Genomic DNA, 57,671 nt, shown 5'->3' with positions numbered 1-57,671 from the left:
GCAAATCTGGACGCGCAAAGAAGCGATTCTGAAACAGGCCGCCGGGCAGGTGTGGCAGATGGCAGAGGTGGATAGCGCGGCACCGCGCCACGCGGTTCGCCAGCTGTTAGTTGACGACAGGCTGTGGCTTGCGGTGTGCGCAGAAGCGGCTACCGACTGGCAGCTTCAGCGTGTTTACCTACCAGCTGCCAGCGCAAGTGATCGTAAGTCAAGTTAAACACCAGCGTATAAGGTAAGAAGAACAGCACCAGCCCCGTCTCCACCACCAGCGCTTCCATCACCGTCAGATCCAGCAGATACATCGCCACCGGCAGCAGTGCCACAATCAGCCCGGCTTCAAAAATACAGGCATGAATAGCCCGCACTTTAAACGTCCGCTCGAACTTATAACGGCGCTGAATACCATCGAAGATGTAGTTAAAAATGTAGTTCCACAGCGTAGCGGTGGCGGCAGAAACAACCGAAAGTGTGCCGGAAATAGCCAGTGATACGCCTAATAATTTCGCCACCGACACGGCAATAATGATGTTTGCTAACACTTCAAATAACACGGCATGCAGTATGCGTTCTTTAAAACTTTTATTTAGCTCAACCTTCACCCATTGCGCTCCTTATTTCCATTACCAATAAAAAACCCTGCACATCATAGGGCCGAGTGATACTTAATCAAGGATAGAGCCCGTAAACCTGAGGTTTTGTACCGATTTGTTAAGAAAAGCGTGAACACGGTGGCGCTATCGTCTGTGCAGATTACTGCCACCTGACGTCGGCGAATCTGCTAGCATACGCGCTGACCGATATTTTATGAGATGACCAACGTGACCGCTTTTTCCGCTCTGAACGCCTTACCTGAAGCACAACTCGCCAACCTGAACGAACTGGGATACCACAGTATGACCCCCGTTCAGGCCGCGGCGCTCCCCGCCATTCTTGCCGGGAAGGATGTCCGTGCTCAGGCGAAAACCGGCAGCGGTAAAACGGCAGCCTTCGGCCTTGGTCTGCTGCAGCACATTGACGCCAGCCAGTTTTTAACCCAGTCACTGGTGCTGTGCCCGACGCGCGAACTCGCCGACCAGGTAGCAAAAGAGCTGCGCCGTCTGGCACGCTATATGCCGAACATTAAAATCCTGACCCTCTGCGGCGGGCAGCCGTTCGGTATTCAGCGCGACTCCCTGCAACACGCGCCGCACATTATTGTGGCAACGCCGGGCCGTCTGCTGGATCACCTCAAAAAAGAGACCGTAAACCTCGATGCGCTGCAGACGCTGGTGCTGGATGAAGCCGACCGGATGCTCGATATGGGCTTTGCCGATGCGATTGACGAGGTGATAACTCACGCTCCGGCTAATCGCCAGACGCTGCTGTTCTCCGCCACCTGGCCGACGGCGATTGCCGCCATCAGCAGCCGCGTGCAGCGCGACCCGCAGACCATCGAAATTGATTCGGTGGATGAACTCCCGGCGGTGGAGCAGGTATTTTATGAAGTTTCGAACAACGGCAAAATCAACCTGCTGCTGGCGCTGCTCAGTAAGCACCAGCCCGCTTCCTGCGTGGTGTTCTGTAACACCAAAAAAGACTGCCAGGCGGTGTGCGATGCGCTGAACGAGCGTAACCAGAGCGCGCTGGCGCTGCATGGCGATATGGAGCAACGCGATCGCGACCAGACGCTGGTTCGCTTCGCCAACGGCAGCAGCCGCGTCCTGGTGGCGACCGACGTTGCCGCCCGTGGCCTCGACATTAAGGCCCTGGAGATGGTGGTAAACTTTGAGCTTTCCTGGGATCCGGAAGTTCACGTGCACCGCATTGGACGTACCGCCCGCGCCGGGCAGAGCGGCCTGGCGCTGAGCTTCTGCGCACCGGAAGAGGCCCAGCGCGCCAACGTGCTTTCAGAAATGCTGAACCTGTCGCTCAACTGGCAACCGCTGCCGACCGGCATTGCCATCAAACCGCTGGAAGCCGAGATGGCAACGCTGTGCATCGACGGCGGCAAGAAAGCCAAAATGCGTCCTGGCGATATTCTCGGCGCGCTGACCGGGGAAATGGGGCTTGAAGGTGCCGATATCGGGAAAATTGACGTTCACCCGATTCACGTCTTCGTCGCCATTCGTAAATCCGTTGCTCGCCATGCCTGGAAAAAGCTGCAACAGGGCAAAATTAAAGGTAAATCCGTGAAGGTGCGGCTGCTCGGCTGAGCCTAATACCATGAAATCATAAAGGGGCCTACGGCCCCTTTTGGCCATTAACCGTCTGGAAGGAGGCAATGATGATGAAAAACGATTGTTACTTCCCGCCTCTTCGCTAGTGATGCAGCATATCGTCAATCACCTGATCGTTCTTTAGCTGATAAGGATAGTAAGTCGGCCAGTTGTCCATTTCTGCTAACAGCGCCTGCTGCGAGGTGTTACCCATGAAGATATGGAAGTGGGCTGATTTGCGCGGGGCGATGATGTGGTCACTGAACTGAACAAATTTCGGGGCTTTACTGCTCGCGTCGTGGCACTCAAAAAGGTAGCGGACGCCCTTTTTTCCTGATGTGTAGGTCAGGATTTTATACCCGGCATAGTCATATTTGCAGGACGCAACCTTGTTCCCGGTGTGAAATTCCATAACACCGTTTTCAATGCCGATAGTATCCACATCTGTCGCATATCCTTTGCGGTAATACTCCTTCACCTCGTTGAAGGTTTTACTCTTATCTTTCTCCGCTTTCTTTTTGAAAACAGGATCCAGCTCGCCACTCACCAGATACGGATAAACGGATTGCCAGACCCCATCCCAATCGCTCAGCTCGCGGTCTTTAACGTTCTTATCGTCGAAAACACCTTCTGAAGCTTTTTTCTCAATGTCGCTCATGGGAACACCGTGGGAGTGGTCACCATGCGCCAACGCCTGACCACTGATAAACAACATCCCCAGAGCTATCGATAATTTTTCAAAATGAATAGCCAAAATTTCACCCTCATTAATTATTTGAGAGTGATTGTTATATTATAACATAACTTCAAATTCAACACTGATGTTACTTGGCATTTCTTGATTGAGCATTGGCCCTGAAGATAAAGGGCACAGAATCACGCAGCGATGGGTTCACGGTGCCGCTGTGATCCAGCCCCTCATACACATGAACATCGGCCGCAGTACCTGCAGCTTTTACCGCCTCGGCGAATCGCATTTGCATCGAGGTAGGTACGTTGACATCCTTGTCGCCCATTCCGATAAATACCGGGTGCGAGAGCTTCAGCGTAGGGTAGCGCAGCGTACTGACCTGAGTACTAAGCAGAGATTCAATACCTGGTTTCAAGGTATTCGCCGCATTTAAACCCGCCTGCATGGTGGCATCGCTCAGAGGGGTGATGCACTGCTGACTGGCCATTTGCAGGTACGGTAATGCTTTTTCCTGGAAATAATCAGAAGGTTTAAGTGAAGGATCGGCATCAGCGGCAGAAAGATAAATATAAAAAATGTACGGTATTTTGGGGTCACCCGTCGTCGGTAAGACCCCCTTCGCCGGCGGTAAAATATCTGCAGCCGTGGTGCCTTTGTCGAAATAAGGTGTACCGGTCAATACCGTGGCACGGATGTTAAGCTCCGGCGCATACTGCGGTTGAAAACCGGCGCTGGAGAATGCGGCGTGGGCCCCCTGAGACTGCCCAACCAGAATGAGATCGTTTTTCAGCGGGAAGGTTTTCAGCGCTGCCCGCACAGCATCCAGCACGCTCCAGGCTTCGCCGCGGGCGTCGAGGTAGTGGTGCAGACCAGCGGAACCAAGCCCCGCGTAGTCTGGCGCCACGACGGCATATCCCAGCGACAGCCAGGTATTCAGGTACTGTTTATCGCGATCGGAACGCACATTTAATGATGGAGCACAGTGGTTTGCCACCCCCACGGTGCCGTGCGCCCACACCACCACCGGCCAGCCACCCGCAGGTGTTGCGCCAAAGGGAATAAACACGGCAGCGGTATCTTCACGCTTCGTTTTGCCATCAACGCCACTTACGGAGGGGTAGCGCAGCAAGTATTGCCGGGCGGCTTCCGTCAGCCCTCGCTCCTCCGGGATTGGCGTGTAGTTTGTAGCGACCTCAGTTGCCGCAGCGCATACCCCAGCGGTAGATAGCAGTAGCGATGAAACGGCAGTGGCGAATCCTGGTACCGAAAAAAATTTAGTCATCTCAATGGGCTCTGAAGTTAGTCATGCTAGCAATGTAGACTATAAGCGCTCAATAAAGGGTCAACCAGGACGGCGTTAGCCTTGCATGAAAGGCACTCTTCAGGTTCACATTTTTCAACCCTGGCTATTCACTTATAAAAAACAGGTGTTATTATTCACCCGTTAAATACCTTTCAACTCAACCCGAGGCTTTGATGCTGGAGAATGTAATCATCCGATAATCAGCTTACTGACCTATTCAGGCCAGACTGATTATCAATGCGCTGAAATCAACTGCGGACACCGCTGTGTGTTTGCACATTTTGCACATGATGATTAAACAGGTTTTCCAGTATGAATTTATCCCGTCAGGAACAACGTACCTTACACGTTCTCGCTAAAGGTGGACGTATTGCGCACGTCCGCGATTCGTCAGGCCGCGTCACCTCTGTGGAATGCTACAGCCGCGAAGGGCTGCTGCTCAGCGACTGCACGCTCGCCGTCTTTAAAAAACTCAAAACCAAGAAGCTTATCAAATCCGTCAACGGTCAGCCCTACCGCATCAATACCATGGGCCTGAACAACGTTCGCGCTCAACCGGACAACCGTTAAGGAGAGGATAATGGATATTCCCCGTATTTTTACTATTAGCGAAAGCGAACACCGTATCCACAACCCGTTTACGCCGGAAAAATACGCCACACTAGGGTGCGTATTACGCATGAAGCCAGGCACACGCATACTCGATCTGGGCAGCGGCTCGGGAGAGATGCTTTGTACCTGGGCACGCGATTACGCTATCACCGGTACCGGCATTGATATGAGCCCACTCTTCACCGTGCAGGCAAAACGGCGAGCAGAGGAACTCGACGTCAGCAAGCGTGTGCATTTTATTCATAACGACGCCGCCGGGTACGTTGCGGATGAAAAATGTGACATCGCGGCCTGCGTAGGTGCCACCTGGATTGCCGGTGGCGTCGTCGGGACGATTGATCTGCTGGCGAGAAGCCTCAGACCAGGCGGCATGATTCTCATAGGCGAACCTTACTGGCGTCAGGTCCCGGCGACGGAAGACATGGCCCGGGCCTGCGGCGTCTCTTCCATCGCAGACTTTCTCACACTCTCCGAGCTTGTCGCCTCTTTTGGCGAGCAGGGTTTTGACGTGGTGGAGATGGTACTGGCAGATCAGGAAGGCTGGGACCGTTACGAAGCAGCAAAATGGATGACCATGCGCCGCTGGCTGGAGGAAAACCCTGACGACGAATTTGCGAAGGAGGTTCGGGCGGAGCTGACCATAGCGCCAGCACGCCACGTCACCTACGCACGGGAATACTTTGGCTGGGGTGTGTTTGCGTTGATTGCCCGATAGTAAGGAGTGAAGCGCGTAGCCCGATCGGCCTTTTTTAAAGGCCGATCGTTTTGTTATACATCCCCATACCAGCTTTCAATATTAGCTATCCGCTGAGGTTGTCAGCCATTCGACGTAAGCACAGCTCATGAGCATTAACAGGCTTGCCCATGTGATCACTTTCGCTTCAATTATCCTGACCTGGTTTTATGGGTGATGCGCGGAAACAACATATAACTTACTCTGCTATTTTCCACTGGTGCTTGAGTACGGTGTGATCCCGTTTCATCAGCCACTGATTAGTTTTCTCCAGCAACTGCGGATTATCCTTACTCATCATATAAACCTTATAGCTCTCCGTACCTGGTAGCGGCTGTTTCGTTGCCACGCAGAATACACCCGGCTCCTGCTCCTGATACCAGATACCTTCAATAAGGTCGGTAACCATCATGTCGGCAGTTTTATCCCTCAGCGCCTGCAGATTATCCACGTTGTTCTTCACCCGAATAATCTGCGCATGCTTAATATACTTATCCACATAACTCTGATTGGTTCCCCCTGGATTGACCACCACCTTCACCTCCGGGCGGTCAATTTGCTTCAGGCTTCCGAGCAAGGGTGCGACCTGGCAGTTAGACAGGGCAATTTTCCCATTGGCAACGACAGGCTGGCTCAGGGCAAACGCCTTTTCCCGCTCTTGTGTGCGGGTGACGCCGCCCATAGCAATATCAAACCTGTCAGCTTTCAGATCGGTAGAGAGTGTTGGCCAACTAGTCTGGACGAAGTCCACCCTGAGCCCCAGAGTTTTACCGAGATCTCTTGCCATATCGATATCGTAGCCAAGCAGTTCACCGGCCTTGTTATGGAAGGCCAGTGGTGCGTAGTCACCCGGGACCCCAACCTTCAGCACACCGCTGTGGGTAATGGTCTGCATATCACGCGCCTGGCTGCCGAACGCCAGTAACAACAGTACAACTCCTGCCCTTAGTGTCATCCTTTTATCCTTACATACGGATATGCGTATTCCGCTCTGAACAAACATGTATTCGCAAGGGGAATCGTTTGGTGAATTGCCGTTATTCGATGCCCCTGGAGAATTAGATTTCTCTTCTCTTTTAAGCTGTATTTAGATTATTTTCCAGCATCTATTTATTTTTTCATGGGTTTCCCAAGGATAGCAAAAATGGAGATGGGTTCAGCGGATGCTTGTCTGCCAGCTATAGCGCCATCAAAACGCAGTCGGACTTTGCAGAAAGTTCCCTGATTCGGATCGGTGTCCAGGAAGGATTTCATTAGCACAGCTAACCCGAACTTTGCGGTTTCTCGCATGGCATCCTCGACAGCGCTTCGTAAACTGTCGGCAGAAACACCTCGCTATAAACAAACTGGTGCCGGGAACTGACAAGTGAAGTGCGAAGCGTCAACAAGCGTGTGCATTTTCCTCATAACGACAACGTCGGCTACGTTGCGGATGAAAAATTTGCGAAATATAACGCACCAACAAGAATTCAGCTGAACATAAAGCATAGAGCACGCACATTCGCTTGGCTCACTTAAGATGGAAGTATGCCTCGGCATGGTATATTGGTCGTGCCACCAGCCACGTTTCTGCTACACAAAGACCTGGGGCTATGAACACGGTCATAAGCCAGATTGTTATGCTTAGCCCGCGCTTACCGATAAAAACCAAAAGTATTGCAAAAAATAAAAGAGAGGGCGACGGTATCTAACAGCATATCCTTTAATACATTTTCAAACAATTGGACTAAGTTTTCATTCATTGAATACATTTAGTTATTTTTTACAATTAAAGCCCCTTGTTAAGGGGCCTAATCCAGGATGATTAAAGAGAGCTTTTTTTTGTTTTCTCAAACTCAGCTTCACAAACATCATAATTTGTGAATGAATACTGCAGGTGAACATTACCTTGTTCGGAATCTTTCGACCTAGCCTCAATGAATATAGTGGCAATATTATTTTTAAGTGGCGTTTCTTTTGTTCCCTTCCAGGTGGCAGATAAGAAGCGTTCTTTTTTGCTTAGCCCCATCATCCAGTCCTGAGGTTCTTTCCATACTGAACCGGCCAGTAAAAGGTCTTTGGTTTCTGCCTTTCCATAAAGCGAACTGAGTGAGGCTCTTAAATATTCAAACCTGGATTTCAGAGCAAGCCCATAACTATCGGTATCAATGAGTTTACCAACAGCTGTAATTTGACATAAGCCAACATTAGGTGAGATCAACAAGCCATACATATCAAATTCAGAATTTGGTTTTGGTAATTTATCGGAAACATACAGATTCACCCCCTCAGGAAGTCGTTCTAGTTTTTCCCCGATCATGTCTTCGATATTTTTTTGGGTCAGCCCAGCCTCCAGACCGAACGGACCTTCAGAAGGTGGCAGCAGAGGGGGATGTTCCTGGATAGTTTTAGCTGTAGCCTCCTTCTTAGCGCTGGTGGCTGCGACATTATCCTGAACCGGCGCCAGCTTAACTTCAGCAAGCCCATACTTAGCGGTAAGATATCTTTGCTGCAGCATAGCCATGCTTTGCTCTTCAGTAGCAACGGCTGATAGTTTTAGGACCTGTATCAAACCGCCAGAATACTGGCTGGCATCTGCTTTAGCTTCGTTGATTTTTGCAGTCAGATTATCTATCTCTGTTTTAATAGAGGCCGCAAGTTCAGGGTCTGGCTTGGTACCAGAGATAACTACATCAATTTTGGCTCCGGACTCAATAGCATTTATACGCTGTTCTAAAAGAGCCTTATTTGTTCCTAAAACTTCCAATCTTGCGGTAGTTAAATTCTTTATTAGCCCACCAGAAAATTGTTGGTCAACGTCTTTCGCTGCTGAGATTTCTCCCTCCGTTTGGGACAATTCAGCCTTAAGTGCAGAAACTTCCTGTTTTTGTTCGGGGGTTAACTCTTGTGGTCCACACCCGGTTAACATCGTTATGCCCACTAATGTTGCAATCAAAGTTATCTTCATATCCCTATCCCAATTGAAAGTATTCGGATTAATCCTATCAAGAAGATAACCATAACTGAACATTTGAATGGCTTTTTTTCTACCAGCAAAACTGACAATTTCTGACTCCAGAAAAAAAACATCTCCTCTATGCAAAGCCTTTCAACCATCTTTTGAGAGCGCTAAGCTCACAAAAATCACCGTCAGATATAGTAAAAAAATCTCAAGGCAGAAATTTTTGTTGCCAGTATAATGACCTGTTCTGACAAAAGAACAATATATTGGCGGCGCCTTTTTATTCTTTCCGCAGGTACTTCCCATATTTCCCCTTCAAACTCATCTAATGAGGTAACTCTTATCTTTCCGGTTCTAACACCTGTCAGTTAAAATGGGGGTGATGATTGGACTGATGACTTTGCATTGAAATGGTTAGATCAGAGGTGGGGCTATACTTAGCACGCCCAGTAACGATGGCAAAGCGAAAAACTTCCCCGAAACGTTGGCGTACTCTTTTGGCTTTCTCTGTTGCCCCCGGGCTTCATTTCCGAGATCACTATATTGCCGATAAAAGGAAAAATGTCTTTGTTGCGCGCTTCGAGGATGTCAGAAGCATTTCCAGCAGACCACTTCTTAAGTTTGCTTTCATACCATTCCAGAACGATTTCGTTAAATGTATTCTTTACAACCAGAACCCGAGTAATCTTCTCTTCTCGCTTAGATATTCCCAGAGATCCCCCTCTTCGCCTCACCTCGTTTTGAACGAGCATCAGCAGGGGCAACTGCAGGGTAAACACCTAAAGCCAGGAGTCTCTCTTTGCCATCCACACGGGGTTTTAAGCGCCAGTAGCGAGCTCCGTTGGCGGTATCTCATTTAGACCGAACAGCATATACCCCAAAATAATGTAGATTAAGGTGTACTTCACTCGACCTCAAAATATTGAGAAAGGGTTGAGGCTTTGAGGACTTGAGTAAACTTCGATAGATCTTGAAATGGTGCCGATAATAGGAGTCGAACAGGGTTATAACTGACTGTAAATTCAGGCTTAATTACTTAAAGGTTCTATTTTTGACCACCAATATGACCACCACAAATTTGGTCTTATCATTTTGTGATTACTGTCATAACGCTATCGAATACGAAGTATCACATCTGTTGATTTTATGTTTTACCTGAATTTATCAATATTACCTATACTATCTGTACCATAAGTCAGTAATGCATTAATAAATAAGAATTAATAAGTGGCAAAGGTCAATAATTCATCTGTGCCACGCTACTACCACCTGCATCACCTCATTGTTATCGGCTGCACACTTTTCGCCTTCCGGAATAAACCCCTGTGAACTGTATGGTAACGTCATTGTTGTACATTTTTACACCAATTCCATTCACCTGTATTACCAGGATAAAAAGATGATCAGCCCTGTACGCCAGAACATATTCGAACGGGCAGCCAGTACCCCTGCGCTCAGTATGCGCGAACTGGCCCTGTTGCTGTGCGGCCTCGATCTACGCCTGCAATCCGCCGCGATACCGGAGAATAAGCGGGAATACTATGACATCTGGCTTTACCAGATATCCCGGCAGATAAAAGCCGCCGGATTACAACCTCAGGGCAAAAACAAACAGCTCTACCCGGCAGACGAAATGTTTGCGCTGGCGCACCTGATGACTGATGAAACTATCACCCCGGAGCCGATCCGGACGCGTTGCCTTCAGGCTGTCACCACCATTGCCAACCAGAACCTGGCCAGGAGCTGGTTAATGCGCCTGGGCGGTCCACCGCTGCTGGAACTGGGCCTGACGCTGCGCCGCAATCAGCGTGGGCAATACCGTAAAACAACGGAAAGAGAAAATACTGACAGGCTGCTTTTTCTGTTGATCATGCTGTTGGTCAAAAACTCGCATGGGGTATATGGCACACCGGAATCCCCCCATCTGGCTGACATCTGGCGAGATATCCAGACGCTGGCGGAGCGCGAAGGACTTCCGGCTGAGGGACTATCACGATCAACTATCTATAGTAAGTTAAAGTCAGCTCTGACTATCCCCCGGCGCTTCCGCGATTAATTCCTCTCCGTCTGGCCCTCCATAGTAGTCCGGGAACGTCTCAGGACGTGTACGGCCTCGTTCTTTACTCAACCATTCAATTCAGTGAACCTGCTAGTTTCTTATTCTAAAACAGTCAGATAAAGCAATTTTGGATGCTCTCAATTCTCGCGAGCAAGAAGAGCACTACTCACCGGACAGGGGATTCTTTCACTGGACGGCCACACCTTTCACTGTATTTTTTCTGACCTGTAGACGCCCTGTAACCTGCTGAATAGTATCAACCTTGCCACCTCACCCCAGTACAGGAGCGATCATGATCACATCACAACCACCCACTTCCCTGGATTTTCCGCTCTCCGGCAACGTGCGTATCCGTCAGGTAGCGCTGTTCCTGGCAATGAGCGAATCCACGGTTCACCGCCGGGTGAAAGATCCCGGTTTCCCGCAACCAGTCCGCCTTTCATCACGCCTGGTGGTATTTGATGCCGCCGAAGTTCGTCGCTGGCAGGAACGGTCAAAAACAGGTTAACCGCCGCTCAGGGATGAGCGCTATCGTGAGTAGAAAAGCATCATGAAACGCGCACCAAATGTAAAAAAGCTCCCGGAAGATAAATATACGGAGGCCATCATCTTCGCCGGAGATGAAGCCTGGAATGCGGCGAAGCGCTACATGCAGGACCCGGAAGCGGACGATCCTGTCCCGCCAATAGTGCTCGACCTGGACCAGTTAGAACATCTCAGCGAACTGGACATCATCGACGAAAACCGTTATCGGGTACGGATTCACCAGGCTGGGCGCATCGCACAACTGCCCCTGACGCAGATTGCCCATAAGCTGGCGCTGGCAAATGTGCAATACGCCGTGCTGTATGATTTGAAGGGCAATTTGCTGGAAGACTGGACATCTCAGCTTGCCCGCCTGAAAAGCGACGCCGCCGAACTGTTGGCCTCTCAGCAAGCGTTAAGCGATGGTACGCCGTTAGCGGAAGCCGATCTCCAGCGCCTTGAAGCGCTTAATAACGAATATACCCATGTACTGCTTTCCGGCGAGCATTACGTGGTCAGCGTGAAGCCTCATGCCGTCACCGGGCGAACGCACACTTTCCAGACGCTACGCGCATTTCGCAATAACTTTCTGGCCGACAAACCAATTGCCGGAAAACCAACAGGCAATGCGTGGCTGCAATGGCCGGGACATAACAGTAAAACAGGTGGCATTGGCTTTTACCCGCAGCCAGCGCTCTGTCCACCGGATATCTGTAATCTGTTTACGGGGTTCATTACAGAGCCGTTGCCGGGTGATATATCGCCCTTCCTTTATCATGTAGAACAGGTGATCTGCGCCGGAGATAAGGTGGTGTCTGATTATCTTCTGCAATGGATGGCACACCTTATCCAGCGCCCAGAGGAAAAACCCTCCGTAGCTATCGTGATGAAATCGGTGGAAGGCACCGGAAAAAACACTCTGGTGCGCCCGTTGCTGCAAATCCTTGGCCCGTATGCCGCGCAGATCAACGGTATCAGGCATCTGATCGGGCGTTTTAACAGTACGCTGGCAAACAAGCTGCTGGTATTTGTCGACGAAGCCGAAATGACGGAAGCCGGATGTGCGGACAGGCTGAAAGCCATCATCAGTGAGCCGGTCTTTCACCTGGAACGTAAAGGGATGGAGCCGGAGCCTGTCCCCAACTGCGCGCGGATGATCTTCGCCAGTAATCACGATCAGGTCATCCGGGCAGGGCTGTATGAACGCCGTTTTCTGGTGCTGGAGCCAGACGCTCGCCGCATTCGGGACAAAGATTATTTTGATCGGCTGTATCGCTGGCTGGACGAAAACGGCGCTGCCTACTTGCTTCACTGGCTACAACATCTGGACCTGACAGGCTTCGATCCCCGCCGCGCTCCCGTGACTCAAGCTCTTAGAGAAGAGAAGATCGCCAGTCTGCCACTAGTACATCAGTTTATGCTGGCTGAGCTTGAAACCTCGCGGCCATTCAGTGGCATGGCACGCCTGACGGCTACCGAACTGGTGGAAAGGTTCTTGCTATGGAGCACAACTCATCATCTTCCATTATCTCCCGCCGCTGCCAGAGCGATGAGCGGTAAGCTGATGCAACGATTAGGCATCCCTGTTCAGGGGCGATCAGGCAGAGGGATAGGGAAATATTATGAACTACCGGAAGAGGACGTGCTGCGTCAGAGGTTTGCTGCGATGTTGGGGGAAGTGATAGATACGATATTTGGTTGATATTTAAGATTAGAATTGAATATGAAGCTTTTGTGACTCGGGGTCATACCTGATTTTAGATGCCATTTTTGCCTAACCGTGATGTCCAGTACATAACGAAATCCGAGAGCTCTACTCATTTGTTTTTGTATAATGCGCCGTCATAACCAATTGAATTAATAGTAAAAAAAGCGTAATGTCGTATAGATGTATACAGAAACGATGATTTAAGAACTAAGCTCACAGCAATTGTAAATTAAAAATAGACTTGTTGAATATTTAATTGAGAGAATATTATGAAATTAGAGCAAGTAATAATTAAAAATTTCAGATGTTATAGAAATCCAATATCAATATCTATTGATGCATTAACTGCAATAATTGCAAGGAATGATGTAGGAAAGTCTTCGATTCTCGAAGCGCTAGATGCTTTTTTTAATTCTGACAAATTAGAGCCGGGCGACAGATCTTGTGGATTGAGAAGTACAGATTCAATTGAGATAACATGCATCTTTGGAGAAATACCAAATCAGTTAATAGTCGATACTGACAATCTAATATCTCCTATGAATGAATACTTACTAAATAATAATAATAAGCTACAAATAAAAAAAGTTTATTCAGGGGCATCACCAAAATGTGAGCATGTTTATATTCATGCTTTCCATCCAACGGCGGAAAACTTTAATGATCTATTTTCTCTAACAGTAGCAGAACTTAAAAGAAGAGCTAGGGAACTGAACGTAGATCTTAATAACGTTAATCAGACAATTAAATCTGCATTACGGCACTCTATTTGGTTAAGTGTTCCTAGCGAGAACTTACAGAAGCAAATGGTTGACTTGGAAATTAAGTCCACTATATGGAAACCTCTTCAAAATATTCTACCTTTGTACCAGTTATTCAAATCTGATCGACCAAGTTCTGATCAAGATGCAGAAGCACAGGATCCAATTAAGTTTGCTATTAAAGAAGCATTGAAACAAAAGGCAGCTGAACTTGATATTATAGGTATTCATGTCAAAAACCAAGTTGAGGAAGTTACAAGGCTAACAATCGAAAAAATCAGAGAAATGGATCCTGATCTCGCTAGCCAATTAAACCCAGAATTCTCCAGTTTTAATTGGAGCAAAGTATTTTCGGTATCATTAACAAATGAAAACCAAATCCCTCTAAATAAAAGAGGGAGCGGTGTTAGGCGTTTGTTTTTAATTAACTTTTTTAGAGCAAAAGCAGAGCAACTGGCAGACGAAAGGGATGTGCAAGATGTTATATTTGCTATAGAGGAACCTGAAACATCTCAACATCCAAATAACCAATTGTTATTATTAGATGCAATTAAAGAACTATCACTTGAAAGTTCAAATCAAGTCATCTTTACAACCCATAATCCAGTACTTGCGGGAAGGATTGATAAAGAATCTATAAGATATATAGAAAAAAATGCTGATGGAGTTAGAGGACTATCTGAAATAAATGAAGAAACATTACAAAAAATAAAATCTAGTTTAGGTATGTTCGCTAATCACAATATTAAAGCATTCATTGGTGTTGAAGGACCAAACGACATTGAGTTTATGAACAGAATTTCAGCACGTCTAGCTCTTGAGGATCCAACAATAATCGACCTGCGAAATGCTGAACAACAAGGGGAATTAGTATATATCCCTATGGGAGGCTCAACTCTTGAACTTTGGACTAACAGGCTCGAGGGCCTTCAGGTACCGGAAGTTCATGTTCTTGATAGAGATACTCCACCACCGGGGCAAGCTAAATATCAGGAAGCAGCCGATAGAGTAAATGCCAGAGGTAATCACTGCTCATCATTTATTACCAATAAAAGAGAAATGGAAAATTATATCCACTATGAGGCTATTAATATAGAGTTCGGGTTGCAATTAACTGAAAATTATAATGATTTTGATGATGTACCTACCTTAGTCGCTATTGCTGTTCATGAAGCTTCTGGATCCGACACGGTATGGGATGATTTAGATGAAAAGAAAAAAGCTAAAAAAGAAAGTAAAGCCAAAAAACGCTTAAATCGTGGTGCAATAGATAATATGAACCTAGCACGTCTAGCAAACATCGATCCAAACAGCGAAGTTCTAGATTGGTTAAGAAGGATAAATATTCACTTGCAGTAAAAATATCGAGGCTCCCTAATAAGGGAGCTTCACCTAGCTATTAAGTCACTGAAAATTATGTCTAAGATATTTACATATCACCACCCAATAATTGAAGACTTTCCGCTTTCTGACTCCCTTGCATCATTAAGAGCAATTCGTTACAGTTTACGCGCAATCCCGAAGGGATTGCCGGGCGTGGAAACCCGAAAACACCTACCTGGTGATAACTCTTGTTATCGCCCTGATCTGCCGTACCTCATGCATGGGTCTTTTGTTGCATGTGATTCAATGGCAGCTCAGGTGAGGCAGCCTTCGGGCTGGCCGGATCTGGTAGGCCGGCATTTCCACCCTTGTCTGGGCTGCCACCAATGAGCGTGGAAACTCTGGTGGTGGTTAATTTTCCCTACCAGGAGAACATGATTATGTTTTCTTCACTCGCTTCATTGAAATCTCGCCTTGCCCATTACTGTTATACTCCCATCCCCTCCGACGACAACGACGAGTTGATTCAGATATTCAATATCAACCGCCAGCACTGCGGTATTCTGCATCAGGAATGTTTCGAACGCTGGTTAAACCATGCAGAAAGCTGGCGAGAACGCTTCCCCGAAAAGTCACTTTCTCCCCACGATAACGCCTCTCTCCGTCTTGCCCTCGAAATCCTTAGCAGCCATGCCCTCAATCAGTCAGAAATCATCAGCACACTAACCGAAGGGGATTTTTATTCTCCCGGCGGGCTACGTCATATCCGTCAACTCTTGGCCTCTGTGGTGTACGGATTTGCTTTCCGGCTAGCCGAAATTCGTATCGCCAGCGCGTACCAGGAAACGGGAGGTAGTCTTTTTATGCTGACTGAATCGTTGCGCCAGCTTGCGGACAGCATCCTTGCTGACCATCGACATCACCGCCCCGTGGAACGTTGTCAGCTGGACAGTGTGGCGATGTCACTCACCGTAATACAGATCCGCCTGGATGAATGGCTGCGGCAGCCGGATAAACTTCTGCGGGATGAGTCGGTGATAAACGAACTCTGTGCCGTCAGTAATGCCATGAAATCGCTGCTGCTGGATATTGCCAGAATGCGCAGTGGTTGCTGGCAGCAATAAGGAGAACATCATGAATCTTACACCGGATAAACCTACAGCCAGAGATCTCCTGGACCGCTGCCGTATCCTGACGCATTCCATGCTTGAGATCGATGAGCATGGCCCCAGCTATGTCCTGCTCCTGATCCTCGCTGATCAGCTTCATTTGCTCTACGAAGCGTTTAAAGAAGCCGAGGAACTGGAAATGCGGCGTGAAAAGCTGCCGGAATAATGACAGAAAGAGTAAGTACTGCCAGTTAAGGTGAGCAAAGCGGTAAGTTCACCTTAGCTGTATTGAAGGCAAAGGGAATGGCATTAAGGGGGAACGGCTCTGCCCGAAAAGGCCAAAAGGCCGCCTGCGCCAGCTGCCTGGTGATAGTTAGCAAGAACTTCTGGCGAAAACAGTATCAGTCCCCAAAGGGCATAATGCATCATGTTATCGCGTGAAAGATAAAACCATTAATTATCAATTAATTAAATAATATCATTGCTTGATCATTGCACCCAGAATGCTATGTTTACAGCAATTGACGCAGTCCTGGGACTGCAAAAAGAGCCCTCAGGCGATACATGCAAAAAGGGCAGTTGCCGAAAGCAACGATCGCACGCACCTGAAGTTTTTCAAGTATGTCTGCGCCAAAACGGTGACAGATCCCAGCAACAATAATCTGCTAGTCCTGCGCCCAAAACGCTGGAATTCGCCCGACAAACGCCAGTGTATCTGGCCGGGGCGTCACTTTGGATGCGCCTGATGCACAAAGTGACGCCGGCTCACTCCGCTGCGCCAGCCCCGAAATTTCAGGCACGCCGCTCTATTTTTACCTGCTGAAGACGGCCAGTACGTGCGTCAATCGTTACAAAAAGGAGGAATGAGCAGTACCGGAGGCGGATCACGACGATCCGGGGGCATCCCTGCTGACGCAGGCGGCCTGCACATCGTGCAGCACCGTACCCCGCCATACCTCAACTTTCGCCTTCCGGCGCACCGGTATTGTTCAGCATGGCGCAGCTTTCTGTGCCGTACATTCACCACGCGCCGGAAAAATGGAGTAAGCCTGTCACTGCGGGGGGAGGTCTGCATGTCACGTCTGGCGCAGGATATGAAAAAACTGGCGCACCGCGCGGGTGGCAGCCATAAAACAGTCCACGACCGCGAACAGATGGCGCAACGTTTTGCGCATCATTTGCTGGCGCAGAATATCCAGATAACCCGAACCGACCATATTAAGGCCAGACATATCACAGGCTATATCAACGAACGACTGGCGCAGGGCATTTCCCCGCGTACCTTACAGAATGAGATGGCGATGGTGCGCTCTATTCTGGCTGAAGCCGGGCGTACACAGCTCAGCCAGTCAGAATTAATCAGCAACCAATCGCTCGGTATCAGCGGTGCCTGCCGCGACGGGACACATCGGGCTATTCCGGATGCGTTTTACCAGCAGGTGCTGGAGCGGATACAGCAAACCGACGCTGGTCTCGCGGCCAGCCTGCAACTGGCAAGGGTGATGGGCCTGCGTGGTCAGGAGGCAGTACAGTGCTGCCAGTCACTGAAAACCTGGGATAAACAGCTGGAAAAAGGCGCTGAACGTCTGCCCGTGATCTTCGGTACCAAGGGCGGACGACCACGCATGACGCAGGTGACGGACCGGGAAGCGGTTCGTCAGGCGGTGAAAGAGGCACTGAATATTGCCGGAGAGCGTAACGGATATCTGATTGACAAGCCGGATCTGAAATCCGCGATGGACTACTGGCACAACCATCTCCGCGATGCCGGGTTGACGGGTGAATACTCTCCCCATTCCCTGCGCTATGCCTGGGCACAGGATGCGATTCGCTATTACGAGGAGCTGAGACTGAGCCACAAAGAGGCACTGGCAGTAACATCGACAGATTTGGGGCATGGAGATGGTCGGGGACGCTTTATTGCTCAGATATATAGTAGAAGATAGTTATCATATTTGTTGATATATTCTTTGACACGTATAAAATGTCACACATAATAAACATTTAAATTTTTGGAATTAGCAATGGCCGCAAATAAAAATCAGCACTATGTGCCGCAATGTTATTTGAAACGTTTTTCAAATACATCATCATTGGCATCAATATGTCTTTATAATATTGATGGCATGAAGTTAATCCCTCAAGCTCCAATAAAAAAACAATGCTCACAAGATTATTTCTATGGGGAAGATTTAAAATTAGAGAAAGCCCTACAACCATTTGAAGGGAAATACTCTAATCTAGTCAAGCAAATAGCTTCCCAAGGATATTTTTTAAATGAAAAGGATAAGTCTTTTTTGTTAGATTTTTGGTTACTTCAGCACTTGAGAACTGAAGCTGCATCAAAACGACTGGTAGAAATGTCTGAAGGTATTGTCGAAGTAGCAGGGATAGAGGACTATAAATTTCAGATCAAAGATGCAGTCCAGCAATCAATGAAATCATTTTTTGATACACGTCATCATATAAATGATTTGAAATTATGCTTATTAAGAAATAAAACACAAAAAGTATTTTACACCTCTGATGATCCAGCGATACTCACAAATCACTGGTATTTTCATGATGCACGAGCGAAATTCCAATCCTTTGGACTTGCATCCGCTGGGGTATTATTGCTTCTGCCATTGACACCATATATCATGATGATAGCCTATGACCCAAATGTTTATAATATGGCTGAATCTCGAGGATGGGTAAATATAAAAAATAAAAGTGACATTGATGCCTTTAATTTATTCCAGCTAATTAATTGCCACAGCAATATTTATTTAAATAATTCTAATGACGAAGAAAATTTATACAAGTTATATCAAAAAATTAAAGCTATAAGACCCACTGTGAAACACAAATTTAATTATGCTGTTTTTGACACCTCGGATGGAAATTATACACGATATAAGGCAATCCCCAAAAGTGAAGTTCTTGAACGACAGGAAGATACATTAATACATTATCAACCAATCCAAGTCTCACCTCCTGAATGGCCTTCTCAGATTTTATGGAGAAAGAAAGGTTTTGTATACACTAATGATACAGGTGTTGGTTATGTGAGATCTCCTTACAGTACTCCATCATCAATAAAGCCATTCTATAAAATTCTTTCAGGAATGTAATAAAGCCATTATTCATAATAAAAATTGTGTGTTCATTGCCAAATAAAAGCAATACCCAATTAGAACAACAACTAGAATTAGGGGAATGGAGCAAAGGCGTTTCCCCTAATCAAACTTAATTTTAACCTGTACTATTATATTTCTACACAAAAGCTCATCAACCCCAACTACCCTTTATCCGGGTGTTATATTGGCCATGACTCGCAAACAACTGTTTTGGCAGACTGGGACATCGCTTCTCAATGTGAAGAGTTGTTTGGTGTACATCTTAGAGAAGGACATCTCAGATTTTGATGGCATCATTTCCGATTGTTACCTTTATGATTCAATCCACAATGATCCGTCTCTTTTATCCCTCCCCTACAAAATCAATCAGTTATGACACTAATCGCATTGCAGCCATACTAGGTAACTATGGCACAGATTCAGGACGACCTCTACCATCAATAATACTTGTAAATACAATAAATTAATTCAGAGCGGTACAGGCGGCACAGTAAAAATGCCATTTATTCATTTTTTAATTCATAAATTATTTTCGTTCAGCATATTCCCATGATGAAATGTATATTTCCTGGTTGGCATCCAGGTAATTTGCCCACCACTGCATCATGAGCTTTCGCTCTTCCATCATACGGGCTTTGTGGATATAGGCTGCGCGAACTGGGTTCCTTTCCTGATGACTCATTTGCCGCTCAACCGCATCACGACTCCATAAGCCCGACTCAACCAGGGCGCTACAGGCCATTGTGCGAAAACCATGTCCGCATACTTCTTTTTTGGTGTCATATCCCATCGTTCGCAACGCTTTATTGACCGTATTTTCGCTCATTGCTTTCATTGGATTATGATCGCCAGGAAAAACGAGTTCCTGCTCACCGGTTAACTCAAACAACTCCTCAAATAATCTCACCACCTGGCGAGCAAGCGGAACGACATGCTCCGTTTTCATTTTTGCTCCCCGGTAAGAAAAACGATCTCCAGCCAATGGTTCACGTACTCCGGGAATAGTCCAGATAGCCTTTTTAAGATTAATTTCACTCCGGCGTGCATAACGTAACTCGCTGGAACGAATGAACAGCCGGAAAGCTATTTGCACGGCAAGTTTCGTTAGTGGTCGGCCACGATACTGATTTATACGCGTCAGAAAATCCGGCAATACCGTGAGTTCTAATGCCGGGTGGTGGTTCGGGGCTGGGAGTTTGACTGCGCCTGTCAATTCCTGGGCAGGGTTGTACTCAATGTATCCCATCTGAACGGCGTAGCGAAGAATGTGATTGAGGCGCTGCTGGATCCTCAGAGTAATATCGGTTAAACCCTTAGCTTCAACCGTCCTCAACAACAAAAGCAGATCGCGAGTTTTGATATCAACAACGCTGCATTGTCCCAGTACAGGAAAAACATGATTCTCCAGACTACGGAGTACATCCTGCGCATGGTGCGGATCCCACCGCTTATTCGATTTATGCCATGCGCGGGCGATATCTTCGAATGAGTTATTCCCGGATTCGGCGCGCCTGGCTTCTTCCCGCGCCACAACAGGGTTTGTTCCTTCCCTTATCAATTTGCGGGTTGAGTCTCGTTTGTTTCTGGCTTCCGCAAGCGTGACCGATGGATAAGGCCCAAAACCTATCCGGCTCTCTTTTCCCTCAAAACGGTATTTGAGATACCAGTGTTTGGTTCCGTTTGGCTGGATCAGAAGATAAAGCCCCTGGTAGTCAGCCAGCTTCCAGGACTTCTCTCGCGGCTTAGCTGCGCGAATAGCGGTGTCTGTCAGCATCATGGTGGTCACGCCCAAAATCGAACCGGATTGACCCCCACTTTGACCACCAAACCGATGCGATGTCAAGAAACAACCTGAGCAATTATTAAGCAACAACGCTTCGTAACTTACTGATTTTATTGATGAGAGAAGAGTTATGAAATGTCATGAAGAGATGAGATGGTGCCGATAATAGGAGTCGAACCTACGACCTTCGCATTACGAATGCGCTGCTCTACCAACTGAGCTATATCGGCCCTGAGAGGGGTTCACGAACGTGAAGCACGGTGTAGAAGGTTAAAACTATCAGGGTGATGCGTCAATGGCCTTGGGAATCAAATGGCTACTTTTGCATCACCCTTTGTTAGTTACGCACGAATCGTATCGTCGCCGATGCCGATCCATTTGTAAGTGGTCAGCGCTTCCAGGCCCATCGGACCGCGGGCGTGCAGTTTTTGCGTGCTCACCGCCACTTCCGCGCCCAGGCCAAACTGGCCGCCGTCGGTAAAGCGGGTGGAAGCATTCACGTACACGGCTGACGAATCCACTTCGTTGATGAAGCGGTCGGCGTTGCGCAGAGTCCGGGTCAGAATCGCATCCGAGTGCTGGGTACCGTGCTGGCGAATATGGGCGATAGCGTCATCAATACCAGCAACCACCTTCACGTTCAGATCCAGCGACAGGAACTCGTCGTCGTACTGCTCTGCTTTCACTGCCTCAACTTTCGCCGGACCATTTTTCAGCAGCGTTATGGCGTTGTCGGCCGCATGCAGCGTTACACCACTCTCTGCCATCTGCTTACTCAGCGCAGGCAGGAAGCTATCGGCAATGTTCTGATGAACAAGCAGCGTCTCGACGGTATTACAGGTGCTCGGGCGCTGCGTTTTGGCGTTGACGATGATTTTCAACGCCGGAGCAATTTCAGCACTCTCGTCGACGAAAATGTGACATACGCCAATCCCACCGGTGATCACCGGGATCGTCGACTGCTCGCGGCACAGCTTATGCAGACCTGCACCACCGCGAGGGATCAGCATGTCGATGTATTTATCCATGCGCAGCATTTCGCTGACCAGCGCGCGATCCGGGCTTTCAATCGCCTGTACCGCACCAGCCGGCAGACCGCACTCTTCCAGCGCCTGCTGGATCACTTTTACGGTGGCAGCGTTGGTGCGCCAGGTCTCTTTCCCGCCGCGCAGGATGGCCGCATTGCCGGTTTTCAGGCACAGCGAGGCGACATCCACCGTCACGTTCGGACGAGCTTCATAAATGACACCAATAACGCCAAGCGGCACGCGGCGGCGCTCAAGACGCAGACCGCTGTCGAGCAGCCCGCCGTCAATCACCTGCCCTACCGGATCCGCCAGGTTGCATACCTGACGCACGTCGTTTGCAATGCTCTGCAAACGCGCTGGGGTGAGCGCCAGACGATCGAGCATCGCATCGCTCAGGCCGTTGGCCCGCGCTTCGGCGAGATCCTGCTGGTTGGCATCGAGGATAGTCTCAGTCTGTGCTTCCAGATAATCAGCAATTTTTTCCAGCACCCGATTTTTCTCGCGGCTGGAGAGTAGCGCCAGTTGGTAAGATGCCGCTTTGGCGGCGATCCCCATTTGTTCCAGCATGGTGGTCTCCTTAACGGGTGATCATATCGTCACGATGTACGGCAACCGGGCCGTACTCGTAGCCAAGAATGGCGTCAATCTGCTGCGAATGATGTCCCGCAATGCGGCGCAGCGCATCGCTGTTATAACGGCTAACGCCGTGGGCGATGTCGCGGCCTTCAAGGTTACAGATACGAATCACTTCACCACGGGAGAAGTTACCTGTCACGCTTTTAATTCCTTTCGGAAGCAATGAGCTCCCACGTTCCAGAATTGCGCTGGTTGCCCCTTCATCGACGGTGATTTCACCCGCCGGCGGTGCACCAAAGATCCAGCGTTTACGGTTTTCCAGCGGAGATGCCTGAGCATGGAAGCGGGTACCTACAGAAACCCCTTCCATCACATCACCAATCACCCCAGGGCGACTCCCGGCGGCGATGATGGTGTCAATGCCCGCACGGCAGGCAACATCGGCGGCCTGCAGCTTGGTGCCCATACCGCCAGTCCCCAGGCCAGAGACGCTGTCTCCCGCAATAGCGCGCAGCGCGTCATCGATACCATAAACGTCTTTAATCAGCTCCGCCTGCGGGTTGTTACGCGGGTCGGCGGTGAAAAGGCCCTGCTGATCGGTCAGCAGCAGCAGTTTATCGGCACCGGCGAGAATGGCTGCCAGTGCGGAAAGATTGTCATTGTCGCCAACTTTGATTTCGGCAGTAGCAACCGCATCGTTTTCGTTAATCACCGGAACGATGTTGTTGTCGAGCAGCGCGCGCAGGGTGTCACGTGCGTTGAGGAAACGCTCGCGGTCTTCCATGTCGGCTCGGGTCAGCAGCATCTGGCCAACGTGAATACCGTAAATAGAGAACAGTTGTTCCCAGAGCTGAATCAAACGGCTTTGCCCTACCGCCGCCAGCAGCTGTTTGGAGGCAATCGTCGCGGGCAGTTCAGGGTAGCCAAGGTGCTCTCGTCCGGCGGCAATCGCACCGGAAGTCACAATTACAATACGATGCCCTGCGGCATGCAACTGTGCGCACTGGCGCACCAACTCCACGATATGGGCGCGGTTCAGGCGGCGCGATCCGCCCGTTAAAACACTGGTGCCCAGTTTTACCACCAGCGTCTGGCTATCACTCATGATTCTCTGCCGTTCACAATAAGAGGAAATTTGATGTTGAAGTGACGTTTTAACAGGTGTCAGGCCGCTTGCCAACTCCCACGGCACAAGGCGTAACACTTTATTGCGCGGGATCAGCAAGCCTGCCTGCAACATTTGACATTTTTATGACAGAAACATGAAAACACAGTTTTTTAAAATTATTCTTACTTTGTCATAAAACTTTCATTTCAGAGGGTTAAAAACCTCTCTGTTTTTCACGGGACAGAGATCCCACGAATATTAGCGCGTTTGAAAACTCGGGAATGAAAATGAAAAAAAGCACACTGGCATTAGTGGTAATGGGCGCAATGACCTCTCTGGCTGCCCAGGCTGCAGAAATTTATAACAAAGACGGGAACAAACTGGATCTGTACGGCAGGGTTAAAGCTGAGCACTACATGAGCGACAACAATGCTGTCGACGGTGACCAGTCTTATATCCGTCTGGGCTTTAAAGGCGCGACCCAGATTAACGACCAGCTTTCAGGTTACGGTCAGTGGGAATACCAGGTTGCCGCAAACCGTGTGGAAGGCGATCCGAATACCGCTAAAACCCGTCTGGCGTTTGCTGGTCTGAAAGCCGGTGACTACGGTTCATTCGATTACGGTCGTAACTACGGCGTGCTGTATAACGTCGCCGCTTACACCGATATGATCCCAGAATTCGGTGATGACTCCTTCGTTAAAACCGACAACTTCATGACCGGCCGTGGTAACGGCATGGCGACCTATCGCAACAACAACTTCTTCGGTCTGGTAGACGGTCTGAAGCTGGCGCTGCAATATCAGGGTAAAAACGAAAATGACGCCCGCGCCGCCAGCAAAGCGAACGGTGACGGCTTCGGTACTTCTCTGAGCTACGACTTCGGCGATTCTGGTTTCACCCTGGGTGCTGCCTATGCTAACTCCGACCGTACTCAGGCGCAGGAAAGCCAGCGTCTGGGCCACGGCGCCAACGCCGAAGCCTGGACCACCGGCGTAAAATATGATGCTAACAACGTCTACCTGGCCGCTATCTATGCGGAAACCCGCAATATGACGCCAATTTCTGGTACCGCTTCAATTAACGGCGTAAATACCAGCGTGAGCGGTTTTGCGAATAAAAACCAGGCATTCGAAGTGGTCGCCCAGTACCAATTCGACTTCGGCCTGCGTCCGTCCATCGGATATATCCAGTCCAAAGGTAAGGATATTGAAGGCGTTGGCGATGCAGACCTGGTGAAATACATCGACGTCGCGGCAACCTACTACTTCAATAAAAACATGTCAGCGTTTGTGGATTACAAAATCAACCAGCTGAGCGATGACAACAAACTCGGTCTGAACAATGACGACGTGGTGGCATTAGGTCTGGTTTACCAGTTCTAATTTCCGCCATAAAAAAAAGCCCTTCTGATGAAGGGCTCTTTTTATTTTATCTTCAGGCCGAAAGCCTGACGGCTTCTTCGTTAAAATCATCCGCAGGTTCGAACTCAAGGCCCAGCCCAGCCAGCAGCTCTTTAACACGTTCATGGAACGTGCGCCGCGTTAGCTCAAGCTTCTCAGTCACTTCGCTGTCCTTGATAACCGTCGGCTGCCACTTGCCGTCTTTGTCATAAAGACCGAACTGGTAGCTGTAGGTAAAACGCTTTTCCTGCGCTTCCATAATCATCCACCAGCCCCAGAATTCACGCTTTTCCGGAGCCGGTTTAACATTTACACATACAGCAAGGCAGTCGAAAAAAAAGCGAGTATCTTCACACTGTTCTTCGCGAATATAAGGGCCAAGCGCAGCAAATTTCTTGATCAGTCTACTTTTCGGATGTCCACTCGGTAACGTCATTGCGATCTCCTTTAGTGATGCAACTGTTTTACCAAATCAATAAAATTTAGCAATATATTAACTTAATTGCCGGTTGATCCATGTGGCAATTTCCTTCAAAGCTTTGTCAAAATTGCGATACACCGGATTAAACGGAATCGATAATAATTTTCCCTCGGCGGATGACGAGGTGATTAAACGCGATTCCTCTTCCGGGCTGAACGGGTCGTTCTGCCAGAAGCCGGAAAGCATCGGGGTTGGACAACGGCGTCCCAGCAATCCCTGGGTTTTCAGGGAGTAACGGTTTAGCTCGACGCGCAGCGCCTCATCCGAAGAATCGTGCATACCCAGCCGCGAGGCCAGTACGTCGAGGTACATCTCCGGTACGCTGCCCTGACGCGCCGGATCGACCAGGAGATGATGTACGACCGGCCCAAGACAGGCGACGGCCCGCAACCGGGAGGATTCCAGATAAGCCAGACGCACCGCAATATTCCCACCAAAGCGGAAACCAAACGCCGCCACGCGGGTATTATCGACCCAGGGAATATTCGGCAGTGACTTCAGTACGTGCTGGTGCAGAAAACTGGAATCCTGGGTGAGTTTCCACTTTGACGAGAATCCAATTGAAGGCATATCGAGCGTCAGCATCGCAATACCCAATGGCGCTAAATAGTTCTCGTAGAGGTTGTAATAATCGCTCTGCAGAGCATCAAGACCACCGCACATCAGCACGGTTGGGAATGGTCCTTCGCCGCCGGGCATATGTAAGAAGCCCACCACGGATGGGCCATCCGGAATGGTAAACTCCAGTTCACGAATGGTGCCAGGCAAACGCTGTGCCGCCTCTTCAAAAGCACGGTTAGCCAACGCCTGAGCCTGCTCGGCCAGGTCATCGCCTTTAAGGTGCGGATAAGCGGCAATACTATAAAGCTTGGAGGCGTGCATCCAGTGGCGCCCACTCAGCTTTTCATCCGTCTCCTGGCAGGCTTTTTGCTGCCAGAGCATCGCCTGTTTCGCCCACTCGTAGATCCAGTTGCCACCACGGTAACCCACAACCGTGTCGTAGAGCTCAGGATCGGTGCGTTCGGCATCACTCATGACGATACGCGACTGCACGTCAAGAATCTCCTGCGGAGAGACGCCGCGCCAGACCCACATCAGGCGGTTGACCATCCGATACCAGTGCGGGGTGCTCTGGCCTTCCAGTGCCAGATGCATAGCGGGTTGATGGTCGCGATGCGCTCGACGGACCAGAGTAGATGTTTCCGGATGCTTGAACCGGGGTTTGAACAGGGTTTCGCTGAGGTTAGCCTCTGACATCGCGCAGCCTCCATGAGAACGATACTGCCCTTATTGTAACCTGCCCGCGCCCAAAATGAATAACGCCCGGCTAAACCGGGCGTTATTTTACAAAATACGTTGGCGATTAACGGCCAGAGATTGGCGGTACGAAGACTACGCCCATATCCCACGGCTGTTCAATCCAGGTATCCTGAGGGATATCAATCACATAATCGTCTACCAGCGGCTGACCAGCCGGTTTAGCAAAAATGGTAACGAAGTGAGCTTTTGGATACATTTCGCGGATAGCGACCGCAGTGCCCCCCGTATCAACCAGATCGTCGATAACGATGAAGCCTTCACCGTCACCTTCAGCGCGCTTCAGAACGGTCAGCTCACGCTGATTGTCGTGGTCATAGCTGGAGATGCAAACGGTATCCACATGACGAATTCCCAGCTCACGGGCCAACAGGGCGCCTGGTACCAGACCACCACGGCTAACGGCAATAATGCCTTTCCACTGTTCAGCGGGCAGCAGGCGGCTTGCCAGCTTGCGGGCGTGAATCTGCAACATGTCCCAGGTGACGACGTATTTTTCGCTCATGTCATATATCCCAGCCTGTCTAATACGGCTTAAAAAGTGTTCGAGGGGGAAAAGGTTGCGCGAGATTATAGAGATCTGGCGCACTAAAAACCAGCGTTAAGCGGCGGAGCCTGCTCTTTTTGCATGCCTGGCACTACCAGAGCAGGCAGAAAGTGGTATTCTCGAACACCATCTCGCAAGCACTGCTTGTGTTGAAAATGAATTAGCTAACCCTTTACCTGCAAGCGACTTTTGCAGAATGCCGTAAGGAGACTTATCGTGTCTGAACTGTCTCAATTATCCCCGCAACCGCTGTGGGATATTTTTGCCAAAATTTGTTCCATCCCGCATCCGTCCTACCACGAAGAACAACTCGCAGCGCACATCATGGGCTGGGCGAAGGAAAAAGGCTTACACGCAGAACGCGATCAGGTTGGTAACATTCTGATTCGTAAAGGCGCGACCGCAGGTATGGAAAACCGTAAACCGGTCGTCCTGCAGGCGCACCTCGACATGGTGCCGCAGAAAAATAACGACACCGTTCACGACTTCACTAAAGACCCGATTCAGCCGTATATCGATGGCGAGTGGGTCAAAGCGCGTGGCACCACCCTTGGCGCAGACAACGGTATCGGCATGGCTTCTGCCCTGGCGGTACTGGCTGACGACGCCGTTCAGCACGGTCCGCTGGAAGTGCTGCTGACCATGACCGAAGAAGCGGGCATGGACGGCGCGTTTGGTCTTCAGCCGAACTGGCTACAGGCCGATATCCTCATCAACACCGATTCCGAAGAAGAAGGCGAAATCTATATGGGTTGCGCCGGTGGAATTGACTTCACCTCTAACCTGACGCTGAACCGTGAAGCGGTACCGGCAGGATTCCAGAGCTTCAAACTGACGTTAAAAGGCCTGAAAGGCGGTCACTCCGGCGGTGAAATCCACGTTGGTCTGGGCAACGCCAACAAGCTGCTGGCGCGCTTCCTGGCCGGTCACGCAGAAGAGCTGGATCTGCGCCTGGTCGATTTCAACGGTGGTACCCTGCGCAACGCTATTCCGCGTGAAGCCTTTACCACCGTTGCCGTTCCGGCAGATAAAGCCGATGCACTGAAAGCACTGGTCAGCACTTATCAGGACATCCTGAAAAACGAACTGGCGGAAAAAGAGAAGAATCTGGTCGTGCTGCTGGAATCCACTAGCCACGACAAAGCGGCGCTGACTGCGGCTTCTCGTGACGGATTTATTCGTCTGCTGAACGCCACACCGAATGGCGTTATCCGTAACTCCGACGTAGCGAAAGGCGTGGTGGAAACCTCCCTCAACGTCGGCGTTGTGACCATGACCGACAGCAACGTTGAGATCCACTGCCTGATCCGCTCGCTCATCGACAGCGGTAAAGACTACGTGGTCAGCATGCTGGATTCTCTGGGCAAACTGGCGGGTGCCAAAACCGAAGCGAAAGGCGCGTATCCTGGCTGGCAGCCGGACGCTAACTCTCCGGTGATGCATCTGGTACGTGAAACCTATCAGCGTCTGTTCAACAAGACGCCGAACATCCAGATTATCCACGCCGGTCTGGAATGTGGTCTGTTCAAGAAACCGTATCCGAACATGGATATGGTTTCCATCGGGCCAACCATTACTGGCCCGCACTCTCCGGATGAGCAGGTTCATATCGAAAGCGTTGGCCAGTACTGGACGCTTCTGACTGAACTGCTGAAGGCGATCCCGGCGAAGTAAGCCATTACGTAGCGTACCCGGCAGCATTGTCGGGTGCGCTGCGCTTACCCGACCTACAGTCCAAGCACCAGCTGGCGCTCCATTTGTGGATCCAGCAGCGTCACGTGCAATCCCACCAGCCTTACCCCCCTGCCGCTTCTTCGTTCCTGCCAGGTGTTATACGCCGTAGCAATTAAATCGGCTTTGTTAAGCTTCGGCCAGACGTGTTCCTGGGTTGTGAGCTGGAAATCGTTGAATTTAAGTTTGATCCCCTGACGAGCAATCAGCAGATCCGGTTTCACCTTCGCCAGCCGACGCTCCAGCTCAGGGTACAGCCGTTCAATGATGGCTTCACACTCTGCCCAGTCGTGAATATCTTCTATCAGGGTACGCTCTACGCCCACCGATTTACGCAGGCGCTCACTGCTTATCTCACGCTCATCGATCCCCTGGCTGCGCTCCCACAGCACCCGACCAAACTTGCCAAAACGCTTGAGCAGCATGGCGAGATCGCTTTTCTGCACATCTTCGCAGGTACGTAGCCCCATACTTTCAAGCTTTGCGGCGGAGACTTTCCCGACCCCGGGGATCTTTGCAAGCGGCAGCGTCTTCAGAAAGGCCGGGACATCGGCGGGGGTTATCACATACTGGCCGTTGGGTTTGTTGAGATCGGAGGCAATTTTAGCGAGGAATTTAACCGGCGCGACGCCCGCCGAAGCCGTCAGCTGCAGCTCGTTGAATATCGTCTGGCGGATCTCCTGGGCCATCAGCGTTGCCGAGCCCAGGCAATGAACGCTGTCGCTGACATCAAGATAAGCTTCGTCCAGCGATAAGGGCTCGATAAGCGAGGTGTAGCGGGAAAAGATTTCGCGAATATGCACCGAGGCTTCTTTATAGGCGTCGAAGCGTCCTGGCAGCAGCGTGAGATGTGGACACAGCTTCAGCGCCATCGCCGTCGGCATGGCGCTGCGTACACCAAATTTCCGCGCCGGGTAGTTGGCGGTACTGATAACCCCCCTTTGTACCCGACTGCCGCCAATGGCTATCGGGATGTCGCGCAGGGCTGGATTATCCCGCATTTCAACCGCGGCGAAAAAACAGTCCATATCGACATGGATAATTTTGCGCATTGTTAGCCCTCACCCACCACTGGATAAGTATACAGCACAATACGAAGTTTTGAGAAGGGGGATGAAGACCCTCTCCCGACGGGAGAGGGTGAAAGGCAAGGCTTAGAGGATACGGTTCGCTTCGCGGGCCATGCGTTTTTTCCGCGCGTCGCAGGGCTCCGGGCAGTCGCAGACTTTTTCCATCCCGAGGGAGGAGATACCACCGCAGCTACCCTGAATGCTTTTACGCTTCACCAGATACCCAAGCGACATGCCGAGAACCACCAGCAAAAAGATGCCAAATGTCGCCAGAAACACGGTTAACATCATCAGCCTCCAAAGTCGTCGAGCATGATGTTTTCATCCTCCACGCCCAGGTTTTTCAGCATGCTGATAACCGCTGCGTTCATTACCGGCGGCCCGCACATATAAAACTCACAGTCCTCAGGCGCCGGGTGGTCGCGCAGGTAGTTTTCATATAGCACGTTATGGATGAAGCCTGTATAACCCGTCCAGTTATCTTCCGGCTGGGCGTCAGAAAGCGCAACGTGGAAGGTAAAGTTCGGGTTATCACGCGCCAGCTGTTCGAACTCGTCGTCATAGAACATTTCGCGCAGCGAGCGCGCCCCGTACCAGAAGCTGATTTTACGCTTGCTGCCCAGACGCTTGAGCTGATCGAAAATGTGCGAACGCATTGGCGCCATCCCGGCACCACCGCCGATGAAGACCATCTCAGCGTCGGTCTCTTTGGCAAAGAACTCGCCGAACGGCCCGGAGATGGTGACCTTGTCTCCCGCCTTCAACGACCAGATCCAGGAGGACATAATACCCGGCGGGACGTCCGGCGCCGACGGCGGCGGCGTGGCGATACGCACGTTGAGCATGATAATCCCCTTCTCATCCGGGTAGTTCGCCATCGAGTAGGCGCGCAGCGTCGGCTCCGTAACCCGAGATACGTAGCGGAACAGATTAAATTTGTCCCAGTCTCCGCGGTACTCTTCGGGCACATCGAAATCGGCATAAGCCACTTCATGCGGCGGGCATTCAATCTGAATATAGCCGCCAGCGCGGAACGGTACGCTTTCCCCCGCCGGGATAGCGAGCTTCAGCTCTTTAATGAAAGTAGCTTTGTTGTCATTCGAGATGACCTCACATTCCCACTTCTTCACGCCGAAAATCTCTTCCGGCAGCTCGATTTTCATGTTCTGGCGTACCGCCACCTGACAGGCCAGGCGACAACCGGCTTTCGCTTCACGTTTGGTGATATGGGCAAGCTCGGTCGGCAGAATGTCACCACCGCCCTCTTTCACCGTCACCCGACACTGCCCGCAGGAGCCACCGCCACCGCAGGCGGAGGAGACAAAAATACCATTGCCGGAGAGCGTATTCAGAAGCTTGTCGCCCGCAGGCGTGCGCAACCTGAGGTCTGCTTCATCGTTAATTTCAATGGTCACGTCACCGGCGTTAACCAGCTTCGATCGCGCCGCCAGAATCAGTCCCGACAGCACCAGAACGATCAGGGTGAACATCACCACCCCAAGAATAATTTCCATACTTTTCCGCCCTTACAGCTGCACACCGGAGAAGGACATAAAGCCCAACGCCATCAGGCCGGTGGTGATAAAGGTGATCCCTAAGCCACGCAGTCCTGCGGGCACGTTCGCATATTTCATTTTTTCGCGGATCCCCGCCATCGCGACAATCGCCAGCATCCAGCCAATACCGGATCCGAATCCATATACAACAGATTCACTGAAGTTATAGTCGCGCTGCACCATAAATGAGACGCCGCCAAAAATGGCGCAGTTTACGGCAATCAGCGGCAGGAAGATGCCGAGCGCGTTGTACAGCGCCGGGAAATACTTATCGAGGATCATCTCGAGAATTTGCACCAGCGCGGCAATAACGCCAATAAAGGTGATGAAGTTGAGGAAGCTGAGATCCACCCCTTCCACCAGCGCACCGTCGCGCAGCACCAGGTTATACACCAGGTTATTGATTGGCACCGACAGGCCGAGCACGACGGTCACCGCCACGCCAAGACCAAACGCCGTAGATACCTTCTTCGACACCGCGAGGAAGGTACACATACCGAGGAAGAAGGCCAGCGCCATGTTCTCAACAAACACCGCCCTGACAAACAGAGTGAGATAATGAGCCATTCGCGGTTACTCCTTTTCCTGCTGTTCGGGCTTCCAGGTACGCAGTGCCCAAATCAACAACCCGATAATAAAGAATGCGCTGGGTGCCAGCAGGAACAATCCGTTCGGCAGATACCAGCCACCGTTTTGCACGGTATCCAGCACCTGAACACCAAACAGCTTGCCGCTGCCGATAAGCTCACGCACAAAACCAACCACAATCAGGATAACGCCGTAGCCAAGGCCATTACCGATACCGTCCATAAAGGAGGCCAGCGGCGGCGATTTCATGGCATAGGCCTCCGCACGCCCCATCACGATACAGTTGGTGATGATTAGCCCCACAAAGACCGAAAGCTGCTTCGAGACTTCATAGGCAAACGCCCGCAGCAGCTGATCGACCACGATCACCAGCGAGGCAATAATCGCCATCTGCACGATGATACGTACACTATTTGGGATGTGATGGCGGATCATAGAGATAAACATGCTGGAAAACGCCGTCACCAGAGTGACCGCGACGGTCATCACCACCGCCGTCTCGAGCTTGGTAGTTACCGCCAGCGCCGAACAGACCCCCAGCACCTGCAGGGCAATCGGGTTATTGGCGAGCAGCGGCCCGACCAGCACCCGCTTAACTTCTTTCATCTCGCTTTGTTCAGCCATTGTTCAGCACTCCTTCACGAACCTGTTTCAGGAAAGGCCCAAAGCCCAGCTCGCCCATCCAGAAATCAAAACTGTGTTGTACGCCATTTGAGGTGAGCGTCGCGCCGGAAAGACCATCCACGGCATATTCATCACCGGGACGGGCTGCGCCCTTCATGACCTTCAGCGCCGGTGAACCGTTGTCGTCGAGGATTTTCTTACCGACAAACTGTGCCCGCCAGTTCGGGTTTTCAACTTCACCGCCAAGCCCCGGGGTTTCACCCTGGTCGTAGTAAGTAATCCCTTTTACCGTCCGGCCATCGGTTTCCAGCGCGACAAAAGCGTGCATCATCGACCACAGGCCGTTGCCGTATATCGGCAGCACCACTTCCTGCACCTTTTGCTGGGCGTCTTTCACCAGATAGATTTCAACCATGTTGCTGCGTCGCTTAATCCCGGCAGGATCCTGGCCTGCCTCAAGCGCAATACTGCGCTCCGGGTCTTTCAACGCCTGCGCCTGGTTGAATTTCGTCGGGTCTTTATCCAGCAGCGTACCGGTTTTCAGCTCCAGCAGACGTGGGGTGATACGGGAGTTAAAGGTCTGTGCGACGTCATCGGCGCTCATCTCTGGCTGCATCAGCCCGGCGACCGCAAGGATGTTGCGCTGCTTATCCAGCTCACGCTGCGCCTGCTGGCGCGATTTAAGTCCTACCGCCGAGCCTGCTACCACAATGGAGCACACCAGGCAGAGCACCAGCACCACCAGCAGCGTTTTGCCAATGCTGTCGTTACTTTTTTTCTCAGCCACGTGATGTCCTCCGCTTAATGTTGGCCTGCACCACCAGGTAATCGAACAGCGGCGCAAAGAGGTTAGCGAACAGAATGGCCAGCATCATCCCTTCCGGATAGGCCGGGTTCACCACGCGGATAAGCACGCACATCACACCAATCAGCGCGCCGTAGCACCATTTACCTTTATCGGTAAACGATGCGGAAACCGGATCGGTTGCCATGAACATCATGCCAAACGCAAAACCACCCAGCACCAGGTGCCAGTACCACGGCATGGCAAACATCGGGTTGGTGGCCGAACCTATAACGTTGAACAGCGTAGCGGTTGCCACCATGCCGACCATCACCCCGGCGACAATGCGCCAGGAGGCAACGCGACCAAAGATAATGATTGCGCCGCCGATGAGGATCATCAGGGTTGAAACTTCGCCGATCGAACCAGGAATATTGCCGAGGAAGGCGTCAAACCAGGTAACCGGCTGACCGCTAACGTTGTTGACCAGCGCCTCTCCACCGTGGCTTGCCCACTGGGAAAGCGGGGTCGCGCCCGAGAAACCATCCGCTGCCGTCCACACCAGATCGCCGGAAATTTGCGCCGGATAAGCAAAGAACAGGAACGCACGCCCCGCGAGCGCCGGGTTAAGGAAGTTACGTCCGGTACCGCCGAAGATCTCTTTGCCGATGACCACCCCGAAGGAGATCCCAAGCGCCGCCTGCCATAGCGGGATGGTGGGTGGGACGATCAGCGCAAACAGAATTGAGGTGACGAAGAAGCCTTCGTTGATCTCATGCTTACGCACAATAGCGAACAGCACTTCCCAGAATCCACCGACGAGGAAAACGGTAAGATAAATCGGCAGGAAGAACACTGCCCCCAGCCCCATCATGCTCAACCAGCCGGCATCCGCTGCAAAGCTGACCCCAAGCGCCTGCGCCACGCGATAGTGCCAGTGGCTGGCAATCACCTGCTGCAGTTGTTCCGCACCATACAGGCTGTGCAGCGCCGGAATGGTCTGCAGGCCCACGTTATACATGCCCCAGAACATCGTCGGGAACACCGCGAACCACACCAGGATCATCATTCGTTTCAGGTCGATGGCATCACGGACGTGTGAGGCGCCTTTTGTCACCTGACCTGGGGTATAAAAGATAGTGGCTGCCGCTTCATACAGCGGGTACCACTTCTGAAGTTTGCCGCCCTGCGTAAAGTGCGGCTCGATTTTTTCCAGATAATGTTTTAAGCCCATCACTTATCCTTCCTGCTCAATACGGGTCAATATCTCGCGCAGCACCGGGCCATATTCATATTTCCCCGGACAGACGTAGGTACAGAGCGCCAGATCTTCTTCGTCCAGCTCCAGACACCCCAACGCCTGAGCGCTGTCGGAATCTCCGGCCAGCAGGTCGCGCAGCAGCGGGGTTGGCAGGATATCGAGCGGCATAACGCGCTCGTAGTTGCCGATAGGGACCATGGCGCGCTCACCGCCGTGGGTATCAGTGGAGAAGTTAAACAGACGGTGTTTCAGGAAGTGACCGAGCGTGGTACGGGTCACGGAGAATTTGTCTTTCCCCGGCATCACCCAGCCGAACAGCTCTTTGTTACGCCCTTCAGCCACCACGCTTACCTGCAAATGGTAGCGACCAAGGAAGCCGTGCGGTCCGCGGGCAATAGTCCCGTTCAGCACCGAGCCAGAAATTACCCGGTTTTCCCCTTCCTCTAGTTCACCTGCCAACAGGTCTTCAAGACTCGCGCCCACAACGGTGCGCAGCAGACGCGGCGCTTTTACCTGCGGGCCACCGAGGGCGATGATGCGTTCGCTCCACAGTTCACCGTCGAGGAACAGCTTGCCAATGGCGATAGCATCCTGGTAGTTCAGGTGCCAGACCTGCTTTTGCAGACTGACAGGGGCGAGAAAATGAATATGCGTTCCCACCAGTCCGGCAGGGTGAGGGCCGGTGAATTCGTTGAACTTCACCTGACCGCAGGGATGGCCGCCAAGTTTGCCACCGCTAGCCTGGCAGACGTGTATCGGGCCATGCGTCAGACGGCTGAGTAGCGTCAACCCCGCGTTGAACGCTTCGCGATGCGCGAGAACGATCGGCTGCGGATCCGCCGCCAGCGGGTTGGTATCCATGGCGTTAACGAAGATAGCCGTTGGTTCGGTGCCCGGAACCGGGGTTTTGCTATAAGGACGGGTACGCAGGGCAGTCCACAGACCAGACTCAAGCAGCTGTTTTTGCACCTGTTCTGCAGTCAGCATGGCCAGTTCGTCAGCGGCGAAACGGTCAAACGCCATGGATTCATCACCTTCAACGTCGATGACCACCGACTGCAGCACCCGGCGCTCGCCACGGTGAATAGCACTCACCACGCCGCTTGCCGGAGAGGTAAAACGCACGCCCGGGTTCTTTTTATCTTCGAAGAGCAACTGCCCTTTCTTTACCCGGTCCCCCTCCTGAACAGCCATGGAGGGACGCATGCCGACGTACTCTTCGCCGAGCAGCGCCACGCGCTTGACGGGCGCACCTGCGGAAATCTGCGATACAGGTATGCCAGCTATGGGCAGATTTAGCCCTTTTGTGATTTTAATCATATGGTTAGCAGGTATCCATAAACACAAAATCAGCCATAAGCTGATATCAGCGTATTGATAAATGAACGTAAGAAAGGTACTGCAGGCGCCCGAACAATGTCCCTGTGGGCATGAGAGGGGAAAAGCATCCTTTCTTATTCCGTCAAATGACCGCGGGAGTGTAGCATTTTAGCCACCCAGGAGGCAGCATTTCGCCGGGTCAGGCTGCGGTTTTGCGAGCTATTGCGCAAAGTTCTGAATGTGGCTTGCGGTTATTTGCGATATAACGAATAACTAAATTGTAAACACTGCGGTCCGGGCTTGCGAAAAACTACGGTGATGCTAATGTGAGCGCAGCTAATCAGGATTAGTCCTATTTTTGGGTCTCTTTTGCCGTCCTGGCATTCATTACGGGTTTATCAAGGAACAAGTAGTATGCGCAAAATCGCATTGTTCATTGCGATGTTTCTGATTCCGTGCGTCTCATTCGCCGGTTTGCTTAGCAGCAACCACGGGTCCACGCCGGTCAGCAAAGAATTTAAGCAGCAGTTGATGGGATCGCCGGTATATATCCAGATCTTTAAAGAAGAGCGCGCGCTCGACCTCTACGTCAAAATGGGTGAAACTTACCAGCTTCTTGATAGTTATAAGATTTGTAACTATTCCGGTGGCCTGGGCCCAAAACAGCGCCAGGGCGATTTTAAAAGCCCGGAAGGTTTTTATAACGTCAGCCGCAACCAGCTCAAACCCGACAGCCGCTTTTATAAAGCGATCAATATCGGTTTTCCAAACGCCTATGACCGTGCGCACGGTTATGAAGGTAAATACCTGATGATTCACGGTGCCTGCGTGTCGATCGGCTGCTACGCCATGACCGACAGCGGTATTGACGAGATCTTCCAGTTTGTCACTGGTGCGCTGGTGTTCGGCCAGTCAAGCGTCCAGGTCAGCATCTACCCGTTCCGTATGACCGATACCAATATGCAGCGCCACAAATACTCTTATTACGCTGACTTCTGGAAACAGCTGAAACCTGGCTACGACTATTTCGAACAGACCCACAAGCCGCCGGTGGTTTCCGTCGTTGACGGCCGCTATATGGTGAGCAAGCCTATCAGCAGCGACGTGGTTCAGCCGCAGCTGGCGTCAAACTACACGGTCCCCGAGACAAAATAACGTCCACTCGCCTGGCATAATCTTGTGCCAGGTTTCATTTCCCGTCAGCGGCTGCGTGGCAATCACAGAGACGACATCGTTCGGTGTGGTCTCTTGCTGAAAATCAATTTCCACGTCCTGGTCCAACAGCTTCGCCACACCAAACGGCGCACGACGCGTTATCCAGAACAGGTTGGTTGAGCAGTACGCCATCACATAACGACCGTCCGACAGCAGCATGTTAAACACGCCCATCTCACGCAATTCTCCCGCCAGTTCCGCAATGTAGCGAAACATCGCAGGCATATTCCCCGGAGTGCGCGGGTAGCGCTGCGTTAGCTTATGCAGCAGCCAGCAAAACGCTTTTTCGCTGTCGGTTTCCCCGACCGGGCGAAAATTACCGGTTTCCAGCGATTTGTAGCCGGTGAGTTGGCCGTTGTGCGCATAGGTCCAGTTACGTCCCCACAGTTCGCGGGTGAAAGGATGTGTATTCTCCAGGGCAACCATTCCCCGGTTCGCCTGGCGAATATGTGCAATCACCGAGCAGGATTTGATTGGGTAATCCTGCACCAGTTTAGCGACAGGAGACCGAAAACTCGGTTGAGGATCTTTGAACGTACGACAGCCTTTTCCCTCATAGAAGGTAATTCCCCAGCCGTCTTTATGCGGGCCTGTCCCGCCGCCGCGCTGTACCAGTCCGGTAAAGCTAAAGCAGATATCAGTTGGGACATTCGCGCTCATCCCGAGCAGTTCGCACATACGTTACTCCTCACCCACCCCCTCCCGTGAGAGAGGGGGACATCGGGGAATTAAGCCTTAACCATCTCTTTTTCGATAAGCATGATCAGGATGTGGATCACTTTGATGTGAATTTCCTGAATGCGGTCGGCATAGCCAAAGTGCGGTACGCGAATTTCTACATCAGCGGAGCCCGCCATTTTACCGCCGTCTTTACCGGTCAGCGTGATCACTTTCAGGCCTTTGGCACGCGCGGCTTCGATAGCTTTAATCACGTTGCCAGAGTTACCGGAAGTTGAAATCCCAAGCAGTACGTCACCTTCGCGGCCTACGGCTTCAACATAACGAGAGAATACATAATCGTAGCCAAAGTCGTTGCTGACGCAGGAAAGGTGGCTTACGTCAGAGATAGCAATACCTGGGTAGCCCGGACGGTTTTCACGATAACGACCCGTCAGCTCTTCGGCAAAGTGCATAGCGTCGCAGTGTGAACCACCGTTACCACAGGAAAGTACCTTACCGCCCGCTTTGAAGCTGTCGGCCAGCAGGACCGCCGCACGCTGAATAGCGTGGATATTTGCTTCATCTTTCAGGAAGTTAGCCAGCGTGTCTGCCGCTTCGTTCAGTTCGTTACGAATAAGATCCTGGTACATGAGTATATTCCTTCAACTTTATAAGAAATGACATCCCGAAGTGTACCGGATAGCGCCAGAAGCGAGAAGCTAAAGGGGAAGGAAAAGGGACAGCTTTTGATTTTCCGTGCTTCTTAAAACGATAACAATGTGAGCGGTGTTGTAATTATTTTGTAAACACATTGCTAAAACAATTTACATCCTCTACAACCTTAATATCACAAGTGGTCAGACCTCCTACAAGCAAGGGAGCTTTTCTTTATGATGATTTTGAGTGTTGTTGCAACCATCGTGTTACTCGGCGTGCTCTTCTATCACCGGGTGAACTTGCTGCTTAGCAGCGTAATATTGCTGGCCTGGACCGCGGCGCTGGGCGTTTCTGGTCTGTGGAATATCTGGCTGCTGGTACCGCTGGCCATCATTCTTCTGCCGTTTAACCTGGCACCGATGCGTAAGTCGATGATTTCTGCACCGGTGTTTCGCGCATTCCGTAAAGTGATGCCGCCGATGTCTCGCACCGAAAAAGAAGCTATCGATGCGGGTACCACCTGGTGGGAAGGCGATCTGTTCCAGGGCAAACCCGACTGGAAAAAACTGCACAACTATCCGCAGCCACATCTGACGGAAGAAGAGCAGGCCTTTATTGACGGCCCGGTTGAAGAAGCCTGCCGTATGGCGAATGATTTCCAGATAACCCACGAAATGGCGGATCTGCCGCCGGAACTATGGGCTTATCTGAAAGAACATCGCTTCTTTGCGATGATCATTAAGAAAGAGTACGGCGGCCTGGAATTCTCCGCCTACGCACAGTCTCGTGTACTGCAGAAACTCTCTGGCGTCTCCGGGATCCTCGCGATCACCGTTGGCGTACCTAACTCACTCGGCCCGGGCGAGCTGCTGCAGCACTACGGTACCGATGAGCAGAAAAATCACTACCTGCCGCGCCTGGCGCGTGGTCTGGAGATCCCATGCTTCGCGCTGACCAGCCCGGAAGCGGGTTCCGATGCCGGCGCGATCCCGGATACCGGTGTGGTATGCATGGGCGACTGGCAGGGCGAGCAGGTGCTCGGTATGCGCCTGACCTGGAACAAACGCTATATCACCCTGGCGCCGATCGCCACCGTGCTTGGCCTGGCGTTTAAACTTTCTGACCCGGATAAACTGCTGGGTGGCGAAGAAGATCTGGGCATTACCTGTGCGCTGATCCCGACAGGCACGCCAGGGGTGGAAATTGGTCGTCGTCATTTCCCGCTGAACGTTCCGTTCCAGAACGGTCCGACGAAGGGCAAAGATATCTTCGTTCCAATCGACTACATCATCGGTGGTCCGAGCATGGCCGGTCAGGGCTGGCGGATGCTGGTGGAATGTCTGTCGGTGGGTCGTGGTATTACCCTGCCGTCTAACTCTACCGGGGGTCTGAAATCGGTTGCCATGGCGACCGGGGCTTATGCGCACATTCGCCGTCAGTTCAAAATCTCCATCGGTAAGATGGAAGGTATCGAAGAGCCGCTGGCGCGCATTGCCGGTAACGCCTATGTGATGGATGCTGCCGCGTCGCTGATTACCTACGGCATTATGCTGGGCGAGAAACCGGCCGTACTGTCCGCTATCGTGAAATATCACTGTACTCACCGTGGTCAGCAGTCGGTCATTGACGCGATGGATATTGCCGGGGGTAAAGGCATTATGCTCGGCGAAAGCAACTTCCTCGCCAGAGCCTACCAGGGTGCGCCGATTGCTATCACCGTTGAAGGTGCAAACATTCTGACCCGCAGCATGATGATCTTCGGCCAGGGCGCTATCCGCTGTCATCCGTATGTGCTGGAAGAGATGGCGGCGGCGCAAAACAACGACGTGAACGCCTTCGATAAGCTGCTGTTCAAACATATTGGTCACGTAGGCAGTAATAAGGTTCGCAGCTTCTGGCTTGGCCTCACCCGTGGTCTCACCAGCTACACGCCGACCAGCGATGCGACCAAGCGCTACTATCAGTACCTGAACCGTCTGAGTGCAAACCTGGCGCTGCTGTCTGATGTATCGATGGCCGTGCTGGGCGGTAGTCTGAAGCGTCGCGAACGCATTTCCGCCCGCCTGGGTGATGTGCTGAGCCAGCTGTATCTGGCCTCTGCGGTACTGAAGCGCTACGACGACGAAGGCCGTCACGAAGCCGACCTGCCGCTGGTCCACTGGGGTGTTCAGGATGCGCTGTATCAGGCAGAACAGGCCATTGACGATCTGCTGCGTAACTTCCCGAACCGCCTGGTCGCCGGTGCGATGCGTGTGGTTATCTTCCCGACCGGGCGTCACTACGATGCCCCGTCAGATAAGCTCGACCACAAAGTGGCGAAGATCCTGCAGACACCGTGCGCAACCCGCAGCCGTATTGGTCGCGGTCAGTATCTGACCCCGAGCGAGCATAACCCGGTTGGTCTGCTGGAGCAGGCACTGCTGGATGTGATGGCGGCGGATCCAATCCACCAGCGCATCTGCAAAGAGATTGGCAAAAATCTGCCATTCACCCGCCTTGATGAACTGGCGAAGAATGCGCTAGCAAAAGGCTTTATCAACCAGGATGAAGCTGAGATCCTGACTAAAGCCGAAGTGAGCCGTCTGCGTAGTATCAACGTTGACGACTTCGAGCCAGAGGAGCTGGCGACACAGCCGGTAAAGATGCCAGAGAAAGTCCGCAAAATTGAAGCCGCATAATATCTGAAATATCTAAAAAGCGGAGCCTGGCTCCGCTTTTTTTTATTCTGTTCCCGGCCCCTGCCCTTACCTGATATGGTGTTAGGCCATCTCTTCAATTCAGGAGCTCACGATCGTGTCTGGTTTGAAAATTACGTTATTGCAGCAGCCCTTAGTATGGATGGACGGTCCGGCCAACCTGCGCCATTTCGATCGCCAACTGGAAGAGATAAACGGACGAGATATCATTGTCCTGCCGGAGATGTTTACCACCGGTTTTGCGATGGAAGCGGCGCAGCAGTCGTTGCCGCAGGAAGACGTTGTGGCGTGGATGCATGCCAAAGCGCAGCAAACCCGGGCGCTCATCGCGGGCAGTGCTGCCCTGCAAACTGACAAGGGTCCGGTGAACCGCTTCCTGCTGGTCGAACCCGAAGGCAACGTCCATTTCTACGACAAGCGTCACCTGTTCCGCATGGCCAATGAACACCAGTTTTATCAGGCCGGTGACGAGCGGGTGGTGTTTGAATGGCGCGGTTGGCGCATTCTGCCGTTGGTGTGCTACGACCTGCGTTTTCCGGTCTGGTCACGCAACCGCGATGATTACGATCTGGCACTGTATGTCGCTAACTGGCCTGCACCGCGCTCTCTGCACTGGCAGTCGTTACTGCTTGCACGAGCGATAGAGAACCAGGCCTATGTGGCGGGATGTAACCGCGTCGGTACCGACGGCAACGGCCATCACTACCGTGGCGACAGTCGCATTATCAGCCCGCAGGGCGAGATCCTGGCGACGGCCGATGCCCATCAGGCCACGCGCCTTGACGCCGAGCTCTCTTTAAGCGCGTTAAAGGAGTATCGGGAGAAGTTTCCTGCCTGGCAGGATGCGGATCCTTTCGCACTCGGTTAACCTTCAGCAACAGGCTCTTTTAATGGCCCGAACGTCTTACCGGACGGGCCAAAACCCAGCCCCATTTCCCACTCAGTAATATTTGCCAGTCTGCTTAATTTTCTGTTCTACACTAATAAAATGGATAAATTTCAATATTAATGAGAACTATTTTTAAATAACTTCCAACGTCTTTTAAAACGATGACTTCTTTATACTGGCCCGCTTTGCGCAGCGAGCCCCGGGCGGTTGTGTGCTTTCATAATCAACTGGAATAAACCATCATGGATAATAATGATTTCCTTATTGTTGAAAAAAGAATTGTTGCCAGATTTATGGATATGTTCATTAAGTTTGGACTTATTCTAGGATTAGCCTCCTTCTGTTTTACCGTTTTCTCTCCATTTCTCAATATGATGCTGTGGGCACTCATACTCGCGGTTACGCTCTATCCATTACATCAATACTTCGCTGCCCGCTTGGGCGGTAGACAAGGTTGGGCGTCGACGCTGCTGGTCCTGCTTGGCGTATTGTTAATTGTCGCACCTACGGTACTGATGATTAGCTCACTCGGTGAGAGCGTCAGCGCGATGATAGATAAAATGGGTGACAGCCATCTGGTTATCCCACCGCCTTCTGAAAGCGTGTCATCTATTCCGATTATTGGCGGAAAATTACATGCGCTATGGCTGAAAGCCTCGGTGGATTTACCCGGATTACTTTCAACTTATCGGACCCAGATTGGTGAAATTGCCAAACAGGTATTGAGCATCCTGGCGAGCATGGGTGGCGGTCTGATTGGCTTTGTCGTCTCGTTTATTGTCGCCGGGATCATGATGGCCTGGGGTGCCGCGGGAGCCAATAGCGCGAACCGTATCGCAATGCGCATTACTGATGAGAAAAAAGGTCTGTCCCTGACCAAACTCTGCACAGGCACCATCCGCGCGGTAGCGCAAGGGGTTATCGGCGTGGCGCTGATCCAGGCGCTGCTCGCCGGGGTGATTATGGCGATGGCCGGTATTCCTGCCGTTGGGATCTTCTTTATTTTGGCGCTGATACTTGGCATTGCTCAGGTGCCGGTGATACTGGTCACGGCGCCGGCGATTGCCATTATGTGGAGCACTGGCGATCACGGCATGGGCATGAATATTTTCTACACGGTACTGCTGATTGTGGCAGGCATGGTTGATAACGTGCTGAAACCACTGATGCTCGGACGTGGTGTGGATGCGCCAATGCCAGTGGTGCTGCTGGGTGCGCTGGGTGGCATGGCGGCGAGCGGTATTCTCGGCATGTTCATCGGTGCAACCCTGCTCTCAATTGGCTATCGCATCTTCATGGCCTGGGTCAACGATGGTCTGTCCAGCGCCGCGAGCGGTAATAATGGCTAAAGACGGCTCCTTCGGGCGTCTCCTGTTAACCGGGGGCGCCTGTCTGGTGTTAACCGCCTGTACCAAACTCGGGCCAGACTACACCCCGCCGAAGACGCCGGAGCTCGCGCAGTGGCAACCGGCAACGGTGGGGATGCCTGCCCACGCCACCAGCCAGAGCTACGACAGATGGTGGACCCAGCTTAACGATCCGACGCTCACCGCCCTCGTCAACGAAGCGCTGCGCAAAAACCCGGACGTCAGAATCGCCGGGCTGCGCCTGCTGGAATCTCGTGCCCAGTTGGGGATTGCAGAGAGTTTACTTGGCCCACAGGCGACCATCGGCAGCGGCGAAGTGCTGAAAACCGGCCAGGTACGCGATGGTCGCTCAAGTAGCGCCACACGGTACGGGGCGGGCTTCAATCTGGGGTGGGAAATTGACTTCTGGGGCAAATTTCAACGCGGAGTGGAGTCAGCCGATGCCAGCTATTTTGCGACGCTCGCTCAGTATGACGATATTCAGGTCCTGATGGCCGCTCAGGTGGCACAGCTGTATGTCAACATTCGTACTCTTGAATCCCGGCTTAAGATCACCCGCAATAACGCCAAAATCCAGCAGCGTAGCCTGCAAATTACCGAACGTCTGTTCCTGAGCGGCAACAGCGCCGAGCTGGACGTTCAACAGGCAAAAACACAATATCTGTCAACGCTCTCTACCATTCCGTTGCTGGAAACCAGTCTGCGACAGAGCCAGAACGCGCTTGGCGTCCTGCTTGCGCGTAAACCAGGCCCGCTACCGGAAATGGCCAGCAATACCGGGGTGATCCCTCAGGGAAGTCTGGCACTGGTTGCCGAGTTGCCTGCCGATCTGATGCGCCGACGCCCGGACGTCAGAGCCGCTGAACGTCAGCTTGCCGCGCAGTCGGCGCTGATAGGCGTAGCAGAAAGCGAACTTTATCCGTCGATCTCACTTATCGGAAGCGTCGGGATCAGTATGCAAACCGGCAACAGCAGTGCACTTTCCTGGACCGTCGGGCCGACTTTTAGCTGGAATTTGCTGGACCAGGGCAGGCTCAGCAATCAGGTGCTGGTTCAGGACGCGCGCTTCTTACAGCTTCATGAAAACTATCGCGACACCGTATTTCAGGCCGCCCGCGAGGTGGACGATGCTGCCGTCGCCTACGCTAACGACAAAGACCAGATTGCCCTTCTGATTGATACCGGTAAAGCGGCCAGCCGTTCCCTGGACATTGCTAACACCCAGTACCGCGAGGGCATGGCGGACTTTCAGCGGGTCCTCGATTCGCAGCGCGCGCTGTTTACTCAGCAGGAGCAACTGGTGAATACCCAGGGCGCCATGATGCTCGATCTCATCACCCTGTATAAAGCGCTCGGCGGCGGCTGGGAAAGCGGTCGTGAGCGCCCGATTGTCGATAAAGAAACGGAAGCACACCTGCGCAAGCGGAAGGACTGGGCACCGCTGCTGGATACGCCTCTGCCCCCCGCGACTGAGCTAAAAGAAGGAAATTCACCATGAACTCCACGACTTCACCGGCCGGTGAGGGCAGCCGTCGCGGCATGCTGATCCTTATCGTTAGCATGATTTTGCTGTTCTGCTGGTATCTGATTTCTGACAGGTTCACCCCCTATACTTCCCAGGCTCGGGTGCAGGCGTTTGTGGTCCCTGTTGCGGCAGAGGTCAGCGGACAGATCCAGAAAGTGTACGTCCGTGATAACCAGCAGGTTGCCAGCGGCGATCCGTTATTCGAGCTGAATCCGGAGGCCTACGATATCGCGCTGGCACGCGCCCGCTCGGATTACGAGAGCGTGCTGAGCTCGGTGAAAGCTAACGGCGAGGGCGTGGCGGCGGCAAAAGCGGGGTATCAGGCAACCGTCGCGGCCTATGAGAATGCCGCCAAAGATGCCGAGCGCCAGGAGCGACTCTACCGTGAAGATCCGGGCACCATTTCCGTGCGCCGTCTGGAAATCGCCCAGGCAACGCGGGAAACCGCACGTAGCCAGATGGCTGCCGCCGCAGCCGACGTACGCCGTGCCACGGAGGCCGCCGGGTTAACCGGCGACGACAACTCCCAGCTGCTGAGCGCTCGCGCTGCGGTTCACAAAGCCGAGCTCGACAGACGAAACACCCGCGTTCTCGCCCGTAGCCGCGGACTGGTGACCGACCTGCGAACGGATATCGGTGAGTTTGTTGGTGCCGGCGCACCCGTCATGACGCTCGTCGCCATCAATGATGTCTGGATAAGCGCCGACATGACGGAAAACAACCTTGGCCACGTGAAAGCGGGCGATAAGGTTGCCATCCTCCTCGACAGCATGCCTGGCCACGTTTACACCGGCGAGGTCCGCAGTATCGGCTATGGCGTCAATACCTCCAGCGCCCAGCCCGCTGGCGCACTGCCTACCGTCGATAATAATCGCGACTGGCTGCGCCAGGCCCAGCGTTTCCCGGTCAAAATTGCCTTTACTCAGGACGACCACCCACCGGTGCAGAGCCTGCGGGTTGGTGGCCAGGCGGATGTACTGGTTTATGCCAGCGACAGCGGAATACTGAACTTCTTCGGGCGAATCTATATTCGTCTGATGAGCCTGTTCTCGTATTTCTATTAAGGGCACCTATGCATAACGCGGACCGGGCAGCATTGAGGATAGGCAGTGGCATCGCTGTAGCGGCATTTATCTGCTACGGCACCGCCCTGCCGATGCCACACCTCGGCTGTATTATGGCGTGGATTGTGCTGTGCCAGGGAAAGCCGCTACCGCTGAAAAAAGGCATCGTCGTTGGGTTACTCCTGACGACAACCATGATTGGCGGCGTACTGCTGGTACCGCTGCTGACCTACTACCCGCTACCGACGCTATTACTCATCGCGCTTCTGCTCTATCGACTGATGCTAATGAGCCTTGCCGGGAAGAGTACGCCTGCCATGCTGCTGATAGTGGCCATCGCGATTATTCCGGTGGCCGGGCTGGTTGAACAAACGCTGGCGATTGGTATTGCGCAGATGATGGGTATTGGCATTATCACCGGCACACTGGTGAACCGGTTGACGCTGGCACTGTTTCCACCGCAGCCTGCCGTCGCGGCTGAGAAAAAACCATCTACTGCCGTGGTAGTCCCCTCTCGCTACCTGGCAGGACGCGCGGTATTGATAGTGCTTCCAGTCTGGTTTCTGGCGCTAAGCAATCCCGCGTTTTACATACCCGCGGTCATGAAAACCGTGATGCTGGCTCAGCAGACCAATACCCTTTCCGCAAAACAATCCGGGCTTGAACTGGTGCTCTCGACATTAATGGGAGCTCTGCTGGCGCTGGTATTGTGGTGCGGGCTGAGCCTCTGGCCGTCACTACTGATGCTGGTGCTGTGGCTGGCGCTCATGAGCCTGTGGGTGGCAAGACGGTTACTGAAGCTCCCCCCCTCCCGCTTCCCTCCTTCTTTCTGGAGCAACGCCTGGATAACCGCGCTGATTTTATTTGGCCCGGCGATTCAGGATAGCGCTTCAGGAAAAGACGTCTGGACCGCTGCCGCCATGCGAGCCGCGTTATATGTGGCCGTCGCGTTGTACGGCTGGGCCTGCGTGGCCCTGCTGGCAAAGTATCGGGCTCATCGCCCCGCTACCGCCGAATTATCTTCAGGAGACTAATATGTTGTTACCCCTACTGGTAGGGATGCCGGTTATCCTTTGCAATATGCTGCTGCAGTCGTTGGTTGCGGTCTGCTGTATTCGTTTTTACATCCGACGTTTTCGGCATAAAGAGGGCTTTGTTGCCGGTACGTTCGCGCTGTTTGGCACTATCACCATTGTGCTGCTCGGCAACCTGCTGCAGATCCTGCTGTGGGGGATGCTGTTTTTGTGGCTGGGGGAGTTTCCGACGCTCAACGCCGCGGTGTACCACTCCGGCGTTAACTTTGCCACCCTCGGCTACGGCGATGTCGTGATGAGCCCGCAGTGGAAACTGCTTGGCCCGCTGGAAGCGGTAAACGGTGCGATGATGATTGGTTTGTCCGGTGCCAGTATGCTGGCCGTGTTGCAGCACCACATCCGTAAGCAGCTGAAGCCGTGATCCTGAGAGACAGAAACGACGAAGGCCTGAATCATTGCTGATTCAGGCCTTCTGAATAGTGGCGGAACGGACGGGACTCGAACCCGCGACCCCCTGCGTGACAGGCAGGTATTCTAACCGACTGAACTACCGCTCCGCGTTGTGTTCCCTTGGGAACGAGGCGAATATTACGTATTCCCCTGCGGGCCGTCAATGCTTTTTCCCGCGTTTTGAATCGTTTGCTGCAAAAATCACCCACGCGGCGATTTTCACATCATAACCTGCACATTCACGCGCGCCAGAGACAGCTTCCACCTTTCTTTTGCACCAGATCGAGGCGGGATTCATGGTTAACCAGCTCTTCATCACTGGCTAAAATCACCCGTAGATTGCTGGCTGCACGTACAACGCGCTGAATTCCGGTATCTCCGGCCTGCTGACGGGACTCCCCTTCCACCGAAAACTTCATCGACGTTTGACCACCGGTCATCGCCAGATAAACTTCTGCCAGAATTTGGGAGTCAAGCAACGCCCCGTGGAGCGTACGTTTGGTGTTGTCTATTTCATAACGCGAGCAGAGCGCATCGAGGCTGTTCCGCTTGCCAGGGAACATTTTCCTCGCCAGCGCCAGGCTGTCGGTCACTTTGCAGAAGGTGTTGGTTTTCGGAATATCGCGATTCAGCTTACCAAACTCGTAGTCCATAAAGCCGATATCGAACGACGCGTTGTGGATGACGAGTTCTGCGCCACGGATAAACTCAATGAACTCATCGGCCACATCGCCAAACGTCGGTTTGTCGAGAAGGAATTCATCGGCAATCCCGTGAACGTTGAACGCCTCCGGATCCACCAGCCGATCGGGCTTAAGATAGACGTGGAAGTTCCTGCCGGTCAGGCGACGGTTAATCACCTCGACGGCACCGATTTCGATGATTTTATGCCCTTCATAATGGGCGCCAATCTGATTCATACCGGTGGTTTCGGTATCGAGTACGATCTGGCGTGTAATTGCAGTGCTCATAACGGTCATTTATGTCAGACTTGTCGTTTTCATCAGAGGAAGTCTACCAGAGATGCTTAAACAGGTAGAAATTTTCACCGACGGATCTTGCCTCGGTAATCCGGGCCCTGGTGGTTACGGCGCTATTCTACGCTATCAGCAGCACGAGAAAACCTTTAGCGAAGGGTTTCGTCTCACCACCAATAACCGCATGGAAATGATGGCGGCAATCGTTGCGCTGGAAGCGCTGAAAGCGCCGTGCGCGGTCGTGCTCAGCACCGACAGCCAGTATGTTCGCCAGGGTATCACTCAGTGGATCCACAACTGGAAAAAGCGCGGCTGGAAAACAGCCGACAAAAAGCCGGTGAAGAATGTTGATCTCTGGAAGCGTCTGGACGCCGCCCTGAGCCACCACCAGATCCAATGGGAGTGGGTTAAAGGCCACGCCGGACACCCGGAAAACGAACGCTGCGATGAGCTGGCCCGCACCGCGGCCGGGAACCCGACCCTGGAAGACACCGGCTACCAGCCGGAAGCGTAATGTTACGGTTTACGGTATTGTCGGGTTGCCCCAACCGCTTGCCGTATCCGGGTTTTCGTTTTGTTCTGCCGCATAGGATTCAGCGTTAAAGGGATAGTCCGTTTTCGGGCAATAATCAGCTGTAAGCAGCCTAATGCCGGGACATGCGTACTCAGCAGCCTTCCTCCCTGCCGCGTCCAGGGTAATACCTGAAAACGGCTATAATGAAGTACTTCAAAATTCAGCAACGCCAGCCAGTCAAGCTGACGAGTCAGTGTAAACATACGGCTGTTGTAGGGCGTGGTATTCCGCAGCACCGGCACCAGCTTGCGAAGCCCCATCAGGCTTATCGGATTAAAACCAGTAAGAATTAGCCAGCCATCGTCAATAAGCACCCTGTCCGCCTCACGCAGTAAGCGATGGGGATCTTCACACCAGGGTAGCGTATGCGCCAGCAGGCAGGCGTCGACTGATTTCTCTGCAAAGGGAAGCCATAGCGGATCTGCCTGCACCTGCATTGGCGCCCCCTGTAAGGAGACGTTGACCTGGTGGGAGATAGCGCACGCTTCGGTATTGATTTCTGCGCTGAGATTGCCAATCTTAAGCAGATGAAATCCATACAGTTTTGTCAGCCACGGTTTGAGCTGATATTCCAGTGCTTCGCGGTAGTACTCTCCCCATGGCATTTCAGACCAGTGAATGGGGGGTGCGACTGTCTGGGGTATCCTTGCCGGTTTCATCACAACCTTCCGCTACGCTTTAAGGGGTAATTTATGAATCTTATCAGTATTCCTGCTTTTCAGGACAATTACATCTGGGTTCTGAGCGATGAAGAAGGTCGCTGTGTGATTGTCGATCCGGGTGACGCAGCCCCGGTACTTGCGGCTATTCGCGAACACCAGTGGCAGCCGGAAGCCATTTTACTCACCCATCACCACCACGATCACGTTGGCGGCGTAAAAGAACTTCGGCAACATTTTCCAGGCGTAGTGGTTTACGGACCGGCAGAAACACAAGATAAGGGAACGACGGTTGTTGTCAAAGAGGGTGATGAGGTTAATGTTTTAGGACACAAATTTTCTATTCTGGCGACACCGGGCCATACATTAGGACATATCTGTTTCTTCAGTTTTCCTTATCTGTTTTGCGGTGACACCCTGTTCTCGGGGGGCTGTGGGAGATTATTCGAAGGCACTGCAACACAGATGTATCAATCGTTGCAAAAAATTAATGCACTTCCCGACGATACGTTAATTTGTTGTGCGCACGAGTATACTTTAGCAAATATGAAGTTTTCGCTTAGTATCCTTCCTCAGGACAAGGCTATTAATGATTACTATCATAAAGTGAATGAGTTACGTGCAAAAAACCAAATAACACTCCCCGTAATTCTGAAAAATGAACGTAAAAATAATCTTTTTTTACGCATAAATGACATTGATTTAATTAAAGAAATTGACAAAGAAACAAAATTGCAACAATCAGAAGCGCGATTTGCATGGTTAAGGTCAAAGAAAGACAACTTCTGACAATTCTGAGTTGCCTTTTAAAAACTTCGCCGTTATGATCGGTCGTCTTTTAAGCAACTATTGACACACACATGAAGGCAAAAGCGATATTACTCGCCTCTGTCCTGCTGGTGGGGTGCCAGGCGTCAAAGCCAGATGGCAACGTTCAACAGCACGCACAGAGCCTTTCTGCAGCTGGTCAAGGAGAAGCCGAGAAATTTGCCAGTCAGGCGCGTTGGATGGACGATGGAACTTTCAACGCGCAGAATCAGGACTTGTGGGCTTTCATCGGTGACGAGCTAAAGATGGGCATTCCGGAAAACCCCCGGATTCGCGAACAGAAACAGAAGTACTTAAGAAATAAGAGCTATCTCCACGATGTAACTTTACGGGCAGAGCCGTATATGTACTGGATAGCCGGGCAAGTTAAGAAACGTAACATGCCAATGGAACTGGTATTACTACCCATAGTGGAGAGCGCTTTTGACCCGCACGCAACGTCTGGTGCCAATGCCGCAGGCATTTGGCAGATCATTCCGAGCACAGGGCGAAATTATGGTTTAAAACAGACCCGCGGTTATGATGCGCGTCGCGATGTGGTGGCCTCAACAACGGCAGCCCTCGATATGATGCAGCGTCTTAACAAAATGTTTGATGGCGACTGGTTATTAACCGTGGCCGCCTATAACAGCGGTGAAGGTCGAGTGATGAAGGCAGTGAAAGCGAACAAAGCTCGTGGTAAATCCACGGACTTCTGGTCACTCTCATTACCTCAGGAGACCAAGGTCTACGTGCCAAAAATGCTGGCGTTGAGTGATATTCTCAAAAACAGCAAACGCTATGGTGTTCAGCTGCCAAGTGCAGATGAAAGCCGTGCGCTGGCGCGGGTCCGTCTGAATGGTCCGGTTGAACTGACACAGCTCGCCGATATGACCGGAATGTCTGTCACCAAACTGAAGGCGTTTAACGCCGGTGTGAAGGGTTCCACCCTTGGTGCCGTCGGCCCGAAGTATGTGATGGTGCCAAAGAAGCACGCGAATCAGCTGCGTGAATCTCTGGCCTCCGGTGAAATTGCCGCTGTTCAGCCTACGTTGATGGCGAACAACACGCCGTTGACCAGCCGTAGCTATAAGGTGCGTTCCGGCGACACCGTTTCAGGGATTGCCGCACGTCTTGGCGTGTCGACAAAAGATCTGCAGCAGTGGAATAACCTGCGCGGCTCGAGCCTGAAAGTGGGCCAGAACCTGACCGTTGGCGCAGGCAACAGTGCGCAGCGTCTTGCCAGCAACAACGATAGTATTACCTATCGTGTGCGCAAAGGTGATTCACTGTCCAGCATTGCCAAACGCCACGGTGTCAACATCCGCGACCTGGTGCGCTGGAATGACGACGCTAACAACCTGAAGCCTGGCGACCAGCTGACGCTGTATGTCAAAAACAGCGACAGACCAGACTCCTGACAGAGTTTAAACTCCTATGAAAAGGCACCGTTCTCCGCGGTGCCTTTTTTATTGGCTATTTTGCCTTATGGGCTTCTAACCAGATAGTGTCGCTGGTAAACGAGCCATCCGCCTGCAAAGCAAAGTAGCGCTTCACCTCTTCAGACGCACTCTCCTGATACAGACGAATGGCCTCGCACAGCGCCTGTGGCGTACGCATTCTGGCAACCCAGGAGGTGTATTCCAGCGCCAGACGATCGGTAACCAGAGTATGCGTAGTAAGCCCCGCATCATTAACCATCGTCATCCACTCTCCACTGGAGTAGTTACGCACATGCGACGTGTCGCGAAGCGCTTCGACGGTCTGCAGCCAGATATCACGCAGCGGATGCCCTGGTGACATCACATCCATCATTATTAATATGCCGCCGGGTTTGAGTACACGCTGCACTTCCCGCAGCGCCCGACCCACATCGTGCCAGTGGTGTGCTGAGTAGCGGCTGATAACAATATCGAAACTGGCATCAGCAAACGGCAATACCTCGGCATAACCCTGCCGGGTGGTAATGTTGCGAAGCCCCCTCTCCTGTGCCGCGTCGGCAACCACATCCAGCATCTGTGGGGATAAATCATAAGCCGTTACGTTTGCGACTGCGCCCGCTGCGGTAAAGCTCGCATGCCCTGCCCCACAGCCCATATCCAGAACGCAGGCTTGTGAAGAATCACGCAGACGCTCCGCCAGGCGCTGAAGATCGCGCCCGGCCGCATGCACGGCACTGGTTAAATAGTCTTTCGCTTGTGAGCCAAACTGCTTGTCGACGTGATCATGATGAGAGTGTGTTGTCATTGTGCTGTCCTTTGGTGATGGAAATTGAGAGGGCAGCACCGCATCGACAGGCCTGCCCCACGGCAGACCTGACGCACCGTTATCTGTCGGGTTTGCCGGGACTGAATTCGACGAGTAGCGGGTTATGATCGGACGCACGGGTGACCAGCACTGAGGCATCGTCAACCGCCAGTCCGCGGTAAAACACAAAATCCAATGGGCGGCCAAAGGCGCGCTTACGCTGATCGTCGCTAAAGCGCACTTCACGCAGCGACATTTCACGGGCAAAGCGATAAAGCGCATTCATCCGCGGGCGGCTCCATGCATTGAAATCACCCGCCATGATGACCGGCCCACTGTGGTGAGCTATCTGGTCGCCAATGGGAAGTAATTGCTTACTGTAGACGTCCACGCCGAGGCTGAAATTGACCGCATGAATATTCACGACCATCAACAGGCGCATATCCGGCAGCGGGTAGACCGTCACCAGCGCAGACTTCGCCAGGCGCAGAATAGGTTCGCGTTCGCGTAATGGGCAGCAATAGACAGGATGCGCCGCAGACAGCGTCATCACCCCGGAGGGATGCTGTGGTAAGACAAAAGCGGGTACCTGGTCAGCGGCCAGATAGTTGGTAGTTGCAAACGAGACCAGTTCAGGGGTCGTTTGCGCTTCCTGGAGCAGCACCAGATGCGCATCTTTGCCGAAATTCTTTAATACCGACATCCATTCAGCACGCTGTTGTTTGAAGATGTTCCATACCAGAACACGGATCTTTTCTTCGCTGCTTAAAGGAACTCCGGCGGGTAACGCTTTACCAATGCTCGCGAACGAACCTGGCGGCATTATCCGCTCTGCAGGTTGTCCGGCGACATAACGCATGGCATAGGTATTTTTTCGCACTTTTAAACTCTAACCTCAATAACAGAAGACCCACACTTTCTCGGGTGGGTCTTTCTGTTATAGGGATTTTTGTGCACAGTTTCAACGCTAAATACCAGAAACATTCGTCAGCTTCTGTAAGCAAGCGCTTACTGCCCGACGCTTACCCCAAAGCGACTCTGGCCGGCTTATCGAGACGCCCACTCACGCCGATGAGCAGGAAAGCAATAAGGACTATCAGCGCCCCAATCCACGGGGTCTGCGCCAGCCCATAATGGGCAACGGTTTGCCCGCCGATAACCGATCCCAGCGCTATCCCGATATTAAACGCCGCAATGTTTAATCCGGAGGCAACATCTACCGCCGCCGGAGTGTACTGCTCCGCTTTCTGCACAACGTAAACCTGCAGACCAGGAACATTTCCGAAGGCAAAGATCCCCATCACCAGTACGGTTGCCAGTGCTGCATATTGCATAGAAGCCGTAAACTGGAAGACCAGCAGGAGCACCACCAGTGCTGCAAAAATAATTTTCAGTGCCGGAACGGCGCCATGCTTATCAGCAAGTTTACCCCCCCAGATGTTACCGATAGCCACCGATACACCATACCCTAAGAGGATCCAGCTAACCGCGCTGGCTGAGAATCCAGCAAGTTCCTGCATCATCGGCGCAAGGAAGGTAAACGCCGTGAACACACCACCATAACCCAGGGCCGTAATGGCATAGATGATAAGCAGACGTGGATGAGTCAGAACTTTTACCTGATCGCGCAGGCTGGCAACCGCACGACCTGGGATGTTAGAGGGTACCAGAACCAGGCTGCTTAGCAGTGCCACAACGCCCAGTACTGATACTGCAAGGAACGTCTCCCGCCAGCCAAAATGCTGGCCGATGAAGGTCCCCAGCGGCACCCCGGTTACCAGCGCCACGGTCAGCCCGCCGAACATGATGGCGATGGCTGAGGCGGCCTTCTCTTTTGGTACCAGGCTGGTGGCAATCGTCGACCCGATGGAGAAGAACACGCCATGTGCCAGACCGGTCAGCAGGCGGGCAATCACCAGCGTCGTGTATCCCGGAGCCTGCCAGGCCAGCAGGTTACCGGCGGTAAACAGCACCATCAGTGCCAGCAGCAGCTGTTTACGAGGCAGACGCCCAGTCAACGCGGTCAGCACCGGGGCGCCTACGGCAACACCAAGCGCGTAGATAGAAACCAGCAGCCCCGCAGATGGCAGTGAGACCGACAGTTGTTCCGCAATAGTAGGCACCAGACCAACAATCACGAATTCAGTAGTACCAATCGCAAAGGCACTGATAGTCAGGGCAAGTAGCGCCAGTGGCATAATAAACTCCGTATCAACAGTATTATGAGATGACACGTAGTATGCGACGCGGTATAAATAACAAAAACCACCAAAATCTCAATTGAATTTTGCTTCAGGTGCAAAAATGAAAGCCACATCAGAAGAAATTGCTATTTTTGTTGCCGTCGTCGAAAGCGGTAGCTTCAGTCGGGCTGCCGAGCAGCTGGGCCAGGCGAATTCGGCGGTCAGTCGGGCGGTCAAAAAGCTTGAGTCAAAGCTTGGCGTCAGTTTGCTAAACCGGACGACGCGCCAGCTGAGCCTGACGGAAGAAGGTGAGCGCTATTTCCGCCGTATGCAGGTGGTGTTACAGGAGATGGCGGCGGCAGAAAATGAGCTGATGGAAACGAGAAACACACCGCGCGGGCTACTGCGGGTCGATGCCGCAACCCCGGTGATGCTGCATTTTCTGATGCCGCTCATTAAGCCATTCCGCGAGCGCTATCCGGAAATGACCCTTTCGTTAGTCTCTTCAGAGACCTTTATCAACCTTATTGAGCGCAAGGTCGACGTCGCTATCCGTGCCGGTACCCTTACCGACTCGAGCCTACGCGCGCGCCCATTGTTTAACAGCTATCGAAAAGTGATCGCTTCCCCGGAGTACCTTGCTGAACATGGTGTCCCGCAGACTACCGACGAACTTGGCGAGCATGTGTGCCTTGGATTCACCGAACCCTCCTCGCTCAATACCTGGCCGCTGGCCCGCTACGACGGGCAGTTGCTTGAAGTGGAGTGCGGACTGACCTCAAATAGCGGTGAGACCCTGAAACAGCTGTGTCTCAACGGCAACGGGATTGCCTGCTTGTCGGATTATATGGTGGATAAAGAGATAGCAAACGGAGAGTTTGTGGAGATCCTGGCGGATAAACGCCTGCCGGTCGAGATGCCATTTAGTGCCGTGTATTACAGTGACCGCGCCGTTAGCACACGTATTCGGGCATTCATTGATTTCCTGAGTGAGCACGTAAAACAGCTCCCGAAGGAGCTGTAAGAGGGTTAAGTCAGGGGACAGAGCAGGCTGGAAATTAATCCCAGTTTGGTGCCAGACCTTCCGGGCTAACCAGGCGATCGTTGCAATCCAGTGCGGCGATCGCTTTTTTATCTTCTGCATCTAACTTCAGATCCAGCGCCAGCAGGTTGCTCGCCAGGTTTTCGCGTTTGGTAGAGGACGGGATCACGGAGTAACCTTCGCTCATCGCCCATGCGAGGATCACCTGTGCAGCCGTTGCGTTGTGTTTCGCTGCAATGCGGGCAATCACTTCATCTTTCAGTGCTTTACCGTAAGCCAGAGTCATATAAGACGTGATGTGGATGTTGTGCGCTTTCGCCCAATCCACCACTTTACGACTCTGCAGATACGGAGACAGCTCAATCTGGTTGGTCGCAATGTTTTCAGCGCCCACCGCGGCAATCGCTTTTTCCATCAGCGGAATAGTGAAGTTAGAGATACCGATTTCACGGGTCAGGCCCTCTTTCTTCGCTTCCAGCAGCGCCTGCATGAACTCTTCTACAGAGACTTCATCGTTCGGTGACGGCCAGTGGATCAGCGTCAGGTCAACGTAATCGGTACGCAGTTTCTTCAGGCTCTCTTTCAGGCTCGGGATCAGTTTGTCTTTGCTCAGATTCTCGATCCAGATCTTGGTGGTGATATACAGGGAGCTGCGCGCTACGCCGCTCTCCGCAATCGCCTGGCCTACAGCGGCTTCGTTATCATAGATTTGTGCCGTATCAACCGCACGGTAGCCGAGCTCCAGCGCAGTTTTAACAGAAGCGATAACGACGTCGTCTTTCAGACGGAAAGTGCCAAGACCGAATGCAGGGATAGTCATGATGTTCCTCTTTCTCAATGAATTAGTGAATGTTCGTTCGATGAGGAGAGTATGACGGGTTTAGCGTGAGGTAAAAAGGCAGATAAACGCAGAGGATTTTTGCTAAAACAGCAATAATAGCATCTGGAAAAAAAGAAAAAGCCCTGAGCAGATGCTCAGGGCTCTTAATAAGTGGCGGAACGGACGGGACTCGAACCCGCGACCCCCTGCGTGACAGGCAGGTATTCTAACCGACTGAACTACCGCTCCACCGAATTTCTCTACAACAACCGGTTTTATGCCCCGGTTTTACTGCTTAAATTGATGCCTGGCAGTGTCCTACTCTCACATGGGGAGACCCCACACTACCATCGGCGCTACGGCGTTTCACTTCTGAGTTCGGCATGGGGTCAGGTGGGACCACCGCGCTAAAGCCGCCAGGCAAATTCTGTTATCTGTATCAGGCTGAATAATTGTTCGTCTTCTCTTCGCCAAAACAGCTTCGGCGTTGTAAGGTTAAGCCTCACGGTTCATTAGTACTGGTTAGCTCAACGTATCGCTACGCTT

53 protein-coding genes, 3 tRNA genes, 1 rRNA gene and 1 pseudogene (1 of these 58 running past the window's edge) are annotated in these 57,671 nt (G+C 52.0%); 26 read left to right on the top strand and 32 right to left on the bottom strand.

Annotated features, from left to right (window positions below; translation table 11 throughout):
• Positions 1-217: the 3' portion of a 4'-phosphopantetheinyl transferase AcpT gene (acpT, locus tag C7387_RS20285; protein ID WP_120817360.1), read on the top strand. 386 nt of this gene lie to the left of the window's left edge; the window shows 217 of its 603 coding nt (coding positions 387-603); its start codon lies off the left edge, out of view; the stop codon is at positions 215-217.
• On the opposite strand, the gene C7387_RS20280 is transcribed toward acpT, so the two are convergent.
• Positions 150-599 carry a PACE efflux transporter gene (locus C7387_RS20280; RefSeq protein WP_006818685.1) on the bottom strand — a complete coding sequence of 150 codons (450 nt, stop codon included), beginning with the start codon at positions 597-599 and terminating at the stop codon, positions 150-152. The two genes, acpT and C7387_RS20280, sit on opposite strands and share 68 nt — an antisense overlap.
• A 219-nt stretch (positions 600-818) precedes the next feature.
• On the opposite strand from C7387_RS20280, the gene dbpA reads away from it, so the two are divergent.
• A complete protein-coding gene (gene dbpA, locus C7387_RS20275; RefSeq protein WP_120817469.1) occupies positions 819-2,192 on the top strand; it encodes an ATP-dependent RNA helicase DbpA in 1,374 nt (457 codons plus the stop codon).
• A gap of 106 nt (positions 2,193-2,298) precedes the next feature.
• Here the strand turns inward: dbpA and zinT are convergent, their stop codons facing one another.
• Positions 2,299-2,949 carry a metal-binding protein ZinT gene (gene zinT / locus C7387_RS20270; protein WP_038254132.1) on the bottom strand — a complete coding sequence of 217 codons (651 nt, stop codon included), beginning with the start codon at positions 2,947-2,949 and terminating at the stop codon, positions 2,299-2,301.
• A 70-nt stretch (positions 2,950-3,019) separates the two neighbouring features.
• On the bottom strand, positions 3,020-4,168 hold the full coding sequence (locus tag C7387_RS20265; protein WP_120817359.1) for an alpha/beta hydrolase: 1,149 nt from the start codon (positions 4,166-4,168) through the stop codon (positions 3,020-3,022).
• Positions 4,169-4,501: 333 nt separating this feature from the next.
• Here C7387_RS20265 and C7387_RS20260 point away from each other — a divergent pair, with 333 nt between their 5' ends.
• Together C7387_RS20260 and C7387_RS20255 are read left to right on the top strand one after the other, a co-directional pair.
• Entirely contained in the window at positions 4,502-4,759 is a 258-nt protein-coding gene (locus C7387_RS20260; protein WP_038254127.1) for a YjhX family toxin, read from the top strand.
• Between the two features lie 10 nt (positions 4,760-4,769).
• Positions 4,770-5,516, top strand: a complete 747-nt coding sequence (locus tag C7387_RS20255) for an SAM-dependent methyltransferase (protein WP_120817358.1) — start codon at positions 4,770-4,772, stop codon at positions 5,514-5,516.
• A 217-nt stretch (positions 5,517-5,733) separates the two neighbouring features.
• On the opposite strand, the gene C7387_RS20250 is transcribed toward C7387_RS20255, so the two are convergent.
• The 3 genes and pseudogenes from C7387_RS20250 to C7387_RS23200 form a co-directional block, all read right to left on the bottom strand.
• On the bottom strand, positions 5,734-6,489 hold the full coding sequence (locus C7387_RS20250; protein ID WP_120817357.1) for a transporter substrate-binding domain-containing protein: 756 nt from the start codon (positions 6,487-6,489) through the stop codon (positions 5,734-5,736).
• A gap of 849 nt (positions 6,490-7,338) precedes the next feature.
• On the bottom strand, positions 7,339-8,481 hold the full coding sequence (locus C7387_RS20235; protein WP_120817468.1) for a hypothetical protein: 1,143 nt from the start codon (positions 8,479-8,481) through the stop codon (positions 7,339-7,341).
• Positions 8,482-8,693: 212 nt separating this feature from the next.
• A pseudogene (locus C7387_RS23200) lies at positions 8,694-9,318 on the bottom strand (tyrosine-type recombinase/integrase); the annotation flags it as partial.
• Between the two features lie 556 nt (positions 9,319-9,874).
• On the opposite strand from C7387_RS23200, the gene C7387_RS20225 reads away from it, so the two are divergent.
• The 8 genes from C7387_RS20225 (at position 9,875) to C7387_RS20190 (ending at position 19,076) form a co-directional block, all read left to right on the top strand.
• Positions 9,875-10,531 (top strand): hypothetical protein, encoded by a 657-nt coding sequence (locus C7387_RS20225; RefSeq protein ID WP_120817354.1) that lies wholly within the window; start codon positions 9,875-9,877, stop codon positions 10,529-10,531.
• A 295-nt stretch (positions 10,532-10,826) separates the two neighbouring features.
• Positions 10,827-11,042, top strand: a complete 216-nt coding sequence (locus C7387_RS20220; protein WP_006683740.1) for a helix-turn-helix transcriptional regulator — start codon at positions 10,827-10,829, stop codon at positions 11,040-11,042.
• Between the two features lie 42 nt (positions 11,043-11,084).
• Positions 11,085-12,761 (top strand): DUF5906 domain-containing protein, encoded by a 1,677-nt coding sequence (locus C7387_RS20215; RefSeq protein ID WP_120817353.1) that lies wholly within the window; start codon positions 11,085-11,087, stop codon positions 12,759-12,761.
• Between the two features lie 275 nt (positions 12,762-13,036).
• A complete protein-coding gene (locus tag C7387_RS20210) occupies positions 13,037-14,887 on the top strand; it encodes an ATP-binding protein (RefSeq protein ID WP_120817352.1) in 1,851 nt (616 codons plus the stop codon).
• A 350-nt stretch (positions 14,888-15,237) separates the two neighbouring features.
• A complete protein-coding gene (locus tag C7387_RS20205) occupies positions 15,238-15,975 on the top strand; it encodes a hypothetical protein (RefSeq protein ID WP_120817351.1) in 738 nt (245 codons plus the stop codon).
• 10 nt (positions 15,976-15,985) lie between these two features.
• Entirely contained in the window at positions 15,986-16,186 is a 201-nt protein-coding gene (locus tag C7387_RS20200) for a hypothetical protein (protein WP_120817350.1), read from the top strand.
• 847 nt (positions 16,187-17,033) lie between these two features.
• Positions 17,034-17,906, top strand: a complete 873-nt coding sequence (locus C7387_RS20195; protein WP_120817349.1) for an integrase domain-containing protein — start codon at positions 17,034-17,036, stop codon at positions 17,904-17,906.
• Between the two features lie 78 nt (positions 17,907-17,984).
• The gene (locus tag C7387_RS20190) at positions 17,985-19,076 is read left to right on the top strand and encodes a DUF4238 domain-containing protein (RefSeq protein WP_120817348.1); all 1,092 of its coding nucleotides are present in this window, start codon (positions 17,985-17,987) and stop codon (positions 19,074-19,076) included.
• Positions 19,077-19,608: 532 nt separating this feature from the next.
• Here C7387_RS20190 and C7387_RS20185 read toward each other — a convergent pair.
• The 4 genes from C7387_RS20185 to proB form a co-directional block, all read right to left on the bottom strand.
• Positions 19,609-20,859 (bottom strand): tyrosine-type recombinase/integrase, encoded by a 1,251-nt coding sequence (locus tag C7387_RS20185; RefSeq protein WP_120817347.1) that lies wholly within the window; start codon positions 20,857-20,859, stop codon positions 19,609-19,611.
• 160 nt (positions 20,860-21,019) lie between these two features.
• Positions 21,020-21,095, bottom strand: a tRNA-Thr gene (locus C7387_RS20180).
• Positions 21,096-21,206: 111 nt separating this feature from the next.
• Positions 21,207-22,460, bottom strand: a complete 1,254-nt coding sequence (proA, locus tag C7387_RS20175; RefSeq protein WP_120817346.1) for a glutamate-5-semialdehyde dehydrogenase — start codon at positions 22,458-22,460, stop codon at positions 21,207-21,209.
• 10 nt (positions 22,461-22,470) lie between these two features.
• On the bottom strand, positions 22,471-23,574 hold the full coding sequence (proB, locus tag C7387_RS20170) for a glutamate 5-kinase (protein ID WP_038254119.1): 1,104 nt from the start codon (positions 23,572-23,574) through the stop codon (positions 22,471-22,473).
• A 290-nt stretch (positions 23,575-23,864) separates the two neighbouring features.
• On the opposite strand from proB, the gene C7387_RS20165 reads away from it, so the two are divergent.
• Positions 23,865-24,962, top strand: a complete 1,098-nt coding sequence (locus C7387_RS20165; protein WP_038254117.1) for a porin — start codon at positions 23,865-23,867, stop codon at positions 24,960-24,962.
• A gap of 52 nt (positions 24,963-25,014) precedes the next feature.
• Here the strand turns inward: C7387_RS20165 and crl are convergent, their stop codons facing one another.
• From crl to gpt, 3 genes are all read right to left on the bottom strand, one after another.
• Positions 25,015-25,416 carry a sigma factor-binding protein Crl gene (gene crl / locus C7387_RS20160; RefSeq protein WP_038254115.1) on the bottom strand — a complete coding sequence of 134 codons (402 nt, stop codon included), beginning with the start codon at positions 25,414-25,416 and terminating at the stop codon, positions 25,015-25,017.
• A gap of 57 nt (positions 25,417-25,473) precedes the next feature.
• Positions 25,474-26,718: an esterase FrsA gene (frsA, locus tag C7387_RS20155; protein ID WP_006818614.1), complete on the bottom strand. Its 1,245-nt coding sequence runs from the start codon at positions 26,716-26,718 to the stop codon at positions 25,474-25,476.
• A gap of 106 nt (positions 26,719-26,824) precedes the next feature.
• On the bottom strand, positions 26,825-27,283 hold the full coding sequence (gene gpt / locus C7387_RS20150; protein WP_038254113.1) for a xanthine phosphoribosyltransferase: 459 nt from the start codon (positions 27,281-27,283) through the stop codon (positions 26,825-26,827).
• Positions 27,284-27,541: 258 nt separating this feature from the next.
• On the opposite strand from gpt, the gene pepD reads away from it, so the two are divergent.
• Positions 27,542-28,999 (top strand): cytosol nonspecific dipeptidase, encoded by a 1,458-nt coding sequence (gene pepD, locus C7387_RS20145; RefSeq protein WP_038254111.1) that lies wholly within the window; start codon positions 27,542-27,544, stop codon positions 28,997-28,999.
• Positions 29,000-29,052: 53 nt separating this feature from the next.
• Here the strand turns inward: pepD and dinB are convergent, their stop codons facing one another.
• The 8 genes from dinB to C7387_RS20105 all read right to left on the bottom strand — a co-directional run bounded on the left by dinB (position 29,053) and on the right by C7387_RS20105 (position 36,259).
• On the bottom strand, positions 29,053-30,108 hold the full coding sequence (gene dinB, locus C7387_RS20140) for a DNA polymerase IV (RefSeq protein WP_006818611.1): 1,056 nt from the start codon (positions 30,106-30,108) through the stop codon (positions 29,053-29,055).
• A 102-nt stretch (positions 30,109-30,210) separates the two neighbouring features.
• Entirely contained in the window at positions 30,211-30,414 is a 204-nt protein-coding gene (gene nqrM, locus C7387_RS20135) for a (Na+)-NQR maturation NqrM (protein ID WP_040903882.1), read from the bottom strand.
• 2 nt (positions 30,415-30,416) lie between these two features.
• Positions 30,417-31,640 carry an NADH:ubiquinone reductase (Na(+)-transporting) subunit F gene (gene nqrF, locus C7387_RS20130; protein WP_006818609.1) on the bottom strand — a complete coding sequence of 408 codons (1,224 nt, stop codon included), beginning with the start codon at positions 31,638-31,640 and terminating at the stop codon, positions 30,417-30,419.
• A gap of 12 nt (positions 31,641-31,652) precedes the next feature.
• A complete protein-coding gene (gene nqrE, locus C7387_RS20125) occupies positions 31,653-32,249 on the bottom strand; it encodes an NADH:ubiquinone reductase (Na(+)-transporting) subunit E (protein ID WP_006818608.1) in 597 nt (198 codons plus the stop codon).
• A gap of 6 nt (positions 32,250-32,255) precedes the next feature.
• Positions 32,256-32,894, bottom strand: coding sequence for an NADH:ubiquinone reductase (Na(+)-transporting) subunit D (locus C7387_RS20120; RefSeq protein WP_006818607.1), 639 nt, complete (start codon positions 32,892-32,894; stop codon positions 32,256-32,258).
• Positions 32,887-33,681, bottom strand: a complete 795-nt coding sequence (locus tag C7387_RS20115) for a Na(+)-translocating NADH-quinone reductase subunit C (RefSeq protein ID WP_006818606.1) — start codon at positions 33,679-33,681, stop codon at positions 32,887-32,889. The genes C7387_RS20120 and C7387_RS20115 overlap by 8 nt, the downstream gene beginning before the upstream one ends.
• Positions 33,674-34,912: an NADH:ubiquinone reductase (Na(+)-transporting) subunit B gene (locus C7387_RS20110; RefSeq protein WP_006818605.1), complete on the bottom strand. Its 1,239-nt coding sequence runs from the start codon at positions 34,910-34,912 to the stop codon at positions 33,674-33,676. The genes C7387_RS20115 and C7387_RS20110 overlap by 8 nt, the downstream gene beginning before the upstream one ends.
• Positions 34,913-34,915: 3 nt before the next feature.
• Positions 34,916-36,259, bottom strand: coding sequence for a Na(+)-translocating NADH-quinone reductase subunit A (locus C7387_RS20105; protein WP_038254101.1), 1,344 nt, complete (start codon positions 36,257-36,259; stop codon positions 34,916-34,918).
• Positions 36,260-36,673: 414 nt separating this feature from the next.
• Here C7387_RS20105 and dpaA point away from each other — a divergent pair, with 414 nt between their 5' ends.
• A complete protein-coding gene (gene dpaA, locus C7387_RS20100) occupies positions 36,674-37,414 on the top strand; it encodes a peptidoglycan meso-diaminopimelic acid protein amidase (protein ID WP_006818603.1) in 741 nt (246 codons plus the stop codon).
• Here the strand turns inward: dpaA and C7387_RS20095 are convergent.
• A complete protein-coding gene (locus tag C7387_RS20095; protein ID WP_006818602.1) occupies positions 37,385-38,152 on the bottom strand; it encodes a class II glutamine amidotransferase in 768 nt (255 codons plus the stop codon). The two genes, dpaA and C7387_RS20095, sit on opposite strands and share 30 nt — an antisense overlap.
• 50 nt (positions 38,153-38,202) lie before the next feature.
• Complete coding sequence (gene lpcA, locus C7387_RS20090) at positions 38,203-38,784, bottom strand: D-sedoheptulose 7-phosphate isomerase (protein ID WP_006818601.1); 582 nt, start codon at positions 38,782-38,784, stop codon at positions 38,203-38,205.
• Positions 38,785-39,024: 240 nt separating this feature from the next.
• Here lpcA and fadE point away from each other — a divergent pair, with 240 nt between their 5' ends.
• The 7 genes from fadE to C7387_RS20055 all read left to right on the top strand — a co-directional run bounded on the left by fadE (position 39,025) and on the right by C7387_RS20055 (position 47,787).
• A complete protein-coding gene (gene fadE, locus C7387_RS20085; RefSeq protein ID WP_120817345.1) occupies positions 39,025-41,469 on the top strand; it encodes an acyl-CoA dehydrogenase FadE in 2,445 nt (814 codons plus the stop codon).
• Positions 41,470-41,584: 115 nt separating this feature from the next.
• Positions 41,585-42,355 carry an amidohydrolase gene (locus tag C7387_RS20080; protein ID WP_040903331.1) on the top strand — a complete coding sequence of 257 codons (771 nt, stop codon included), beginning with the start codon at positions 41,585-41,587 and terminating at the stop codon, positions 42,353-42,355.
• Between the two features lie 263 nt (positions 42,356-42,618).
• Positions 42,619-43,725: an AI-2E family transporter gene (locus C7387_RS20075; RefSeq protein ID WP_006818598.1), complete on the top strand. Its 1,107-nt coding sequence runs from the start codon at positions 42,619-42,621 to the stop codon at positions 43,723-43,725.
• Entirely contained in the window at positions 43,718-45,241 is a 1,524-nt protein-coding gene (locus C7387_RS20070) for an efflux transporter outer membrane subunit (protein ID WP_120817344.1), read from the top strand. Before C7387_RS20075 ends, C7387_RS20070 begins: the two co-directional genes overlap by 8 nt.
• Positions 45,238-46,332 carry an HlyD family secretion protein gene (locus tag C7387_RS20065; protein WP_006818596.1) on the top strand — a complete coding sequence of 365 codons (1,095 nt, stop codon included), beginning with the start codon at positions 45,238-45,240 and terminating at the stop codon, positions 46,330-46,332. Before C7387_RS20070 ends, C7387_RS20065 begins: the two co-directional genes overlap by 4 nt.
• An 8-nt stretch (positions 46,333-46,340) precedes the next feature.
• A complete protein-coding gene (locus C7387_RS20060; protein WP_120817343.1) occupies positions 46,341-47,366 on the top strand; it encodes a DUF2955 domain-containing protein in 1,026 nt (341 codons plus the stop codon).
• A 1-nt stretch (position 47,367) separates the two neighbouring features.
• Complete coding sequence (locus tag C7387_RS20055) at positions 47,368-47,787, top strand: ion channel (RefSeq protein ID WP_006818594.1); 420 nt, start codon at positions 47,368-47,370, stop codon at positions 47,785-47,787.
• A gap of 59 nt (positions 47,788-47,846) precedes the next feature.
• On the opposite strand, the gene C7387_RS20050 is transcribed toward C7387_RS20055, so the two are convergent.
• Positions 47,847-47,923, bottom strand: a tRNA-Asp gene (locus C7387_RS20050).
• 132 nt (positions 47,924-48,055) lie between these two features.
• The gene (dnaQ, locus tag C7387_RS20045) at positions 48,056-48,787 is read right to left on the bottom strand and encodes a DNA polymerase III subunit epsilon (protein ID WP_006818593.1); all 732 of its coding nucleotides are present in this window, start codon (positions 48,785-48,787) and stop codon (positions 48,056-48,058) included.
• Between dnaQ and rnhA the strand changes: the two genes are divergently transcribed.
• The gene (gene rnhA, locus C7387_RS20040) at positions 48,741-49,307 is read left to right on the top strand and encodes a ribonuclease HI (protein WP_161617679.1); all 567 of its coding nucleotides are present in this window, start codon (positions 48,741-48,743) and stop codon (positions 49,305-49,307) included. The two genes, dnaQ and rnhA, sit on opposite strands and share 47 nt — an antisense overlap.
• 2 nt (positions 49,308-49,309) lie before the next feature.
• Here the strand turns inward: rnhA and C7387_RS20035 are convergent, their stop codons facing one another.
• Positions 49,310-50,026, bottom strand: coding sequence for a class I SAM-dependent methyltransferase (locus tag C7387_RS20035; RefSeq protein WP_006818591.1), 717 nt, complete (start codon positions 50,024-50,026; stop codon positions 49,310-49,312).
• 33 nt (positions 50,027-50,059) lie between these two features.
• On the opposite strand from C7387_RS20035, the gene gloB reads away from it, so the two are divergent.
• Positions 50,060-50,815 (top strand): hydroxyacylglutathione hydrolase, encoded by a 756-nt coding sequence (gene gloB / locus C7387_RS20030; protein WP_038254085.1) that lies wholly within the window; start codon positions 50,060-50,062, stop codon positions 50,813-50,815.
• A 71-nt stretch (positions 50,816-50,886) separates the two neighbouring features.
• Positions 50,887-52,254 (top strand): murein transglycosylase D, encoded by a 1,368-nt coding sequence (mltD, locus tag C7387_RS20025; protein WP_120817342.1) that lies wholly within the window; start codon positions 50,887-50,889, stop codon positions 52,252-52,254.
• Positions 52,255-52,309: 55 nt separating this feature from the next.
• On the opposite strand, the gene C7387_RS20020 is transcribed toward mltD, so the two are convergent.
• The 3 genes from C7387_RS20020 to C7387_RS20010 form a co-directional block, all read right to left on the bottom strand.
• The gene (locus tag C7387_RS20020; RefSeq protein WP_038254081.1) at positions 52,310-53,080 is read right to left on the bottom strand and encodes a class I SAM-dependent methyltransferase; all 771 of its coding nucleotides are present in this window, start codon (positions 53,078-53,080) and stop codon (positions 52,310-52,312) included.
• A 79-nt stretch (positions 53,081-53,159) separates the two neighbouring features.
• Positions 53,160-53,960 carry an endonuclease/exonuclease/phosphatase family protein gene (locus C7387_RS20015; protein ID WP_071777513.1) on the bottom strand — a complete coding sequence of 267 codons (801 nt, stop codon included), beginning with the start codon at positions 53,958-53,960 and terminating at the stop codon, positions 53,160-53,162.
• A 142-nt stretch (positions 53,961-54,102) separates the two neighbouring features.
• The gene (locus C7387_RS20010) at positions 54,103-55,278 is read right to left on the bottom strand and encodes an MFS transporter (RefSeq protein WP_120817341.1); all 1,176 of its coding nucleotides are present in this window, start codon (positions 55,276-55,278) and stop codon (positions 54,103-54,105) included.
• 106 nt (positions 55,279-55,384) lie between these two features.
• On the opposite strand from C7387_RS20010, the gene yafC reads away from it, so the two are divergent.
• Positions 55,385-56,287 carry a DNA-binding transcriptional regulator YafC gene (yafC, locus tag C7387_RS20005; protein ID WP_038254075.1) on the top strand — a complete coding sequence of 301 codons (903 nt, stop codon included), beginning with the start codon at positions 55,385-55,387 and terminating at the stop codon, positions 56,285-56,287.
• Positions 56,288-56,321: 34 nt separating this feature from the next.
• Here yafC and dkgB read toward each other — a convergent pair whose 3' ends face one another.
• The 3 genes from dkgB to rrf form a co-directional block, all read right to left on the bottom strand.
• The gene (gene dkgB / locus C7387_RS20000) at positions 56,322-57,125 is read right to left on the bottom strand and encodes a 2,5-didehydrogluconate reductase DkgB (RefSeq protein ID WP_038254072.1); all 804 of its coding nucleotides are present in this window, start codon (positions 57,123-57,125) and stop codon (positions 56,322-56,324) included.
• Positions 57,126-57,297: 172 nt separating this feature from the next.
• Positions 57,298-57,374: transfer RNA gene (locus C7387_RS19995), tRNA-Asp, on the bottom strand.
• A 56-nt stretch (positions 57,375-57,430) separates the two neighbouring features.
• Positions 57,431-57,546, bottom strand: a 5S ribosomal RNA gene (rrf, locus tag C7387_RS19990).
• Positions 57,547-57,671 lie beyond the last annotated feature (125 nt).

Origin of the sequence: Yokenella regensburgei, assembly GCF_003634235.1 — a bacterium.
GTDB classification, from domain to species: domain Bacteria; phylum Pseudomonadota; class Gammaproteobacteria; order Enterobacterales; family Enterobacteriaceae; genus Yokenella; species Yokenella regensburgei.
This window is presented reverse-complemented; position numbering and strand designations above follow the sequence as displayed.

Coding starts and splice junctions, on each gene's coding strand:
- C7387_RS20265 (WP_120817359.1), bottom strand. CDS start 4,168: ATGACTAAATTTTTTTCGGTACCAGGATTCGCCACTGCCGTTTCATCG.
- C7387_RS20260 (WP_038254127.1), top strand. CDS start 4,502: ATGAATTTATCCCGTCAGGAACAACGTACCTTACACGTTCTCGCTAAA.
- C7387_RS20255 (WP_120817358.1), top strand. CDS start 4,770: ATGGATATTCCCCGTATTTTTACTATTAGCGAAAGCGAACACCGTATC.
- C7387_RS20250 (WP_120817357.1), bottom strand. CDS start 6,489: ATGACACTAAGGGCAGGAGTTGTACTGTTGTTACTGGCGTTCGGCAGC.
- C7387_RS20235 (WP_120817468.1), bottom strand. CDS start 8,481: ATGAAGATAACTTTGATTGCAACATTAGTGGGCATAACGATGTTAACC.
- C7387_RS20225 (WP_120817354.1), top strand. CDS start 9,875: ATGATCAGCCCTGTACGCCAGAACATATTCGAACGGGCAGCCAGTACC.
- C7387_RS20220 (WP_006683740.1), top strand. CDS start 10,827: ATGATCACATCACAACCACCCACTTCCCTGGATTTTCCGCTCTCCGGC.
- C7387_RS20215 (WP_120817353.1), top strand. CDS start 11,085: ATGAAACGCGCACCAAATGTAAAAAAGCTCCCGGAAGATAAATATACG.
- C7387_RS20210 (WP_120817352.1), top strand. CDS start 13,037: ATGAAATTAGAGCAAGTAATAATTAAAAATTTCAGATGTTATAGAAAT.
- C7387_RS20205 (WP_120817351.1), top strand. CDS start 15,238: ATGAGCGTGGAAACTCTGGTGGTGGTTAATTTTCCCTACCAGGAGAAC.
- C7387_RS20200 (WP_120817350.1), top strand. CDS start 15,986: ATGAATCTTACACCGGATAAACCTACAGCCAGAGATCTCCTGGACCGC.
- C7387_RS20195 (WP_120817349.1), top strand. CDS start 17,034: ATGTCACGTCTGGCGCAGGATATGAAAAAACTGGCGCACCGCGCGGGT.
- C7387_RS20190 (WP_120817348.1), top strand. CDS start 17,985: ATGGCCGCAAATAAAAATCAGCACTATGTGCCGCAATGTTATTTGAAA.
- C7387_RS20185 (WP_120817347.1), bottom strand. CDS start 20,859: ATGATGCTGACAGACACCGCTATTCGCGCAGCTAAGCCGCGAGAGAAG.
- proA (WP_120817346.1), bottom strand. CDS start 22,460: ATGCTGGAACAAATGGGGATCGCCGCCAAAGCGGCATCTTACCAACTG.
- proB (WP_038254119.1), bottom strand. CDS start 23,574: ATGAGTGATAGCCAGACGCTGGTGGTAAAACTGGGCACCAGTGTTTTA.
- C7387_RS20165 (WP_038254117.1), top strand. CDS start 23,865: ATGAAAAAAAGCACACTGGCATTAGTGGTAATGGGCGCAATGACCTCT.
- crl (WP_038254115.1), bottom strand. CDS start 25,416: ATGACGTTACCGAGTGGACATCCGAAAAGTAGACTGATCAAGAAATTT.
- frsA (WP_006818614.1), bottom strand. CDS start 26,718: ATGTCAGAGGCTAACCTCAGCGAAACCCTGTTCAAACCCCGGTTCAAG.
- gpt (WP_038254113.1), bottom strand. CDS start 27,283: ATGAGCGAAAAATACGTCGTCACCTGGGACATGTTGCAGATTCACGCC.
- dinB (WP_006818611.1), bottom strand. CDS start 30,108: ATGCGCAAAATTATCCATGTCGATATGGACTGTTTTTTCGCCGCGGTT.
- nqrM (WP_040903882.1), bottom strand. CDS start 30,414: ATGTTAACCGTGTTTCTGGCGACATTTGGCATCTTTTTGCTGGTGGTT.
- nqrF (WP_006818609.1), bottom strand. CDS start 31,640: ATGGAAATTATTCTTGGGGTGGTGATGTTCACCCTGATCGTTCTGGTG.
- nqrE (WP_006818608.1), bottom strand. CDS start 32,249: ATGGCTCATTATCTCACTCTGTTTGTCAGGGCGGTGTTTGTTGAGAAC.
- C7387_RS20120 (WP_006818607.1), bottom strand. CDS start 32,894: ATGGCTGAACAAAGCGAGATGAAAGAAGTTAAGCGGGTGCTGGTCGGG.
- C7387_RS20110 (WP_006818605.1), bottom strand. CDS start 34,912: ATGGGCTTAAAACATTATCTGGAAAAAATCGAGCCGCACTTTACGCAG.
- C7387_RS20105 (WP_038254101.1), bottom strand. CDS start 36,259: ATGATTAAAATCACAAAAGGGCTAAATCTGCCCATAGCTGGCATACCT.
- dpaA (WP_006818603.1), top strand. CDS start 36,674: ATGCGCAAAATCGCATTGTTCATTGCGATGTTTCTGATTCCGTGCGTC.
- C7387_RS20095 (WP_006818602.1), bottom strand. CDS start 38,152: ATGTGCGAACTGCTCGGGATGAGCGCGAATGTCCCAACTGATATCTGC.
- lpcA (WP_006818601.1), bottom strand. CDS start 38,784: ATGTACCAGGATCTTATTCGTAACGAACTGAACGAAGCGGCAGACACG.
- fadE (WP_120817345.1), top strand. CDS start 39,025: ATGATGATTTTGAGTGTTGTTGCAACCATCGTGTTACTCGGCGTGCTC.
- C7387_RS20075 (WP_006818598.1), top strand. CDS start 42,619: ATGGATAATAATGATTTCCTTATTGTTGAAAAAAGAATTGTTGCCAGA.
- C7387_RS20070 (WP_120817344.1), top strand. CDS start 43,718: ATGGCTAAAGACGGCTCCTTCGGGCGTCTCCTGTTAACCGGGGGCGCC.
- C7387_RS20065 (WP_006818596.1), top strand. CDS start 45,238: ATGAACTCCACGACTTCACCGGCCGGTGAGGGCAGCCGTCGCGGCATG.
- C7387_RS20060 (WP_120817343.1), top strand. CDS start 46,341: ATGCATAACGCGGACCGGGCAGCATTGAGGATAGGCAGTGGCATCGCT.
- C7387_RS20055 (WP_006818594.1), top strand. CDS start 47,368: ATGTTGTTACCCCTACTGGTAGGGATGCCGGTTATCCTTTGCAATATG.
- dnaQ (WP_006818593.1), bottom strand. CDS start 48,787: ATGAGCACTGCAATTACACGCCAGATCGTACTCGATACCGAAACCACC.
- C7387_RS20035 (WP_006818591.1), bottom strand. CDS start 50,026: ATGAAACCGGCAAGGATACCCCAGACAGTCGCACCCCCCATTCACTGG.
- gloB (WP_038254085.1), top strand. CDS start 50,060: ATGAATCTTATCAGTATTCCTGCTTTTCAGGACAATTACATCTGGGTT.
- mltD (WP_120817342.1), top strand. CDS start 50,887: ATGAAGGCAAAAGCGATATTACTCGCCTCTGTCCTGCTGGTGGGGTGC.
- C7387_RS20020 (WP_038254081.1), bottom strand. CDS start 53,080: ATGACAACACACTCTCATCATGATCACGTCGACAAGCAGTTTGGCTCA.
- C7387_RS20010 (WP_120817341.1), bottom strand. CDS start 55,278: ATGCCACTGGCGCTACTTGCCCTGACTATCAGTGCCTTTGCGATTGGT.
- yafC (WP_038254075.1), top strand. CDS start 55,385: ATGAAAGCCACATCAGAAGAAATTGCTATTTTTGTTGCCGTCGTCGAA.
- dkgB (WP_038254072.1), bottom strand. CDS start 57,125: ATGACTATCCCTGCATTCGGTCTTGGCACTTTCCGTCTGAAAGACGAC.